The organism is Paraburkholderia aspalathi (assembly GCF_905220735.1).
In the GTDB taxonomy this organism is placed as follows: Bacteria; Pseudomonadota; Gammaproteobacteria; order Burkholderiales; family Burkholderiaceae; genus Paraburkholderia; species Paraburkholderia aspalathi.
The window spans coordinates 807,402-851,583 of sequence record NZ_CAJNBA010000004.1 but is presented as its reverse complement, the minus strand read 5'-3'; the positions used below and the strand labels follow the sequence as shown (position 1 = coordinate 851,583).

Sequence of the window (44,182 nt, the reverse complement as noted above, 5' to 3'; positions counted from 1 at the left end):
TTAATTTTTAAAGATCGAGTCCGCATTCACTACCGAACCGCTGCCCACTTCAACTACCCGGCACCGCTTCGTTCTGCGTCGCTGCATCAGCAGCAGAGAAACGAGATTATGAAGAACTTTCGCTACGCCGTCAACAGGTTTTTCTAACTTCCTGAACCTGCCCACATCGCGCAAAGCCTTGCCACTGCTGGCTCTCCCGCTCCCCGTGCTCCGGTGTCCGAAGCACGAAAGAGCGAGATTCTAGCGAGCCAAACGGCCCCTTGCAAGCGTTATTTTGATACGCATGGACTGCGCCAGAAATGGCGCGAGAACTGAAAACGACTGGCACAACAAGCTCACCCGAAGCCCAGTCGAAAACCACCTCGTTCAGGCAGCCACGTGCTTCTGCATCACACGTTCGACTACGCTCAAATAATGATCGAGCCCCGGCGTCGCACGGTTCTCTTCTTTTGCGCGGTCGTCCCATTTGCGCAGGCGCAATGCGTCTTCCGCGTGGGGCTTCTGCAGGAACGCTTCTGCCTCTTCCTTACTGAAGATGCCGCCTTGCAATTCCAGGCTCCGCACCGAATCAGCGGAAAGCTGGCCGAAGTACGCATCGTCGATTGCGCAGAGGCAGCGCTTGGCGTCGACGTGCAACCGGATCGGCTCCAGCACCGCGTCCGACAACACCGGCCGCAAGAACGGCAGCGCGAAATACTGATGCAGATCGTCGATGCCCCGCTCCGTCGGCGTTTCTCCTTGCAGATTCAGCAGATGGCCGAGGTCATGCAAAAACGCGGCGGCGACGAGTTCATCGTCGGCACCCGCCTCTTCCGCCAGTGCGCCGCTCTGCAGCGCATGTTCAAGCTGCGTCACCGGTTCGCCGCTATAGGCGAGCTTGCCATATTGCTCATATAACGAACGGATGTCGTTCAGACTCAATGCCACGTTCTTACTCCCACGGTAATGAAAAGGTCTTCAGATTGGTGAAGCTCTTCATCGCTTCCTGAACACCTTCCTTATAGCCAAGCCCGGAATCCTTGATGCCGCCGAACGGCGTCAGTTCGATCCGGTACCCCGGCACTTCCCACACGTTGACTGTTCCCACGCGCAATTCATTGATGAAGCGCGTGATCGCGTCCTGCCGGTTCGTGCACACACCGGAGGACAATCCGAACGCCGTCCCGTTACTAATACGAATGGCGTCGTCGAGCGTATCGAAGGTGATGATCGGCGACACCGGGCCGAACGTTTCCTCGCGTACCAATGTCATTGACGGGTCGACGCCATCCAGCACCGTCGGCGAATAAAGCGCGCCGTCGCGCTGATTGCCGATGCGCAAGCGCGCACCACTCGCGACGGCCTCGTTCACACGCGCCTCGAATAGTTGCGCGGCGGCGACGTCGATCACCGTGCCCATCTGATTGGACGCATCGAACGGATCGCCATAGGTCCATGCGCGCGTCTTCTCCACAACCAGATCGGTGAAGTCCGCCGCGATGCTCTTCTGCACCAGCATTCGTTTGACTGCAGTACACCGCTGCCCGGAGTTCTTGTACGAACCCTGCACGGCCAACGTTGCCGCACGATCGAGATCGGCGTCTTCGAGCACGATCAGCGGATCGTTGCCGCCCAGTTCCAGCACGACGCGCCGGTAAGCTGCCTTCGCCGCAATGTATTTGCCGATCGCCACGCCACCGGTGAAAGTGACGAGATCGGCCAAAGGATGCGTAATCAGTTCATCGGCGATTTCGCGAGGATCGCCGGTCAGCACCTGCAGCATCGGCGTCGGCAAACCCGCTTCATAAAGAATGTCCGCCAGATAAAACGCCGACAACGGCACCTTCTCCGAAGGCTTCAACACCACGCGATTATTGGTTGCAATAGCCGGCGCAATCTTGTGCGCGACCTGGTTCATCGGATGGTTGAACGGCGTAATCGCGACGATCACACCCGCCAGCGGCTCACGCTGCGAAAACACCCGGCGCTTCTTGCCATGCGGCGTGAGATCGCAGGAAAAACTCTGCCCGTCGTCGCGCAAGGCTTCGATCGAGGCAAACTTGAACACATCGGCGACGCGGCCGATCTCATAGCGCGAATCCTGCTTCGACAAACCCGACTCGAGCGAAATCAGGTCAGAAGCTTCCTCGGTCCGCTCCCGCAGCAGCGCCGCAGCGCGTTCGAGAATCTGCGAGCGCTCGTAGCGCGTGAGCTTCGCCTGATAGGCGGCGGCGTATTCGAACGCGGCGCGCACATCGTCGATGCTCGCCAACGGAACCGTACCCACCCGCGTCCCTGAATAAGGATCGAACACGTCGAGCGTGCGCGAGCGCATCGCGCGCTCGCCTTTGAGCCGCAGCGCTTCCGCCCGAAATGCCGGATGGTCCCGCAGCACGGCGTTCATGATGGCGACACGTGATTCAAAGCGACGTCGAAGATATCGAAGTTGCGCAACCGTTTCCCAGAAGGCAAACCCTCGACGCGGCGATTGAACAACAATGGCACTTCCTGCTCGGAGATGCCGCCGTGCGAACGCAACGGCACGGTCAGTCCGGACAGATCGTGTTCGTCGCGACGCGTGCCGAGCACCACATGCCGGGTACTGACCACGACGATATCGCCGACGCGGTCATTCGGCAGCTCGAAGCGCTCGCAAGCGGCGTGATTGTCGAGCACGACTTCAATGCCCTGCAATCCGCCGATCCGTTCGATCACCTGCGTAACGCTCACATCGTGCGGCAGGTAAATCGTCGCGAACGAACCAAGCGCGCCGTGATGCACGACATAGGGATCGGTAATCGGCAAGATGACACGGGCGCGGCCAACGCCAAGCCAATCATCCAGCACGTCCTGCAGATAGATCACATTCGGCTCGCCAGTCTTCGGATCGTGCTTGGCGTTCATGCCGTGGTCGGCGGTGAGGCCGATCACCCAGCCGAGCGCATCGAGTTTGGCGAGGTAGCCGTCCATCATCGCGTAAAACGCGTTCGCGCCTTCGGTGCCCGGCGCCCATTTATGTTGAATGTAATCGGTGGTCGACAGATACATCAGGTCGAGCTTGCGGGTTTCAGCAAGCCGCACACCGGCGGCGAACACGAACTCGGACAAACCCGCGCTATACACATCAGGCACCGGCAAGCCGACCAGATCGAGTACTTCATCGATGCCGTTTTCTTCGCGCGTCACCTTGTCGGCTTTTTCCGCCGAAAAGCAGATGCCCTCCAATTGCCAGCCGAGCAGCCGGCGCAGCTTGTCTTTCGCGGTGACCACGGCGACCGCCGCGCCTGCTTCCGCCGCGGCAGCCAGCAAGGTCCCCGCGCGCAGATAGGCCGGATCGTTCATCATCACTTCCGCGCCTTCGCCGCCGTTCGCGTCCGGGTCCCAGAAGTAGTTGCCGCAAATGCCGTGCACCGAGGGCGGCACACCGCACACGATCGAAAGATTATTCGGGTTGGTGAACGACGGAATCACGCAGTCACCCTTGAAGGCCGCGCCGCCCTTGAGCATCTTGCCGATGAAAGGCGCGACGCCGGCCGCGACTGCGGCTTCGAGGTAATCGTATTCACAGCCGTCGACGCACACCACGACCGTGGGTTGCGAGGGCAGCCGGTAACTGCGGCCGTTGACTTCGATCGTACGTTCGCTTGCGTTTGCCATTGTTACCTTCCGTCCGTTGAGAGCACGTGTGCTCCAGTCAATCCGTTGCAGCCAGTCTCAATCGTTCGATGCCGCCGACATCCGCACCGCACCCAACGACCCCGCCGGTTCGCACGCCTCACGCGCGCGCTGCAGGCCACCGTTCACATGAGCATGCATCAACGCCGCAGCATGTTCGGCATCGCGCGAGGCCAGCGCCGTCAGAATCGCGCGATGTTCGGCGAGCGAGCGTTCCATCGCATCGGCATGCACCACCAGCGCGGCGCGGCGAAACAGACTCAATTCGCTCACCAGCCTTCGATACGTCTCATACAGCTTCACATTGCCCGACGCCGCCACGATCGCGTCGTGAAACGCCACGTTGGCGCGCGCGTAGGCATCGTGATCCTGCGCATCGAGCGAGGCGCGCATCGCGTCGAGCCACTCGCGCAACACCGCAAGCTTCTGAGCATCGATATGCGAAGCCAGCATCCGGCAAGCCGCTTCTTCAAGCACCGCGCGCACCGCATAAATCTCGTCCGCTTCCGCCAGCGACACTGTCCGCACAAACACGCCGCGGTTTTTCTCAGTGCGCACGAGACCCGCTTGCTCCAGCGCGCGAAACGCCTCGCGCACCGGCCCGCGCGACACTTGCAGACGCGCGGCCCAATCGGCTTCGTTGAGTTTGTCGCCGGGTGCGAGTGCCCCTTCGATGATGTGCCGTTCGATTTCGTCGCGGACCAGCGTCGTCAGCGAATGCCTGCGCACAACCTCAATCGGATCGACAGAAGCAGTTTGCATATATTCGGTCATTTTGACAAATTTCGCCACATCGATATGTGCCTGCGTGCCCGCCGCCTGGCATGCGCACGCAAACACAACAATCAGAAGGTGCCCGTCAGCCCACCCGACGGCGCGGGACACGCGCCGCGATCAGCAGCAACGCAGCAAGCGAGACCATCAGCAGAATCAGCGACAACGCGGAGGCCGGCAGGTAATAACCACGCTCCACCTGCCCGACCACCACGATCGGCACCGTCGCAAAGCCCGGCGGGTACACGGTGAGCGTGGCGCCGAGTTCGCCGAGCGAGAGCGCGAAACCGAGTGCGAGACTTGCGCGGATCGCCGGCACCAGTTGCGGCAGCACGACGCGGCGCAGCACCATCGACGGCGGCGCACCCAGGCTCGCCGCAGCTTCCCGCAGAATGGTCAATTCCGGACGCAACGCGGCGGCCGCGCAGCGGTAGCAGAACGGCAGCACCAGCGCGAGCTGCACGAACACGACGATGGCCGCCGAGCTCGACAGATCGAGTGGACGCTTGTGGTACGCGATCAGCACGGCCAATCCGAGCACCACGCTCGGCACGCCGTTGGGCATCATCGCGATGGTGTCGACGAACGCGCCGAGACCACGCCGGTCACGGCCTTCGAGAGCCAGCGCCAGCCATAGCCCGAGAATCGTGCCGAGCACCGCGACGCCCATGCCGATTCCGAGGCTCGTCGTCAGCGCGTCGAAGTCGCTGGAACCGAGCCGCTCGAACCAGCGTGTGCTGAGGCTGTCCGGCAGGATCGTGCCCGACCAGTGCCCGGCGACGCTCGACAGCGCGACCACCAGCACCGGCAAGACGAACAGCCAGAAGCACAGCAACGCGGCAAAGCCGAGAAACAGACTGCCGAGTATGCGCACCGGCAGACTGCGGCGCACCGGCCGCGCCTTCTTGTGTATGACCGGCAAAACGGTTGGGTCGAGTTCAACGGCCATGGCCCGCTCCTTTCACCTTGCGACGGTTGACCTGGCGGTACAACGCGTACAGCGACAACGACATGATCAGCATCACGACCGCGCCGGCGGCGGCGGTCGGCAGATCCAGGTCGACGGTCGCCGAGCTGTAGATCGCGACCGGCAGCGTGATCAGATGCGCGCTGCCGAGCACGAGCAGAATGCCGAACTCGTTCAAGGTCAGCAGAAAACACAGGATCGTGCCCGCGGCGATGCCCGGCCACGCGAGCGGCAGGATCACCTTGAACGCGACCATCCAGCCACTCGCGCCGAGACTGCGGGCCGCTTCGATCAGACGCATGTCGAGCGTGGCAAACGACGCCAGCGTAGGACGCACGACGAACGGCGCGTAGAAGACCACTTCCGCGAGAATCACGCCGCCCACGCCGAACAGGAAATTGAGCGGCGGCGCCTCGAGATGAAACAGCTGCTGCAAGGCGATGCTGACCGAGCCTTGCGAGCCGTACAGAAAGATCAGCGTGAACGCGACCAGAAACGACGGGAACGCGACGAACAGTTCAAGAAAACGCGTGACCATACGCGCGCCGGGAAACGGCTTGAAGAACAATAGCGACGCGAGACCGATACCGAGCAAGGATGCGAGCCCGGCGCTCACACACAGAATCCACAGCGTGGTGCCGACCACGCCGCGCGTTTCCGGATTGCCGAAAAACGCCGAGTAGGCCTGCAGACTCAAACCGTGCGGACCGGTGAAACTCAGCAGCACCAGACGCACGAGCGGATAGATCACCAGCGGACCCAGCACGACCACCGCGAGGAACAGCAGGTGCCATTGCGCCGCGCGTTCGCGCCGCTTCACCGCCGCCGTGTGCGAGGCCGCACTCGCGCTGCGGCGGGCATCGGCAGCGGCTTCGCTGATCGAATTTGGGGTATCAGGGGTTGATAAGGACGACATCGTCAGCCTCATAACGCAGGGAAACACGCGCGCCCTTCTCCGGCATCATGCCGTGGCCACGCTGCATGGTGACCAGCACTGGCTCGTTAGGCATCGCGTCGAGAGCGACCGACACCGACAACACCGCGCCGTACCATTCGACCGACGTAATCGCGCCATGCAACTGACCTTCGCCAAGCGGCACGATACGCAGCGCTTCCGGACGCAGACACGCGACCCGCTCGCGCTCGTTGTAGCGCACGTCGTCCATGCCGAATGCGACCTGCGGGGGCAACAGATTGGCCGCGCCCAGATAGCGCGCGACGAAACCGTCGCTCGGCGTGTCGTACAGCTGTTGCGGCGTGCCGAGTTGGGCGATGCGGCCTTCGCGCATCAGCAGCGTGCGGTCGGACAGCACCAGCGCGTCGTCCTGATCGTGCGTCACGCAGACGATCGTCAGATTCGGCAGGCGCTCGTGCAGCGCCTTCAGTTCGGAACGCACCGAGGCGCGCAGATTGGCGTCGAGTGCGGAAAGCGGTTCGTCGAGCAACAACACATCAGGCTCGATCACAAGCGCACGCGCGAGCGCCACGCGCTGCTGCATGCCGCCCGACAATTGCGCTGGCATGTGATGACCGGCGTCGCCCAGTTGCACGAGCTTCAACGCGTCGGCGACACGTCGCGCGACATCCTTCGACTGCGTGCGGCGCGCACGCAAGCCGAAAGCCACGTTGTCGAATACCGATAGATGCGGGAACAGCGCATAGCTCTGGAACAGCAAGCCGAGATTGCGCTTATGCGGCGGCACGTGCGTCAGGTCGTGACCGGCGACGGTCAAAGTGCCCGACAGTCCGTCCGCTTCGATGAACCCGGCGATGAAACGCAACAGCGTGGTCTTGCCGCAACCGCTGCGGCCGAGCACGGTGAGCAATTCGCCGCGCTGAATGGTCAGCGACAGATCGTCGAGCACGGTGCGCGTTCCGAAGCGCACCGTCAGATGGTCGATCTGCACGCCGCCCGGCGTGTTCGAACGCGCGCCGTCGAGCGCGTCCGGTGACGCGCCGAGCGCGCCTGGGTGAGCAAGACTGGCCGTATTCACCGGGTTCATCCTCCAACTGGATTAATGCTGATACGGCGCCCCGCACGAATGCAGGAAGCGCCGCCTGACTCAATTGCGAACTGCGGCTTACTTCGGCTTGACGACTTCGAGCTGCTTGCCCGACGAGCCGATCACATCGCTCTTCCAACGTGCCGTCCAGTCAGCCTTCTTCGCCATCACTTGCGTCCAGTCCACCGGAATCAACGTCACGCCGGCGATCGCCTTCTTGACTGCTTCGCCGTTCTTGCCGGCGAGCGGCACGTCCGTGCGGCCCGGGATACCGAAGATGTCCGGCACCTTGGATTGCACATCGGTCGACATCAAGTAGTCGATCAGCTTCTTGCCTTCAGCCTGGTTCGGACCGTTCTTGATCAGGCCGATCGCGTACGGCAGCTGGAACGTGGTCGGCTTATCGCCGGCTTTGGCTGCGAGGAAGATCGGCTTGAGCGACAGGCCGCCGTTCGCTGCATCGTCCAGATCCATCTGCAGGTCGCCGTTCGCGAAGGCGATTTCGTTACGCGAGAGCAGTACGTCGAGGTAGCCCGTGCCCTTGGTGTGGAACTTGGCGCTCTCTTCGAGCTTCTTCAGATAGTCGAACGCCTTGTCTTCGCCCATCAACGACGTGGTCAGGATGATCACGGCCATACCGTCGCCAGCCGTAGCCGGGTTCGAGTAGGCGACCTTGCCGGTGTAGTCCGGGTGCAGCAGGTCGGCGAAGGTCTTCGGCTGGTTCTTCGTGACGTCCGGGTTGATCGCGAACGAGAAGTAGTTGTTCACGAAAGTCGCCCACGAACCGTTCGGCGCCTTGGCGATCGCCGGCACGTTCTTGTAGTTGGCGCTCTGATAAGCCTGCAGCAGGCCGGCCTGGTCGGCTTGCTGGATGAACGGCGGCAACGTGACGATCACGTCGGCCTTCGGCTGATCCTTCTCGATGGTGGCGCGGTTCACCACTTCGCCGCTGCCGGCCGTGACGATGTTGACCTTCACACCTTCCTTCTTTTCGAAGGCCGGCAGCACATCCTTATAGAGGTTTTCGAGGCCGTCGGCGGTGTACAGCACCACTGCGTCAGCCGCGTGGGCCTGCATCGCCGCGCCGCCGAATGCTGCCGCGGCGATCAGCGCCGGCAACAGTTTGCGTGCGAGGCCAGCCGTGGCGTGAAGGGAATTCGTCTTTGTCATGTCGCTCTCTCCGAAAGGCAAAAAACCAGACGGTCGGGATATCCCGATACCTGTTGTGATTGAACGGCGGTAGCGCCGCGCCGCTTGCGTGTTGCCCGCAGCCAGTTGCCGTGCAGTTTCGCCCGAATTGCAGATTGCCGACAACTTTGCTGCTTCTTCTCCAGCCTGACTTACAGCTCACCTACCACATTCGCGCTGCCGGCCATGCCTGAACGGGCACGGCAAGGATCACAGGTTTCCATGACAACGCCATGACGATTCTGGCGAATTCCAACAATTGACACAATTCGCCAATAATATCCAAATCAATCTTTTCGTCACCCTGCCCGGGCGACGGACATTCATCTGATGACGGAGGCGCTGTGATTCCTGGAAACGATCCAATCCTGCTGACCCCGGGCCCGTTGAGCACTTCGCCGCAAACCCGCGAGGCGATGCTGCGCGACTGGGGCTCGTGGGACGCCGCGTTCAACCGTATGACCCATAGCGTGTGCGCCGACCTCGTCAAAATCGTACATGGCGAAAATGACTATGTTTGCGTACCGCTGCAAGGCAGCGGTACGTTCGCGGTCGAAGCGGCGCTCGGCACGCTGGTGCCGCGTCAAGGCTGCGTGCTGGTTCCGAACAACGGCGCGTATTGTGCCCGTCTGATCCGAATATTGCAGCGTATGGGGATCGCTTATGTGGAACTGACGCTGCGCGAGGACGAACCGGTCAGCGCGGCCGCCATCGAAGACGCCCTGAATCGCGAATCGCGTATCACTCACGTCGCGCAAGTCCATCTGGAAACGAGCGCCGGCCTGCTCAATCCGCTCGACGATATCGCCGCGGTGTGTCAGCGGCACGGCAAAAGCCTGATCGTCGACGCAATGAGCTCATTCGGCGCGCTGCCGATCGACTTACGGCGCGGCGGCATCGACGCGCTGATCTCGGCGAGCGGCAAATGCCTGGAAGGCGTGCCGGGCATGGGATTCGTGATTGTGCGGCGCAGCGTGCTGGAACACTGCGAAGGACGTTCGCCGTCGCTCGCGCTGGATCTGTACGATCAATACGTCTATATGCAGAAGACGACGCAGTGGCGCTTCACGCCACCGACTCATGTGGTCGCGGCTTTGCGTCAGGCGCTCGATCAGTTCTTCGCGCAAGGGGGACAAGCGGCGCGCGGCGCACGCTATACGCAGAACTGCGCGGCGTTGGTAAGCGGCATGAAAGCGCTCGGCTTCGAACCGTTTCTGAAACCCGAAGTACAGGCGCCGGTGATCGTCACGTTCTACGCGCCGCGCGACCCCGCGTGGAATTTTGCAAACTTTTATGCCGCGGTGCGCGAGGCGGGTTACGTGCTGTATCCCGGCAAGCTGACGCAAGTGGACACGTTCCGCGTGGGTTGCATCGGCGCGATCGATGCGGACGAACTACGTAGCGCAGTGGCCGCGATCGACCGTACGCTGAAATGGCTTGGGATTCGCGTGAAGTGATGTGGATGCCGCAGAGCAGTCGTGGCGCGCAGGTATGCGGGGCGCTCGCTCATGCGCCCACGCCGCCAGCCACTCGGATGACTCCGCGGGCGCAGCCGCTCAGGCAATCAGGATTTCCGGCCCATGCGCCGTGATCGCCTTGCCGAGCGCCTTCTCCGGTGCCAGTTCGGTGACCAGATAGCGCGCCGATTCGATCCCGTTGATGCGCACCGGCGTCACGCGTCCGAACTTCGAGTGGTCGGCGACCACCACCACCATGTCGGCGGCGGCGATCATACGGCTGCGCACTTCGGCGGCCATGCGGCTGTAGTCGGTCAGGTAGCCATCCGGCGAAATGCCGCCCGCGCCGATGAAGGCGAAGTCCGCGTGGTACTGCGTCAGCTGATGGACCGTGTCGAGGCCGAAAGTGGCGTCTTCGATATCCGACAGTTCGCCGCCGAGCAGCGTCACGCGGTTATCGTTGCGGCGGCCGAGCAGCAGCGCGATACGCCAGTCGTTCGTATAGACCGACAGGCGGTGCCGGTCGAGCAGCGCCCGGGCCACCGCCTGCGTGGTGCTGCCCGAATCGATGATCAGCGAGGCGCCGTCCGGCACGAACTCTGCCGCGCGTTCGCCGATGGCGCGCTTGGCGCCGGCGTTGGCGGCTTCGCGCGTATCGAGGTCCGGCTCGCGCCGGTCGCTGGAGAGCGCGCCGCCGTGGGTCGTGACGAGCAGACCGCGCCCGGCCAGCGCATTCAGATCGCGGCGGATGGTCTCGCGCGACACATTCAGTTCGCGCACCAGTTCAGCGACCGAGAGCGCGCCGGTTTTAGCGACTTGCGCCAGGATGTATTGGTGACGTTGTTCTGCGAGCATCTGTTGGAGGCCGGGAACCGGCACGCTTGGGTTTCGCCACGATTGGAGAAGGCCGCGGTATTGTATTACGCGTGGCACGGGGACGCTCCTCTTATGGCGCTTACCTGCTAATCTGAACGCCCTGGCCGCGCGCCGACGCCTGTCGAAACCGCGTAGCCCGTCAACCGAACTGCCGATGCCGCCACTGTTTCGCCGCTTACTGCTGCTGTTCCACGCGTTGCGTTATGGCGCACGCCTGATCTGGCTTGCCGCCCCATCCGACCACAAACTGCACTGGATGATCGAGCTGATCGGCCGCGTGCACGCGGCCGGGCGCAGCGGCGCGAGCCTGCACGGCGTGCTGCCCGCGCTCGGGCCGCTCGCGAGCCGCTTCGCGCAGACCCTGGCCGAACGGCCCGAACTCGCGAGCGGCACCCTGCACGATGCCATCGACGCAATCGATCATCTGGAAGCCGCGCTGCCGCCGCAGGAATCCGAATTGGCTTTGGCACGCGCATTCGGCCGGCCGCTCGCCACGATCTTCAGCGCAGTCGATCCGGTGCCGGTGCGCGGCGGCTTTGCCGAACAGACGCACTTCGCGCGGCTCATCGTGCCGGTCAACGGCCATAGCGAAGTGGCCATCAAGCTGGTGCACGCCGATCAGTTGCAACAGATCGGCGACGAGCTCGCGCTTCTGCGCTGGGTCGCGCGCTGGCTGGAGAAATTTTCCGGCTCGGCCCGCCGCCTGCAACTGCGGACGTTGGCGCAGACCTTCACCGACGATATCCAGCGCCGTTTCGATCTGCGCGCCGAAGCCGCCAATCTGAGCCAGACCGGCCATCATTTCGACGGCGACCGGCGCATCGTCGTGCCGGCCGTGATCTGGGACCTGTGCACCAACCAGACGCTGACGATGCAACGCGTCAGCACCTTGGCCGCAAGCGACCTGCCCGGCCTGCATCTGCATCACGTCAAGCTTGCGCCGCTGGCCGCGCATATCGTCGAGGTGGTGACTGAACAGGCATTCGAGCACGGCTTCTTTCACGCGACGCTCGATGCGCGCAAGGTGCGCGTGAGCATCGAACAGGACACGCTGGGGCGCCTCGTGCTGGCGGAGTTTTCGATCATGTCGAGTCTACCGACCGGCGAGCGCGAATTCTTCGTGCACGGCGCGACTGCGCTCTTCGACCAGGACTACGGCCGGCTCGCCGAACTGCATCGCGACGCCGGTCATGTGTCCGAGGACACGCGCAAGGAAATGCTCGAAGCCGAATTGCGCACGCGCGCCGAGGCGCACTTCGCAGCCGCGCCGGAGGACCGCTCGGCGGGTTCGCTATTTCATCATCTGCTGCACGCGGTGCATCCGTTCGACGGCGCCGTGTCCGGGCGGCTCGCCACCGCCCAGCGCTCGTTCCAGCAGGCGGAAATGCTCGCGCGTGCGCTGCATCCAGGCGTCGATACGTGGAATGTCACACGCGGCGTGCTGGCGGGTATAGCGCGGCGCGACATGGATCACCGCGGCTGGATCAAGCGCATCTCGCGCGAGTTGCCCCATCTGGCGCATATGCTGCCGCGCGTGCCGCAACTGGCCGTGCGCTATCTGCAGCATGAGCACGATCGCGCCCGCACGCCGCAGCAGAATGCGCAGCTGATGGTGGACATCAGCCGTGAATATCGGCGCACGCGTGTGCTGCTGTGGGCGTGCGCGGTGTGCGGCGGAGTACTCGGCGCGGGGACGGTATTGCTGATGTGGTGATGATTGCAGCTTCGAACAAGACGCGCGTCTTGTATCCAGGCAAGATGGCGGCTTTTGAAGCGACCTTTTGCCGATGCTCGCCTCCTCTATCGCCGCTGTATTCGTCGTGTTGTGGTCGACCGGCTTCGTGGTCGCCCGGGCGATCACACCGTATGCCGATCCCAATCTGTTCCTGCTCGCGCGCTTCGGCGGCACCGCGCTGATATTCACGCTTGCCGCGCTCGCTGCACGCGTCGCCTGGCCAACCGGCCGCGATCTCGGCAAGCATCTGATAGCGGGCGCACTGCTGCAAGGCGTCTATCTCGGCGCGGGCTATTGGGCCGTCGCACAGGGGTTGAGCGCCGGTGTGATGGCCTTGCTCGGCGCATTGCAGCCGCTCGCGACTGCCGCCGTCGCGGCGCCGCTATTCGGCGAACGGCTTTCCCGGCGTGGCTGGACCGGGATGGCGCTCGGCCTTGCGGGCGTCGTGCTGGTTCTCGAACCGAAACTCGCCGCGGCCGCGCCGTCCGCCTCGCATGGCGACGCGCCGCCGTGGCTGGTCGTGCTAATTTCGATCCTCGCGATCGGCGCGATCACTGCAGGCACGCTGTTTCAGAAGACTTCGCTCGCAAAGGCCGATATCCGCAGCGCAAGTGCGGTGCAGAACTTCGGCGCGGCAGTCGTTGCGGCGATGCTTGCGCTGGCGCTCGGCGAGCATCGCTGGATTGCATCGGCCACTTTGTGGGGGTCGCTGGCGTGGGGCATCGTGATGCTGTCCGGAATCAGCGTCACCTTACTGGTGTGGATGGTCAGGCGCGGCGATGCAGCGCGCGCCACCGCGCTGATGTTTCTCGCGCCGCCGCTCGCCGCGCTCGAGGGGTATGTCGGCTTTGGCGAGACGTTGCTGCCGGTGCAGATCGCTGGATTTGCAGTGGCGCTCGTGGGCGTGGTGCTGGCGCGGTCTTGAGGTTTTTTCGATCGACGCAGAGCGGCCTGCGTCGATCAATGCGCGTTCGTCGCGCGTTCCGGGCGGCTTGGTCGCGGGCCGTGATCAGTTCGATTCAGCTCAGCAGCCTCGCCCGCTACTCAACCCACCGCTTAATCCGCTGTATCGGCGCCGGCCGGCACTTTCGCGCGCACCTTGCTGCCCGGGGCCGGCGCCCAGGCCGGGCGGCTCTTGCGCGCCGAATCCACCACGACGATGTAGCGCCCCGCCCACGGCGTCACCTGGCGATCGCTTTTCAATACCCACAGCGATTTGCCCGACTCGACGAGCGCGACATATTCAGCGTCGAGAATGCCGTAGTGGTCGATAAACGCGTTGAGCGACGCAGGAATCCGCACGCAACCCTTCGAATGGCGAATACCGAGCAGCGGCTCGAGCCGGTCCGGATCGGTGGCGTGCATCTGGAAACGCATCTGCGACATGCCGCCCTTGCCCCAACCCCGTTCGCCCTGCGCCCAGCCAAGGTCGAAGATCCGCATGTCGCGCTTGCCGTAGCCGCGGATGTGGTTCTCGTTCAGCGTGCCTTCGGAGCGAAAGTCCATATTGGACGGCGTATGTTCGAACACACCGAGCGGCGTGATGAAGTGGTCGTACTCGCCAGGCCGGCCCGTCGAGACCGGCGAAGCGCCGATCATCTGCCAACCGTCGGACGGCGCTGCCCGGAAATAGATGAACAGCGCCTGCACGTTGGCGTTGCGATCGACCAGCACGACATACTCGCCCGACAGGCTGCCGAGCAGGTGCTCGCCGAGCGCCGTTTGCAGACGGTCGGCATAGGCGCGCTGCTCCGCGGCCGGCACTTTCAGCCGGCGCGTGACGTCTTGCGCGAACACGTCTCGCAGCAGGAACGCGCGACGTGGGTCGACCACGCCGGCCGCATCGGGCACGGCAACGCCCGATGCGTCGACCGCGCGCGCCGGGTGGTTCGCCACTACGGATGCCGATGGCCGTGCGGACGTGGCGACTGAAGCCGGAGCCGATGCCGTACCCGTCGCCGCAATAGCGACGCCACATGACACCGCGCAAATGACAGCCGTGAACACGCGCGCCAGGTAGCGCACTGAACCAACGGCGCGCACGAAACGCGGCACGAAGCGTAAATCCGACATGCACACCACTTCGCTTCGACGATCTACCGATGCAGAAGTACTGCGGTCCGGTGCAGGCTGACCAGGCCAATTGGGGTAGTTCATCGCGTGTTTGAGCAAACCTGATTATTATTGACTGCTCGCCGGCTCATGCGGCGCTCGGAACGAGGATGTTACTAAGCGCGTTGGCATCTGTCGATGAAGACTCGGCCAATTCACCCACATTGCCGTATCAACAATCAATATCCAACGTTCTGCGCCGCGGTTTTAAAAGCAGCGCAAAGTGAATTGAAAGCCAATATCCGCGATAAAACCGTACAACCGATTCGTCGCGACATACTCGCAGAATCGACTCGTTTGTGGACCGGTCGCTCATGCAATCAGCGCGAGCATTCATGGTCGACACTCGCGTTACCGCACATGGAGGAAAGAGGAACATGACGCAACAAGACCCAGCCGCACGCCAGGCAAGCATTGCAGCGGAAATGCACATCGCCGCCGAGTTCGACGCCGCACAGGAAATCGAGCGCCGGGTCGCCTTTCTGGCGAACTATCTGCGCAGCAATGGCCTGAAAACCTACGTGCTCGGTATTAGCGGCGGTGTCGATTCAACTACCGCCGGCAGGCTTGCACAACTCGCGGTCGAGCGACTGCGCGCCGAACAGTACGACGCGCGCTTCGTCGCGATCCGTTTGCCTTACGGCGTGCAAAAGGATGAAGCCGATGCGCAGCAGGCCTTGAGCTTCATTCGCGCGGACGAAAATCTCACCATTGATATCAAAGCCGCCGCCGATGCAATGCTCGCCGCACTGGATAACAGCGGCATGCGATTTAACGACGACTCACAGCAGGACTTCGTCCACGGCAATATCAAGGCGCGCCAGCGAATGATCGCGCAATACGCGGTAGCCAGCGCACGAGCGGGCGTGGTGATCGGCACGGATCACGCAGCCGAATCGGTGATGGGATTTTTCACGAAGTTCGGTGACGGCGGCGCCGATGTGCTGCCGCTCACCGGTCTGAACAAACGTCGTGTGCGGGCACTGTCCAAAGCCTTGGGCGCACCCGAATCGCTGGCGCACAAGGTGCCGACTGCCGACCTGGAAATGTTGCGTCCACAACGACCTGACGAAGACGCGTACGGCATCCCTTACGACGATATCGACGACTTTCTGGAAGGCAAACCGGTGAGCGATGCGGCGCGCGAAACTGTCCTGCGCTTCTACGACGTCACGCGACACAAGCGGGCGCTGCCCTACACGCCGTTCGATTGGCCGATAAAGACAGGCGGGGAATGAAAAAAGGGAAGTAACGAGCAGAATGCGCGGGGAGGATGGGCGTCAGGAATTTGCGCCTGACGCAGGGCGTTCTCCCCACTCGGCGCTTTCGAAGCAATCGGCAAATGCGGTTGCGACTGACTCAGTGAGCAGGCGGTGTGTCGTCACTGAACAGATCGGCGCTAGCCTCGAGCGTCAAGCCACCCAACTGCTTGCCGTGAATCTGCCGCGCGATCACCTCGCCCACATATGGCACTTCCGCGTTTAACTCGACCGTGGCGTAGGCGCTGGGCTTCCCGGCATCGACCACCTCGACGTTTTTCGCGTAATGCCCAAGCTCACGCTTGAGGAACTCCCGCACTTCCTGCTCGCTGCACGATTCCGCGATATTGCGCACGATCAGGTTCATGCCGCCTACCCTCGGCGCGCGCTGCGATCCGCGGCCTGCACCCGCACCGGGCGCAGCGCTGCACGCTGTTTCGCCTGAGCCGCCGCGAGTTGGCGAATCAAGGCTGCGCCGGCCGCACCCACAGCAGCCAATGTCAGATAGAAGGCAATCATTTAAATCTCCCCTTCGAATTTCGTCCTGTTTTCAGGATAGCCACAATCGACAACAAAAGCGATGCGACACAATGTCGTAAAAACGGACCTACAAAAACTTCCGTTAATGCACTGTACCTGAATAAGCGGCCGTAAAAATAGCAAAACACATGTTCATTCAGTGGTGCAGGCCCGGCACACGCGCCAGACGCGGACTCTGCGCAAAAACCGGGCCGCACCGGACAGCGACATTTATCGCCACCGGCATCCTACGGGGGACGTGGGCAAAGGGCGGGCTGATCGTCGGGATCAGTCCGCCGCTTGCACGTTTGCCGCGCTCACCCACCATGCATTCTTGCCTTGCGGCACGTGAACCAGTACCGCGGATGGATCGTCGACGCCGTCGTCGGCAACTTCACATACCGTCAAACCGTCCGGCAGGCGTTTCACCTCGCCGGCCGCCTGAAACAGCGCGACGCGCTGCGCGTTCAGCGGCCGCAGTTGCCGGTACACGTCGAAACTGATTGCTGCGGGCACGTCGCCGCGAATTTGCAGCGAGTCGGCACTGCCGCAGTGTACGGGCTCGGCGGCAAGCGCCGCAGCGCTGCCGAACAGAGAGCCGAATGCGAGCGCCAAGGCGGTAAGGCGTGAATGGGTCATGGTGGTTCTCCGGGAATATGTTGGGGCAGCGCGCCGCGAGCGGCGCTGAGTGAACGCGAATGAACCGCGAGGACAACTCAGGCAAAGACAGGCAGCCTCATGGCGCGCTGTCGTGACCTTCGCCTCGTCCGTTGCTGTCGCCGGTTGCGACATCGAGACGGCTCACGTCGCAAGACGTCTGGCTGAAGCCCGAATAGACCACCGACCAGTTACCGACAATCGCGGCTTGCGCCTCCGCGAGACTCAGCTTCCCTTCGCAAACGCAGCGTTTGAGCATGACCGCGGCGCGCGCCTTGCGACGCTCGCCCTGGTGGCCTGCCCACGGCAGAAGATCGAGATTGGCGGGTGCGTTCGGCGAGCCGCCGAGCACGATGGGCACGCGCCTGTCCAGCGCGAAAGCGGAACCGTTCTCGGCACCGATGCCGCGCGCGGCAAGCATGCGGTCCTTGTGGGCCATCAACTCGTCGAACGGCGGTGCAACCGTGTCCGCATAGCCGGGTCGACAAATCGTTTCGCCGACGGACTCCTGCGTGACGCGCTCGTCGAGCATCGATGAATCCTGAGCCCGGACTTCACCGATTCGCAAAGCAAGCAGCGCGGTGAAGCCGAGCAGGAACGCAAGACGCATCTTGCGGCCGGGGCGCGCGGCACTGCACCGGCGCGCGAGCGTCGACGGAGCCTCCTGGTGTGTCCTGCTGGTTGCGTCGCTGTAATAGATGATGCGGCGCCTGTCTGCAATGCCTGCGTTCATTCGTCGGCGCGCCGGCAGCGGCGCGCAATAGTTCAATTCGCAGACTAATTAAAACACATTCAATATGCCTACGCTAAAAAGGCTTACATACGCAGGTTAGTGAAGGTGCGTCCCAATGCACTCGCAGGCGAACGCCGGCGCGGCCCTGGCCTGCACGGATACAGGTAGCAGGACCGTGCCGAAACACCGTACAAAGGCAACGCAGCTGTCTGAGCCTCGCTCAGGCGCGGCCCAGGCACCGCGCGACCGCAACCTACTTCGGCTTTTGCACCACCCGGGCCTGCAAGGCACGGATACGGAAGAGCGCCTGGGTGTTGGACACCGTCGTGTCGTACATCTTGGCGAGATCCGCCTTGAGCGCGGTACGCGAACCGCCGTCGAGATAGACCATATGCCCCGACGGATAAAAACGCGCCGACAGATTCTGCCGGACCTGCTGACTGACAAGCGGCATTTGCTGCAGATCGAGCACGGTCTGGTAGAACGGTGTGACGTAGTCGAAGAACCCGTTCGCCGACAGCACCTTCAGGTCAGGATTGAGCGCCATCACGGCGGCAAGATCGCCGGCGGTGTACAGAATGATGTTGCCCTTCGCGTCCAGCCCCTTCTGCGCGCCGGTCGGATCGATATGGCTGAAGTCCCAATACTGAAATGCCTGATCGTTGAGGTCCGTGAACGCCGAATTCGACGTGTATTTCAACTGCTCGTTCAGATACACGTTCCACATCGTCGTATAGACGCCGGTCACCGCCGTCATGGTCGGATCGTTGCCACCGGAATTCGGGTCGATCTTGCCGGCGATGCCGGTGTTGATCGCCGTCACCCGGCCATCGTATTCACCGAGCGCGAGACCCTGCGATTTCAGCAGCGTGGTCAGGAACAGCGAATTGCCGCGGCTGTCGTATGACGCGATATCGAGGCTCCAGGCGAGCAAGGTGGTTTTGTCGATACCGGTGTATTCGCTGAGTTTTTCAACCGTTGCGGAATCGGTCGTCGGAAACTTGCGCAGCGCCGCCAGATAGTCAGTGCGCGCGAATTGCGCCACTTCTTCGGCAAACGTGCCGAGGTCGGTCGGCCGCGGTGCAATGCCGAGCTTCTTGTGATACCACGCGTCCGCCGCGGTGGTGGGCAAGGCGCCGACCGGGTTGCCCGATTGCGTGTAGTCGAGAATGGACGATTGCAGCGTAATGCCGTTCAGATCGACGCCGTCTTCGTGCAGCCGGTACGCCAGCACGCAACTGCGCGCCGTGCCGTAAGACTCGCCGAACAGGTACTTCGGCGAATTCCAGCGATTGTTCTTGGTAAGAAAGCGCTTGATGAACTGCTTGATCGAGTCGGCGTCCTGGTCGACACCCCAGAAGGCGCGGTTCGTTTTCGGCGCAATGGCCGCCGAGTAGCCCGTGCCGACCGGATTGATGAAGACGAGGTCGCTCTTGTCGAGCAGGCTGTCCGGATTGTCTTCCATCGAATACGGCGCGGGCGGCGTAAAGCCCGGCATCGACGTCTTGATGCGGCGCGGCGCGAACGAGCCCAGCAGCACGAACACCGACGACGAACCCGGGCCGCCGTTGTAGAAGAACGTCACCGGGCGGGTTTCCTCCTTCTGGCTGTCCTGCGTGAACGCGACGTAGAACATCTTGGCTTCAGGCTGCGAACTGCTTGGGTCGACAATGACGAGGTGACCCGCCGTCGCCGTGTAGTTGATCTTCTGGCCGCCGATCGTGGTCGAATGGTGCGTGACCGCGGCTGTTTCAGTGGTATCGGTGACGGAATCGTCCGGTCCGTTGCCATAAGCAACCGGATCGAAGAACGGCTGATCTCCGCCTTTGTGCGACGCACCGGCGGCGGCCGTTGCGGACGAAGCATGCGTGTTGTGTGACGACTGCGGACTAACGGAAGCTGACTCGGTGTTCGTCATGATCGCTCCATGGATTCGTTAAAGTCTTGGTGTGTCTCTCTGGATGTGTCTCGATGTCTCTTGATGTCACTCGTGTGTCCTGCGTTGCCTGCGCCTCCTGAAGACAAGCACCGAACCGCCTGCGGCCTGAACGCAACGTACCGGGACCAAGCGCGGACAGCCGGTCGGTCAGCGCCGGAGCTGGCAATCAGCGAGGCGTCTTCCGAACTGAACCGCGACTCATCAGACTATAGTGCCGCCGCCACCTTCTGACCATTGGGACTGCCGAGTCCCGTGCACGCATCCCAGCCTGGCGACGCGGCGAAGCTGCCATTGTTGCCCTGGGTGATGTCGTTGAGCGCACTCGGCGCCTTATACAACTTCGGGTTGATGAAACCAGCCGGTTGCCCCTTCGCCGCGTTGATCCGCGCAATCAACGCCGCCCACAGCGGCGCAACCGCACTGGTGCCGCCGACCACCGTCTGCGTGCCGTCGATCAATACGCTATAGCCGGTGATGGGCGATGCATCGCCGGCCACGTCCGGCACGCCGCGCCCGCTGAGCGCCGTCTTCGCGCCGCTCGATGAAGTGGCCGACAGACCCTTTTGCCACACCGGCACCGGAAAGGTCCGGCTCACGCCACCGCCGCCTGCGCCGCCCTGTGCGCCGTCGTTCCACACCACCTCGTGAGAAATCGATGTGCCCGACGCGGTCAGGCTCGTGCCGCCGCATGCCAGCACGTAAGGGCTCGACGCCGGAAAGTCGACCTGATCGCCGCTGGAACCGTCGCTCGAGCCGCTGTCGCCCGACGCCGCGCAGACCGTCACACCGAGTGCTGCCGCCGTTTGCAGCACGCTGTTGAACGCCTGCTGCGACTGGCTGGTCCAGTTCGACTCCGGGCCGCCCCAACTGATCGAGACGACCGAAGGTTTGTTGGTCGTGTCATGCACCGCGCGGCTTACCGCGTCGATGAAACCCGCATCGCTGTTCTGTGTGAAATAGACCGCGATCGTCGCGCCAGGCACAATCGCACCGACGATTTCGATGTCGAGCGTAACTTCGCCGTCAGGCCCGTTCGGGTCGCCGCTCGGCTGATTGCTACCCTGATCGACACCGACAGATTTCACCTTGGGTGAAGCGACGCCGAGGCTCGCAAAGTAACTCTTGAGGTCGGACGTGTTGTACCCACCGCCGAGCTCGATGATGCCGACGCATTCGCCGCTGCCGTCGCCTTGCGGAAACTGATACAGCGACGCGAGCTGCAGCGGCGTAAAGGACGCCTGATGCGCTTTGGCCGGCTGGAACGGCGGCCGGATGCGAAAGTGCGGCCGCGCCTGAGGCCGGTTATCGAGGCCGAGCACGGCTTGCACGATGCCGTGCAAATCGTCCGGCACACTGATCGTGCCGGTGCGGCCGCGGAACTGGCCCGCAGTGTGGTGCTGGTAATGTTCCAGCTTGACGCCGAAGGCGGTCTGGAACTGCGCGATCGTGCCGCTCAGCACGACCTGGCGCGCTGCCGGATCTTCCCGCGCCACCGTCAGACCGTGTGCAGTGGCAAAAGCTTTGACCTTCGCGATGTCGTCCGGAGTGGCGCTGTAATCTTTTGCAAAGGCCTCCCGCGATAGAGGTTTGACGCTCGGGTCGCCCGCTTCGATCTTGCTCATCAGTGCATCGAACTGCGCCTGGTGTGGACGGCGCAGCAGCACGAAAACCTCGATCCGTTCTGCCGGATCGCATTGCCCAACGACTGTCGAACCTTGTTCCGCCGTGCGCTCGCTTCCTGGCAACGGTTGTCTATTGACCATGGTACCGATTCTCCTGTTAGCGTGACGGCGCGGGCCGCAAGGTGGACCCCAAGCACGGCACGCGCCTGCACGAATTCTCCGCCGCGTGGCCAGCGGCGGATTGCTGTTTCAAGGACTTCGCCAAACCGTCCGACCCATGCATTCGAACACAGTTCCGGCATGCGCGGCAGTTGTCCGAATGGCTAACGTCGCGTTCGATCAATGCGCATCGCGCAGCACCCGCGCTATGATGCTGAAGCGGCAATCCAGCCGTCGCAGCGCCTCGCGCGCCACCCGCGCGCACGATCGAAGAATCAGAGGAACCCCATGTCAATTTCGATGTATCAAGCATCATTGCCCGTGCTGGTGCGCGGCATGACTAACCTGCAAGTCATCCTCGGCAAGGCCGAGGCGCACGCTGCAGAGAAACAGATCGACCCGTCCGTGCTCACGAACGCCCGGCTCGCACCGGACATGCTGCCGCTATTGCGCCAGGTCTATATCGTGAGCGACACGGCAAAGGGCTGCGCGGCGCGTCTGGCCGGCGTCGAAGCGCCGAAGTACGACGACGTCGAACAGACCTTCGAAGAACTCGATGCCCGCCTTCAAAAGACGATTGATTATCTGAAGGAATTCAATCCGCAACAGATCGACGGATCTGAAGAACGGCCGATCACACTGAAAATGCGCGTTGGCCCAATCGAGTTCACAGGGCTGTCATATCTGCTCGGTTTCGTGTTGCCGAACTTTTATTTTCACGTGACGACGGCATACGACATCCTGCGTCACAACGGTGTCGAACTTGGCAAGCTCGACTATCTGGGCGGCGCCAAGTAAGAAGGCGCATTCGCTGTGGCGTGGGCGCCATGTGATTGCGACATCACACGCGCGGCTGGAACGCGATGATCGCCATGCCGGCCAGGGTGAATACCACGCCAGCCGCATCCCACAGCGTGGGGCGCACTTTGTCGACGCCCCATAGCCACACGATCGCCACCGCCACGTACACACCGCCGTAAGCCGCATACACGCGGCCTGCGGCGGTGCCGTGCAACGTCAGCAGCCAGGCGAACAAGGCAAGACTGAGCGCGCCGGGCACCAGTAGCCAGATCGAGCCGCCCTCCTTCAGCCAACGCCAGGGCAAATAGCACCCAACGATCTCAGCGATGGCGGTCACGGCATAAAGCAGAAAAGTTTTCATCGACAGATAGAAGCGAGCGGTTGTTTTGCCGCGGAACGGTGCGCGGCTGCCTATCGGCTTTTTTAACACACTCACTTCGCGCGTGGGCATGATGCATGCGCCGAGTGCCGCGCCTCGCTGCTCTATTCGCTACCTGTCATGGGCATCGCATCAGCTTGATGCCGACATCCGCAAGTGCGGAAGTTCGGAAGTCAGTCAGTCCAGCGAAAGCCGCAACGCAAAGTCGATCAGCGCCGCTGAGAAAGTCCAACGCTGCAGTGTCTGCGCGAGAGGATGAGCCCTCATCCACCCGGCAATGCGCGCCGCGCCAATCGCGTACACAATGTCGAAACATGCGCCGATGGCGAGCAGCACCAAACCCAGTTCGACCATCTGCAGCGCAACCGGTCCGGCCGCAGGACGCACGAACTGCGGCAATAGCACCGAGCAGAACAGCAGTGCTTTCGGGTTCAACAGATTGGTCAGCAAGCCCTTGACGAAAGCGGTCCGCAACGGCCGCGACTCGGCGCCCATCACACCGCCTTCGGGCAATGCGAATACAGGTGAGCGGAAAATCTGGATACCAACCCACGCGAGATAAACCGCGCCGCCATAACGCACCACGTCGTACAACCAGGGCGCACTGCGCAGCAGCGCCGCCACCCCGCATGCCGACAATGTGACGTGTGTGGCCCGCGCCACCCCAAGGCCGCCAGCCGCGGCGAAACCACTGCGCACGCCGCGTCCGATACTGGTCTGCAGAACCAGCGCCATGTCGGGTCCAGGCACGGCATAAACCACAAACAACGCAGCGATATAAACGACCAGAAGGTGTGCGGAAATCATAGAAGCCTCTTGTTTTAAGGGCTCTATCTTGCCGTCGTCGGCGGAGGGTTTGCTGGCGAAATACAGGGGCAGCGGCTTCGTCTTTGAAGGAATACGCTAATATTCCACTCCCGAGTCATGTTTTCCGCCAACGCACTGTCAACACCTCAAAACCATGACAACCGACCTCGATAAAACAGACCGCGCGATCCTCGCCGCGCTGCAGAACGATGGCCGCATGTCGAACGCACGGCTGGCCGACTTGGTCGGCCTGAGCGAGACGCCTTGCGCCCGCCGCCTCAAGCGCCTCGAAAACGACGGCTACATCGATCAGTACCGCGCGATGCTTTCGCGCTCCGCCCTCGGCCTCGGCGTCGTCGCGTTCGTCTATGTGCGTTTTGCCGTGCACGACCGCGCGGTGGCCACCCGTTTCGAGCGCGAGGTGCAGGCAATCCCGCGAATTCTCGCGTGCCACAACGTGTCGGGCAGCGCCGACTATATTCTGCAGGTGGTCGCGCGCGATCTCGACGACTACGGCACGTTCATGCGCGACGAGATGCGCAGCCTGCCGGGCGTGACGTCGGTGGAATCGGCGTTGTCGCTACGGGAAATCAAGGCTAACGGCGGCCTGCCGCTGTCCTGAACGCGGACGTGGCATAGTCACGCATTTGATACGGCGCGAGCCGACCAGACGAGCACGGAGTTTTCATGGATCACGAACAGGCAAGAGCCGAAGAATCAGCCGCGATGGAGCGCGTCTTGACTGCAACCACGCGGGTAAAAGCAGCCTTCGCGTCGCTGCAATCGCAATTCCCGCCGGCCGGCAGCGGCCAGCCTTCGCAGTTCGCGCTGCAAACATTCGACGCTGCATTGCAGGAGCTCGAAGATGCCCAAGCCGCCTTCGACGAATTGCTTGGCGATCTGCTTGACGGCAATCGTTGAGTGGCATAGCCGGTCTCTTCACTGCATAGCTGCTGCGTAGGACGCGAGCGGCGGCCGTCTTCAGTTTCCACCGAGGCGGGCGTCGCGTTATTCGGAGCGGTCGGCTGGACTTGACCGTTAGTTGCGTATTAACGTCCTGGAACTGGAACTCCCGCACCGCTGAATCCTCGTTTCAACGCACTAATGCGTTCAGAACCGCATCGAAACAGCCACTCTATCCACTCGGAAAACGATAGGGGTCCGCAACCCGAAGATGGCTTCGTTACCGACGCGTTGGACGGATTGCCCGGATCCGGAATTCCGCCTGCCGGCCGGGACACATTCATAAAATCGCAAGTGAAAATCACATAAAAGAGATCGCACTCCGAATTTCCAGGCGAGCCGGTTGCCTGCCCTTGGCGTTGCCCTGCCGCTACCCGTCGTTACGTTATTTAAGGCCGCGCGCGTCCTTTAATCCCCTGTCCTTCCTGTCACTTCTGAAAGGCTCAGCCCCGCCAGAGATAGCGAAGTGCGTTGTCGCACGCATAAGAAAAGAATATTTGCTTCGCTTAACGAAGCATGTTGACTTCTGCTTGCGGGAGTGCCTAAAATTCGCCCGTCATCACAAACGGGGCCATTGCCTTGGACACCAGCAGTAGTCGATCTTCGAACAGTTTCACTGCCTGACCGGCCCGACGCCCGCGCTCTCTTTTCTCAGCCGCCGTCTTGCCAGCAGGCAGACGGTGCGCGCCGTAGTAAGTAACTCTCCCCGTGCACCTTAACTAGCGCCATTCGGCCGCGCCGTGCTTACGCACGTCCCGCAACCGTATGGCATCGCGTCGCGAGCATCCATTCGCGGCAGCGTTCGCTCACGCCGGTTCGATCCGTTCGAATCCGGCGCGGCCGAGCGCGTGGACAAGCACGTGCCTAACGAATGCAGATCAGCAACGTCGATAAACAAAACCGATAAGGAGCCGCCATGCCCGACAGTGACAGTTATCCCTTATGCCGCTCTATTGCCGTGCAATTTTTCTTTTTCCTGAGGAAAGCAGGTAGACGTTCGCCGCCGCGCGCATAGTGCCGGCCGCGCTCCGTGTCTGCTGGCTTTCCGCAACTCGCGTCAAGCCATACGCACCGGAGAAATACCATGTACATCGCCGTCCTCGTACCGACCCTGCAGCAAACGCATATCCACAGCGACGCTGCACTCGCGCTTCACAGCATCAAACCGCACTGGCTCGCCATGTCCTGGCACCGTGTCAAGGCGCTCTTCTCAACTCGGCTCCCTAATAGCCACTGACAGTACCCGCACGTCTTCGCGATCCGCATGCGCAGCCGTCGCTCGAGCCCATTCGACGACACGCGTACTGCGGATTCCGAAGGCGCGCCACTGCATTCAAACCACACAGCCAAGGCGGTTAAAAATGTCCACTCCAATTAACGTCTCACCACCACGCAGCGCTGTTCTCGACGAAGCCCATCTCGGCGACATCAAAGGCGCGCTCGGCACCATCGCGCACCACGACACCGCCCCGCGCAACAACTGGTGGGCCCGCATCCGGACGCTGCTCGCTATCCTCGGCCCTGGTCTCATCGTAATGGTCGGTGACAACGACGCCGGCGCCTTCGGCACCTACACGCAAGCAGGACAGAATTACGGCACCACCTTGCTGTGGACCATGCTGCTGCTCGTGCCCGTTCTCTTCGTCAATCAGGAGATGGTGCTGCGTCTCGGCGCCGTGACCGGCGTCGGCCATGCCCGACTGATCTTCGAGCGCTTCGGCAAGTTCTGGGGCGCATTCAGCGTCGTCGACCTGTTCATCCTGAACGCGCTCACCATCGTGACCGAGTTCATCGGCATCACGTTCGTGCTGGATTTCTTCGGCATTTCGAAAGTGACCGGGGTCTGCATCGCCGCGGCAGTGACGATGGCCGCGGTCAGCACGGGCAACTTCAGGCGCTTTGAGCGCTTCGCGGTCGCACTCTGTCTGCTGAGCCTGCTGCTGGTGCCGGTACTGGTGTCGATTCATCCGCCGGTTGCGCAGATGGCGCACGATTTCTTCATTCCGAGCTGGCCTGCCAATTCGAAACTGAGCGATGTGATGTTGCTCGTGATCGGCATCGTCGGCACCACGGTCGCGCCCTGGCAGCTGTTTTTCCAGCAGAGCTATATCGTGGATAAACGCATCACGCCGCGCTTCATGAAGTATGAGAAAGCCGACCTGTGGATCGGTATCGTCTTCGTGATGATCGGTGCGGTGGCCATGATCTCGTTCTGCGCTGCACTGTATGCAGGCAAACCTGAGTTCGGCAATTTCACGGATGCGGGCGGCGTGATCGCCGGCCTCGAAAAATATGCCGGCCGCACACCCGCGGTTCTCTTCGCGATCGCGCTGCTAGACGCCTGCATTATCGGCGCGGCAGCTGTATCGCTGTCCACCGCATACGCAATCGGCGACGTGTTCAAGATCCGCCACTCGCTGCATCGTGGTGTGACCGACGCGAAGGGCTTCTACCTCGTCTACTTCGGCATTATCTCGGCCGCGGCTGCGCTGGTATTGATTCCCGGCAGCCCGCTCGGTCTTCTGACTGAAGCCGTGCAAACGCTCGCTGGCGTGCTGCTTCCGAGTGCAACGGTGTTCCTGCTGCTGTTGTGCAACGACCGCGCCGTTCTTGGTCCGTGGGTGAACTCGAAGAAACTCAACTTCTTTACAGGCGCCGTTGTCTGGGTGCTCGTCATGCTCTCCATCATCCTCACTGCATCGGTGTTGTATCCGGACATTACCGGCGAAGCGATTATTGAAGTACTGGCCGGAGGCACGCTACTGGCCGTAGTCGGCTACGCTGCAACCGTGACGGTTCGCAGGCTGCGGCTCGCATCGACGGATGCAGCGGCTTCCGCGATTGCCCAGGCGTCTGATAGCGAGCAGCAGTTTTCAAAAGAAGCCCGCAATACGTGGCGGATGCCGCCTCTCGAAGAACTGCCGGCGCCGCAACTGAATCTATCCAAACGCATCTGGATGGGCGTGCTGCGCGGCTACCTGATCGTGGCGGTCGCACTCGTTGTCGTAAAGGTCGTGCAGATGGCGTTGCTGCATTGAGCCAATGCTGCCCGCCTGCTCACGGTTACTCCGGTGAGCGGCGGGCAAACGGCAGACCTTCTGCGTTACACGCCCCAGCGTAATCCCGGCGTATGCACTGCGCTGTCCCAATGGCGCTTCATCTCATCGTCGAGCACGCACAGTGTGATCGATGCACCGGCCATTTCCAGCGAAGTTGTCAGTGCGCCTACCTGCACCCGGCCGATATTCAGCCCGCGCTGTTCGAGCCACGTACGCGTGGAATTGAAGAGCAGATACAGTTCTCCAAGCGGCGTACCACCGAGCCCATTGACGAGCACAAGTAATTCAGCATCTGCCGCCGGCTTCAGATCTTCAGCAATCGCCGTCAGCAACTCGCCCGCAATCGCGTCAGCGGGTACGAACTTCGCGCGCCGACGCCCAGGCTCACCATGAATGCCGACGCCTACTTCGATCTCGTCGTCGCCGATTTTGAACGTTAGCGTACGGGCCGCCGGGACCGTGCAACTGGTGAACGCCACGCCCATCGACGCGGTGCGCTTGTTGATGCGGTCGCCAAAGGCCTTGCATTGCTCGAGATCCGCACCGCTCTCCGCCATACTGCCAACCAGTTTCTCGACGATCACGGCGCCGGCCACGCCGCGCCGCCCTGTCGTGTAACTCGAATTCTCCACGGCCACGTCGTCGTTGATCAGCACCATTGCATTCGGCAGCTCGGACATCTCCGACGCCATTTCAAAGTTCATCAGGTCACCGGAGTAGTTCTTCACGATGAACAGCACGCCTGCGCCGGTATCGACAGCCTTTGCCGCAGCCATCATTTGGTCGGGGGTCGGCGACGTGAAAATCTGCCCCGGACAGGCTGCATCGAGCATCCCATAACCGACGAAGCCAGAGTGCAGAGGCTCATGGCCCGAGCCGCCACCCGAAATCAGCGCAACCTTTCCGGGCTTCAACACCTTACGGCGCACGAACACCGGCTCAGTGTTCAGCACGACCAGGTCGCTGTGCGCAGCGGCGAACCCCGCCAGACTCTCGGTGAGAAAATCGTCCACATGATTCATGAATTTTTTCACGGTCTCTCGCTCCTTCACTCGTTATGAAGCGCCAGGCGCGCGCATACCGACGCAATCATGATCTGACTCGAACGCGCTCCCGGATCGATGTGCCCACGCGACCGTTCGCCGAGAAACGACGCCCGCCCTTTGGTCGCCAGCATATCGCGGGTAGCGAGCATGTTTTCCTCCGCGACCCGCGGCAACGCATCGCGCACCTCTTCTGCGGTCGCACCCTGTGCGGCCAGTTCGTCGAAACGCTTCGCGACCGGGATCAGGACGTCCATCATCGTTTTGCTGCCCACACCGGTCTTGCCGCGTTGACCGACCGCTTCGACCCCCGCGGCAAAAACGTGCGCAAAGCCCGCTGTATCCAGTGCATGTCGTTCGGAAGCTTTAGACATGCCGCTCAGCAGCGAATAGAACAATGGCCCCGACGATCCGCCTACTGTCGAGAGCACCTTGGATGCCGCGATTTCCAGCGCGGGGCCGAATGCTGCGCCGTCGATGTCCGACCTCACAGCGAGCAGAGCCTCCATGCCTCGCAGCAGATTGAAGATGTGATCGCCATCGCCGATCTGCTGGTCGAGCAAAGCGATCTCGTCAGTATGTTCCTTCAGCGACGCATATGCGGCGTCGATGCACGCCATGACCGTTTTGCCGTTCATGTCGCTATCCTCCTGCCGTCGGCACGAAAATATAAAAGGCTGCGCGCCGGCAGCGAAACGCCGACCGATTGCCCGGGCGTGAAATTGCGCTCCGCCACTGTCGTTGCCACGACGGCGGTCCCTGCGCGATCGAGGATCAGCAGATGCCGCAGCGGCGAGTATTCGAGCACCTTCAGATTCAACGCGTCCTGTGCGCCTGAAACATCACGTTGATCCCGCGTGTCACCGTCATGCAGCACCACGTCCTCGGGACGGATTGCCACTGTGGCCGTACCCGCCGGCATGTACGCCGAATCGAACAACGCCGGCGGCAGCAGGTTGATCGGCGGAGAACCCAGCCGCTGCGCTGCACTGAGCGAAACCGGATTGCCGTATACCTCGCGGGGCGTGCCGAGCTGTACCAGACGCCCATGTTCGAGAATGCCGATACGATCCGCGAGCGTCGTCGCTTCAACCTGATCGTGCGTAACGTAAACAATCGTTGCGCCGATCGTGCGATGCAGGCGTTTGAGTTCGATACGCAACTCTTCGCGCAGCTTTGCATCGAGCGACGACAGCGGTTCGTCCATCAAAAATGCCTTGGGTTGCCGCACGAGCGCGCGCCCTATCGCCACGCGCTGCATTTCGCCGCCTGACAGGTGTGTCGCCATATTGTCGAGCTTCGATTCCATATGCAGCATCTCGGCCACCGCGTGGACTCGCGCGCGCACCTCGGCCTCGCTGCTGCGCCTTCTTGGCGAGCGCAGCGGAAAAGCCAGATTGCCGAACACAGTCAGATGCGGATAGAGCGAGTATTGCTGGAAGATAAACGCGACGTCGCGATCCGATGGATGCACGCCAGTAGCAATGGCGCCATCGATCAGTACCTCGCCGGCATCCGGTCGTTCCAGCCCGGCAATCAGACGCAGCGTCGTGGTCTTGCCCGCACCGCTCGGCCCAAGCAACACGACGAACTCGCCATCATCGACGTCGATCGAAAGATCGTCGACAGCGCGGATGTCGCCAAACCGTTTCGATACATTGCGCAACTGGATTTCAGCCATGAGCCTCTCCGTACGCGGGAATCGTTTGAGTGGCGCGTGGCAGCAGGCGGCCCGTTTGCGCGTCGTACAGCAGTGTGCGCTCCTTGCGAAACGACAAACCGACCGGCGATCCGGCAGGCAAACCATCGTCCTTGCCCGCCCGCACGCGCACGACGCCCAGCGCGGTCTCAATCACCAGCACCTGATGCGAGCCGAGATATTCATCCGCGATGACCTTGCCGCGCAGTGGACCGCGCTCGTCGAGCATCACATGCTCCGGGCGAATGCCAAGCAGAACTCGCTCGGACGCCGCCTCACAACGTGGCACCGACACCGGAGCGCCGTGAAGTTGTACCGCTTCGCTACCCGCGTCGACACCGCGATCGACCGGCAGGAAATTCATCGGCGGACTGCCGATAAAGTTGCCGACGAACACGGTGGCCGGAAAATGATAAATCTCATGTGGCGGCCCGGCTTGCAGCACTTCGCCCTTGTTCATCACGACAATGTCGTCGGCCATCGCCATGGCTTCGCTCTGGTCGTGCGTCACATAAACCGTCGTTGCCGCGAGCGCGTTATGCAGCTTGCGCAGTTCAAGACACATCAGCTCGCGGAAGTCCGCATCGAGCGTCCCAAGAGGCTCGTCCATCAGAAAAGCCTTCGGCTGCCGCACGATCGCGCGGCCGAGCGCGACGCGCTGCCGGTCACCACCCGACAGCCCGCCCGTTTTGCGATCGAGAATGTCCTCGATGCGCAGCATGTGTGCGACCGCATCGACCCGCGTCGCGATTTCCTTGCGCGACACATGCTCGTTCTTCAGCGGAAACGCAATGTTATTGCGCACCGTCATATGCGGATACAGCGCGAACATCTGAAACACGAACGCGATATCGCGCTGACGTGCACGCAGCGCCGTCACGTCTTCGCCGTCGATCAGAATCTGCCCTGAGGTCGGCAACTCGAGCCCGGCGATCATTCGCAGCGTGGTGGTCTTGCCGCAGCCCGACGGACCGAGCAGTACGACAAAGCGTCCCGCATCGATCGTCAGACTGGTGCCGCGCACCGCGACGAAATCGTCGAAGCGTTTATGGAGGTTGGCAAGCACGATGGTCGACATGGCGCTATTCCGGGAAATGGCTCGTCACGAGGAACGCAAGTGCGCCCACCAGAATGACCGGAAACGACCACGTGAACAGCGCCAGCGAAAACGGCTGAACCAGCATCGCCATGCCGGCGCCGATCAGCACGGTGGAGGCCGTTTCGCTATAGCCGCGGCGCAGCCAGCGCCTCTGCGTGAGAACGAAATCACGTTTCATTTGCGCACCGCTCCAAATGTGATACCGCGCAATAGATGTTTGCGCAGCACGACAGTAAAGAAGAGAATCGGCAGTACGAATAGCGTGGTCGCCGCCGCAACAGCGGGCCAATCCTGCCCGCCTTCGCCGATGATGAACGGAATGAACGGCGGCATGGTCTGCGCATCGCCGCTTGTCAGCAAAGACGCGAACGCATACTCGTTCCACGCGAAGATCAGACAGAAAATCGCGGTTGCCGCAATGCCGGTGATTGCCTGCGGCAGCACGACTTTGACGAAGGCCTGCAGACGTGTGTAGCCATCCACCAGCGCCGCCTCTTCGTATTCGCGCGGAATCTCGTCCATGAAGCCCTTCAGCAGCCACACCGCCAACGAGACATTCACTGCCGTATAAAGCACGATCATGCCGGCATAGCTGTCGCTCAGGCCCAACGCGCGATACATCAGGTAGATCGGAATCGCGACCGCTATCGGCGGCATCATGCGAGTCGACAGGATGAAAAACAGCAGGTCGTCGGCGAGGGGGACTTTGAAACGCGAAAAGGCATACGCCGCGAGCGTGCCGAGAAACACCGCGAGGAAAGTCGAACCGAATCCGATCACGAGCGAATTGACGAAGCGCGGCAAAACCTTCGACGGTCCGGCGATCACCATGCCGCGCTTGCGCACGTCGCGCTCATACCAGGTTTGCGCAGGCGGCAGACTGGCGATGAATTCCGGTGTCTGCCGCGAACGGATCGTAAACAGGTTCACGTAGCCTTCCATGGACGGCTGGAACAGCACGACCGGCGGATAGGCGATCGCGTCTTCCTGGGTCTTGAAGCTCGTCAGGAAGATCCACACCATCGGCAAGGTGGCGAGCAATGCATACGTAATGACGGCCGCGGCGGCGAAGCGCTTGCCGCGCGGCGACGACGCCACCACCGAATATTGACTGGCAGTCGGTCTCATCGTTGTTTCACCCGGTTGAGTGCCTTCACATAGATGTTCGCCGCACCGAACACCGTCACGAAGAGAATGATGGCCAGTGCCGACGAATAACCGGTTTGCCACTTCTCGAATGCGGCGCGCTTTAGCGTGATCGACACGGTTTCGGTTACCGAGCCCGGTCCGCCGGAAGTCAGCAGGTTCACCATGTCGAACATCTTGAAGTTCTCGATGCCGCGAAACAGCACCGCCAGCATCAGGAACGGCAAGGTCATCGGCAGCGTGATCGACCAGAATTGCCGCCACGGCGTGGCGCGATCCACTTCCGCCGCTTCGTAGATGTAGTCGGGAATCGAACGCAGACCCGCGAGGCAGATGAGCATCACATAAGGTGTCCACATCCACGTATCGACCATCACGATGGTCCACGGTGCCAGCGAGACGTCGCCGATCATCTGGAACGACCCGGGCGCAATGCCGGTGAAGAAGCTGACGATATCGTTGAAAAGACCCGTTTGCGGTTGCAGCAGAAAGGTCCAGAAATTGCCCACCACGGCGGGCGAAAGCATCATTGGCAGCAGGATCAACGTGGTCCAGAAACTATGCCCGCGGAACTGCCGGTTGATCAGCAATGCGAGGCCGAAGCCGAGCAGCACCTCCAGTCCGACCGACCAGAACACGAAACGCGCCGTGACCTGCATGGCGTACCAGATGTCTTCGTCGGTGAGAATATCGACGTAGTTGTCGATGCCGACAAAGTGCGCCGGCACGCTCGGCATATTCGACTTGAAATTCGTGAACGAGAGACGCAATGCCCAGATCAACGGGAAGATGTTGATGGCGAGTAGCAGCAGGATCGTCGGAAGAATGAACAGCCACGCGATGGTTCTGTCCGATAGCCCGGCAAGGCGCGTGCTCACGCGCGCCCGTGCGCCTGACTCGAGCCCAGCCGGCGGAAAAGGCTTGTTTGCCAACATGCCTGACTCCTTTAAGCTGACCGGCGGCAATCCGTGCAGGCGGCGCCGGTCCAGTCGGGAAACGCGCTAGTTCTTACCTTCGGCCTTGAAGACCTTGTTCCAGTCTTTCACCAGGAGATCGAGCGCTTCCTTGGCCGTGCCCTTATCGGCCACCACGTAATCATGCACGCGCTTTTGCATGTCGAGCAGGAGTTCGGCGTAAGCGGGCTCCGCCCAGAAGTCCTTCACGATCGCCATCGACTTCAGGAAGGCCGGTGCAAACGGGGCGCTCTTTGGGAAGTCCGGGGCATCGACCACCGATTTCGCCGCCGAATAACCGCCCAGCTGCCACCATTTCTTCTGGACATCCGGCTGCGCGAACCATTTGATGTACTCGAGCGCGTCGTCTTTATGATCCGAGTACGAAACGACCGAGATGCCCTGCCCGCCAAGCTGTGTGAACTGCTTCAACTCACGCGGATTGACGAAGAACCCGATCTTGTCGCCGCCGACGTTCGGGTCTTTATAGAGTCCCGGAAAAAACGCAAACCAGTTCATCTGCATCGCCACCTGGCCTGACTTGAACGCGTCGAGTCCTTCCTGCATGTACGCGTTGGTCATTCCAGGCGCCGTGCAACACTTGTAAAGCGCCTTGTAGAACTCCAGCCCCTTGACCGCGCCCGGTGAATTGACAAAGCCGTCCAGGTGATAAGGCTTCTTCGGGTCTTCGTATTCGAAGCCGAAGTTATAGAGCGCGTTGGTCACGCCCATCGTAATGCCTTCGGAACCGCGCTCGGTGAAGATATACGCACCGTACACGGTCTTGCCGTCGATCTTGCGGCCCTGGAAGAACTCGGCGGTTTGCTTGAGCTCATCCAGCGTGGTGGGCGGTTCAAGTTCGCGTTTATATTTTTGCTTGAACTCCGCGCGCAACTCCGGACGCGCGAACCAGTCCTTGCGATATGTCCAGCCGACCGCGTCAGCCATTGCCGGCAATGCCCAGTAGTTCGGCGTATTCTTCGGCCACTCCGAATAACCGACCACCGTCGCCGGCACGAAGTCGTCCATCGATATCTTGTTCTTCACGAAGAAATCGTTGAGCTTGACGTAGTGCCCATTAACCGCCGCACCACCAATCCACTGGCTATCGCCGATGATCAGATCACATAGTTTGCCATGCGAATTAAGTTCGTTAATGAAGCGATCGGCGTAACTGGTCCACGGCACGAACTCGAACTTCATCTTGATGCCGGTCTTGCTCGTGAAATCTTTCGACAGTTCGACGAGTGCGTTGGCTGGATCCCATGCCGCCCAACATAATGTCAACTGCTTGTCCTGTGCTTGCGCGCCTGTCGCCATGCCGAATCCCAGCGATACGATGGCCGCCGCCACTACCCTTGCTGACGTAAGACGTAACATGTGTCTTCTCCTTGTCTTTCTCGGGTCTCCAACCTGATATGGAACAGCGCCCATGCGCCGGGCACCGTGTTTCGGCTCCAGCGGATTCAGACGGCAATCCGCGTGTCGCGAGCTTCAGGCATGCGCATTCTCACGAAGATAAATTCGGGTCTCCGGCGTTGGGATGGCGAGCGCGCCACGCACGTCGTTAAGAAAATTAATCGCGGCAAGGCCGGCCCAGTGCACGATGCCTCGCACGTCCTGATCGAGAATCACATCGATCGCGCGTTCGGTGAGCTGGCTGCGGGTCTCCGCGGTGCATTCATGGCCGATCACAACCAGACGGGTCTTGTCGCCGGATTCCTGCAATGCCGCGGCGATCCCGGAGATGCCGCCGCCCGTTGCATAGACGCCGACCAGATCCGGATGGCGTGCCAGCAAACCCTGAGCGGCGAGACCCGCGCCGTCGTCGTCTTCGGCGAAATCGGGCTCGGCGATCCAGCGCAGATTGCGAAAGTCCTCTTCCAGAACCTGCGAAAAGCCAGTGCGCCGCTCCAGTTGATCATGTAGGCGTGACGAGGCGGAAAGCACCGCCACCGTGCCAATGCGGGAACCGAGAAATCTGCCCATCAACAGACCGGCCGTACGACCGGCGATCCGGTTATCGACGCCGACATACGCGGCGCGGCGGCTCGAGGGCAGATCGGAGAACACCGTGACGACAGGCACGTTCGCCGCGCTCATGTCTTCGATCAGACGTTCTACCCATGGATAGTCGAGCGGCACGAGCACGAGCGCGTCGTAGCCGGCCACCTGTTCGGCGAATGTGGCCGTGTCGCGCTGACTGGAAAAATCGCAGCGATAGAACGAAGGGATGATGCGGTGTTCGCGAAAGAAGCTGGCGGAGAGCGCAATACCGCGCTCGACATGATCGAGAAAGCGCGAGTTGATCTGGGGAAGCACAAAGGCGACGCGAAACGAACCGGCTTTCGCCGGGCGGCCGCGACTCGCGCGTTCGTCGCGCAGCGTGGCCAGCGCAAGGTGAACGCGCTCGGCAGTTTCCGGACGCACGGCCTGATCGTCGCGCAACACACGATCGACCGTGGCCACGCTAACGCCCGCACGACGCGCAATCATCATACGTGTAGCCGGCATGTGTCTCCTCCGGTGCCGAGCCAGAAGTCGTTTTGTTTTATGAAGGTAGCTTTTTCTGTACGAAATGCAAGTTTTTTTACTTCAATAAATCCATCATTTTTGATGGCATGGTGCGACGCACATGAAGGTGTGAAGCAATTGGCAATGCGACGCCGAACGCTCGCTATGCTGAATCACTTGCACCGCACAAGCGTCAGTTCCCATCCGTTTCGATAGCCGGCTCGCACAGAATCGGAAAGTTAACCGAGTTCGCGATATAGCACTTCTCATGCGCCGCATGATGCAAACACCCGGCCAGTTCGAGATCACCGCCTGCCCGAATGACGACATGCGGCCGTAGAACGATCTGTGAAAAACGGCCCTGCTCCGGACTATCGAGCATCGTGCCTTCCGCATTGTCGCGATAGCTCAAAACAACGATGCCCGCATCCGAACAAAGATGCAGATACCAGAGCTTGTGACAGGCGGACGCTGAGGCAACCAGCAGATCTTCCGGGTTCCACCGGTTCGCGTCGCCGAGAAACGCTGCGTCCGATGAGCCGGGAATGTCGGGCTTATTTCCCGCAGTGATGATGTGGTCACGACCATATTCGCGGTATCCCGAGGTGCCGCTGCCGCGGTTGCCTGTCCATTGCACCGATACCGCGTATTTGTGCTCGCCGTACGCCATGCCGATCTCCCTCGCTGTTGACCCGGATTTGATTTCGCAACAGGTGCATTCTAGCTGCGCAAACCTATTTTGGTATACCATTATTCCAAACGACAGGGACCCGACACATGGATCACAAACTGGATTCGACGGCCGATGCCATCGCCGTCTCACTGCGTGAACTGATCGCGACCGGCGAACTGGAGGATGGCGCACGGCTGGTCGAGCGTGAACTCGCCGATCGCTTCGGCGTAAGCCGGGTGCCGATGAGAGAGGCCATACAAAAGCTCGAGGGTGAAGGACTGGTCGAGCTCATGCGCAATCGCGGGGCCGTGGTGCGCACCTTGACCGAGTCGGACCTGGACGAGATTTACGGCCTGCGCATCTTGCTTGAAGGCGACGCCATTTTCCACGCGGTCAAACGCATGGACAGTGAGACGTTATCGCGCGCCGAACTCGTTCATCGGCTTCTGGGAGATGCCGATACCGCGCAAAGACAGGGTGAACTGAATCGCGAGTTTCATGAACTGCTATACCGGCCGTGTGCAAACGGCCGGCAATTGAAAGCGATCCGCGAGCTGCGCGCTCAGGTCGAGCGCTACGAGCGATTGCAAAGCACGCTGCTCGCCGACACACCGGCGTTCCAGGACGAGCATCTCGAGATTCTCGAGGCATGCGAGGCAGGCAACGCTCGCCTTGCGCGATCGATGACAGTGAAACATCTCGCCTCGGCGAAGCGCATTGTTCTGCAGCTGATTCAGGCCGAGTGATTGCTATTGTCCGAACGCTTTTCCCGTTACGTTCGGCGCGCGAGGATCAGGGCTCATATTCAGGCTCGTGCCGTTCGCCCGCATGTTGTTGAGCGCCGGGCCCGATCCAGTGCCGCCAGTTCCTCCGATCACTGGGGCGTGACCCACGGTGCCCCCGCCTGGCATTGGACTCAGCCCGGCCGCGCCGGCCCCCAAACCTGCTCCTTGCCCTGCGCCATTCATCCCACCTGCTTGCAAACCGACCATACCGTTGGTGCTGAGGTTTGCCGATTGAGCGCAAGCCGCGCCCGTCAGACCCATCATCAGCGCCGCGGCCAACATGGTCTTTGTTACGATTCTCATAGCCCACTCCATCATGCCGTCGAATTTCCCGGCCCATGCTTCCGCACATCGTAGCGATGTCGAGCCAACGATGCTCGCAAAGGAACCCGGTCAAACAGTAAGACTGCCCGTCAACCACTTTTGTTCATCGCTGAAATTCAGGGATTGATCGGCGATCGGCGATAATCGGCGGCTCTTTTTCTCGCCCGACACCATGACGAAACCTGCCTTCGCTCCATTTCAGGACCTCGCCGCAATCCTGTTGCCTCACGCGTACGACGACAACGGCGACGGCTCCCACGACACCTCACACTTGCAGCGAGTCTGGAAAAACGCGGCGGCCATCCAGGCGGAAGAAGGCGGCGATGCACAGGTGCTGTTCGCCTCGACGCTGCTGCATGACTGCGTCGCAGTAGAGAAGAATTCACCGCTGCGCGCGCAGGCCTCGCGCCTGTCAGCGGAAAAAGCGGCACGCGTGCTGGCGTCGCTCGGCTGGCCGGACGCAAAAATTCAGGCCGCGGCGCACGCGGTGGAGGCGCATAGCTTTTCGGCCGGCGTCGCGCCGACCACGCTCGAAGCAAAAACGCTGCAGGATGCCGACCGGCTCGACGCAATTGGAATGCTGGGTGTCGCGCGTTGCTTCTACGTGGCCGGCCGGATGGGCCGCGCCTTGTACGACCCGGCCGACCCGCACGCGGCGGAGCGTCCGTTAGACGACACCGCGTACACGCTCGACCATTTCCATACCAAGCTGCTGAAACTCGCGTCAGGCTTCCAGACAGCAACCGGCGCGCGTCTGGCGAAGATTCGCCACGACCGTCTGCAGCGCTTCCTCGACGAATTTACCGACGAAATCTGAGCGAGCCGATCTTCATCGGCAAGTTGTACAAATGCTTACAAAGCAGCATGCGTCCGGCGTCCACCGGCCGCGCTGCTGAGGCGTTATTGCAGGCATCTACCCGCGGAGCCCGCAATGAACACGAACCTCACTTCCAGTAATCCGCAGCGCAACCGCATTCATCCCCTGGTCGCAGGCGCGGCGGTCGCCGTCATCCTTGCGAGCGCCACCGGCATCGCGGCGATGACTGGCCTTCTGCCTACCTCGCGCGCCGTGACCGAGCCCGCGCAGCCGGCCACCACGGTCGCGGCGCAAGTTGCCAGCGCACCGGTCGCCGCGCCCCAGGCGGCCCCGGTTCAGCAAACGGTCCAGCAAGCCGCACCGGCACGGCCACCTGTGCATCACACGCACAGCACGCCCGTCGCGCCGACACCGAGGTACGCAAACAATCAGGGCTACCAGGCACCCTACGAACCCGCGCCGGCAAGGCCGGTTGCCGATCCTTATGCGGGCGAAGTCGTCGCCATCAACACGGTGCAGGCGCCTGAGCCGACTACCGGGCTCGGCGCGCTGGGTGGCGCGGTCGCCGGCGGCCTCGTCGGCAATCAGATCGGCGGTGGACGGGGCAAGATTCTCACCACCATCGCGGGCGCTGTCGGCGGAGGTCTTGCCGGCAACGGGATCGAGCACGCCGTGCGCAAGCAGACCACCTATCAGGTTCAAGTGCGCATGCAGGACGGCAGCTACCGCAACTTCAGCTACCCGACGCAGCCGGACGTCCAGATCGGCGAGCGGGTCCACGTATCCGGTGATTCGTTGACGGCTTCTTAACGGATGAACGCATCTGGCGATTTGCTGACGGCTTCGTGAGATTGTGCGCCGGCATCTCGCCCGATGCCTGCCGGCAAAAATGTGCGGCAGCGCCGTGCGCGTTATGATCAACCGTTACGCCAGAACGGCTGATCGCGCACGATGGAGCATGCCTACATCCACCTTTTGCACCTGCTTGCCGGTCATCCGGCGTGGATGCTCACGGTCGTCTTTCTTGCGGCCTTTCTGGAGGCCATCGCCGTCATCGGCACCTTCATCCCGGGCAGCACCGCGATGTTCCTCGCCGGCGCACTGGCCGGCACGGGTTCACTGAGCCTCGGCTGGGTGTTCCTGTGGGCGATCTCCGGCGCCATCGCCGGGGACGGCATGAGCTTCTGGATCGGTGGCCGCTACAAGAACAGGATCGTCCAGTTCTGGCCGTTCCGCACCCACCCGCAGATACTCGACGCCGGCCACCGCTTCTTTCAGAAACACGGCGCCAAAGGTGTCGTGTTTGCCCGCTTCGTCGGACCATTACGAGCGATCGTGCCGGTGGTGGCCGGCATGCTGGGTATGACGCCGTTGCGCTTCTACTGCATGAACGTGCTGTCGGCACTGCTATGGGCCCCCGCGCATATCCTGCCGGGCGTGGTCTTCGGCGCCTCGGTGCTGCTGGCCGGCGCAGTGTCGTTTCGCCTCGTTGTCATCATCGCGTTGCTGGTCGGCATTGTCTGGCTGAGCTTTCGCGCGATGGAGTTTCTGGTCTCGCATGCGAGTGCGTGGTCTAGCGCGGCGGGCCGCTATCTGGGAAGCTGGGCGTGCCGCCACCCTGGCCCGTTCGGCCGATTCGCGCGGCGGCTGCTCGACCCCGAACAGCCGGATGCCAGCAGCATCTTGTTGACGTCGCTGGTTGTGCTCGCGGCGGGCGCGCTGTTCTTCGGCGTGCTCGAAGACGTCGTCAGCGGCGATCCGCTGGTGAGCGTCGATCTGTCCGTCTATCACTTCCTGCAATCGGTGCGCACGCCTTGGAGCGACACGGTTCTTGCAGGCGTGGCGACACTCGGCAGCGTCTTCACGCTGACGGCGGTGGTCGTGACGGTGGTGGTGTGGATGCTGCTTGAGCGGCGCTGGCGCGCCATCGGCTACTGGCTCGCCGCGGTCGTTTTTTCCCAGTTGCTGATCTTTGCCCTGCAGTTCGCCATGCACCGCGCGCCGCCCAATGAACTCCTGTCCGACGCGTACGTGTTTCCGAGCAATCACGTCGCCGCGACGGTGATCGTCTACGGCTTCCTTGCGTTCCTGCTCGTGCGAAGGGTCGGCATGCTGGAAGGTTTGCTCGTGGCGACCGCGAGTATGGTTGTCGTGATCGTGGTCGCGCTCGCAGGACTTTACTTCGGCAGGTACTGGGTCTCGGACGCCATCGGCGGCGCCGCGCTCGCGTACATGTGGGTAGCCATCGTCTCGCTGACTGCGATATTGCGGTATCCGACCGTGCCGCCCTCACGCGGCTTCATGCCGGTTGTGGTTCTGGTGGTCATGCTCGTGAGCGTGGGCGTGCAACTGAGCATCAATCCCCCGACAGCGCCGCCGGACAACATGCCGCGCCCGCGGCCCGTGCTGGTCACGCAAGCGCAGTGGACCGTGTCGCTGTGGAAGAGACTGCCATGCTATCGCTCGGATATGGGCGGCGACCACAAGGAACCACTCACGCTGCAATGGGTGTCGAACCTCGATTCGATCAAGGGACAACTGCGCGCCCAGGGATGGATCGAAGGCACGGACCTGTCCGCGCGCAGCCTGCTCTCGCTTGCTTCACCGAACGTCGCGGCGACCTCGCTGCCGGTATTGCCGAAGCTGAACAACGGCGTGCCTTCGTCGCTGGTCTTCATGCGTCCCGGCGACACGCGCGACGAACGCGACGTTCTGCGTTTCTGGCCGAGCGGCTATGCCGTGGAGAACGGCGTGTCCTCCACGCCGCTGTGGGTCGGGTCCTTTGCGCATGAACGGCTCTCCCGAGCGTCGTGGCCAATTAACATTCTGCGGGTCGACAAGGAAGAGTCGTCGTTCGACGCGCACACAAAAGCAAGCGCCGACCTCGGCGCGGCGCTTGTGGCCAGGGTGAGTTGTCACGGTGTGCCGGTGTCGCTGCTGGCCTCGCCGGTGGAATGAGCGGCGCGTTGCCGGTGGTCTGCCTGGATGTGCAGGTTCGCCGTACCAATCAGGAAATCGCTCTGCGCTCAATCACTTGGCAGGTTTGGCCAGGACTTGTCCACAAGGATATGAACATTTTCTGTGGATAACCTTACCAAGGCGATCGGGGCGTTGCAGGGCGATGCTACCTCATTGCCTGATACCTTCAGCCTGGATGTGCAGCACCGTTTGCATCCTGAAGCCGTACGTCTTGCCCATGTCAACGCCAAAATCCGACCGGTCGAAACTCGCGGTCGATTCCGTGCCGCACACTTCGCGTTTGAGCAGCGGGTTCTGGAAGCACTTGAACGATTCGATCTTCAGATTCAACGGCTTTGTCACGCCGTGCAGAGTCAACTCGCCGATCACTTCGACCGGCACATCGCCCTTAAACGTCATCGACGTGCCCTTGTAAACAGCAGTTGGGAATTGAGTGGCATCGAAGAATTTCGAGCTCTTCAACGCCGTATCCAGCGCATCGTTGCCGATATCCACCGACGTCATGTCGATTGTCGCTTCCAGCGTGCCGGTTCTGGCTTCGCGATCGATCGTCACCCTGCCGCTGCTCTTGTTGAACTTGCCGCGCCAGATCGAGACGCCGCCGAAGTGATCGGCTTCAAAGCTTGGGTACGTGTGCGTGGGATCCAGTTGATACGTGGTCTCCGCTGCCTTTGCGCCGAATGATGTGCCGGCTGCCAAAGCAGCGATCGCTACGGTCAAAAATTGCTTCTTCATTGTGATTCTCTCCTGGGTGTTCTGAGCGGTTTGCTGCTTATTTTTTGGCTTCGACAATGTGAAACCTGATCAACACTTCGTCGGCGACGACCGACGTGTCTTTCCATTCGCCTGTGCCGATGTCGAACTGGCTACGCTTGATCGGCAAGGTACCGTCGAAGGTTTGCACCGCACCCTGCTGCGTGACGCTGACCGGCACCGTCACGTTCTCCGACTTGCCCTTGATGGTCAGCTTGCCGCTGACCTTGAACTGGTTGCCGCCGGCCGGTGCAATAGAACTCGAGACGAATGTGGCATTGGGAAACTGCGCCGAGTCGAACCAATATTTGCCGCGCACCTGCTGGTTGTAGCTCTGGTCGCCGAGATCGTAGCTGGCGGTGTCGATGCTCAGTTGCGCGCTGCCTGCCGTCGGCCTGGCCGGATCGAAGACAAGCTGCGCAGTGAACTTCCTGAAGGTCCCGTCGACAGGCACGTTCATCTGCTTCGAGGTGGCGGTCACCGTGCTTTTCGACGTATCGACCTGCGCATGCGCAACACCCAGAAAGGGCAACATGGCAGCTGTGGCGACCAATATCAGTTGATGGAATCGGGATTTCATATAGAACATATTGTTATCCTAACAATGCAATCGAGCAAAAAAATCACATTTAGAACAGGTGTCGAATACCCAGCATCGCACCGGTTTGACCCACGCCCGGCAATGGCGTCGAAGCAGGCGGAACCACACCGCCGTCAATCGAGAACGCTGCGTTACGCTGGTTAAACACATGCCCCGCCGTGACGTACACCGCAGTGCCCTTGGACAGGAAATACATGGCGCGCGCGGCGATCACGGAGCCCCCGGCGTCATTGTTCACGGTGATATGGCCGAACTGTGCGTCGAGCGAAATATATGGAACGGGCAAATAGGAACCACCGACCCACCAATAGTTGCTGGTCGCGTCGAAAATTTTCGGCGTCTGCACGCCGTGATTGATCCGGTGCTGGAATCCCGCGCCAAGAGTCGAATTGCCAAACTTCACGTAGCCGTCGATGACGGCGCGTGTATCGTTTTGAGAGCTAAGTGGCAAGGGCGAGCCGGTGCCACCCCCACCGTAGTTGCGATCGATGGCCGCTGCCGCACCCCATTTCCCGGCGTCATATTTCACCATCGCGGACATTGATTTGCAGGCCCGCCAGTCAGTCGGCGATTGGCCGGCGCACCCTCCGGCCGGCGCACTATCGGCCACGTCACGTCCCAGTGAATACATCGCGCTCACAGTCAGTCCCGACGACGTGAAGGTATAGGCGATCGAATTGTCGACGCGCGGCTGGGTCAAGTAGGGGTCAAGATCGGCGGCGGCAAAGATATTCGGCGCCAGCGTGTCGCCCGTTAATACCGCCCAAAAGATTTGCGAATATTGCCGCCCGAGGGTCAACGTCCCCCACCGCCCCGCGAGCCCGACGTAGGCCTGCCTGCCGAACAGACGTCCGCCTTGATTCAACGTGCCCTGTGCTGGAGCAAACCCCGACTCCAATACAAAAACCGCACTCAGACCACCACCCAGATCCTCTTTGCCACGGAGGCCCCACAGCGATGGCAGCGATGCCGTGAGAGACGGCATGTGCACCGAGCTGGATTTTTGAGCACCGACGTTCGTCACATATTCAACGCCGGTATCGATGATCCCATACAGGGTGACGGAGCTCTGCGCATACGACACGCCCGACACACATGCCGCAAGCGACGGAAGCGTCCACCAAAACAGCCGG

Annotated in this window: 45 protein-coding genes (1 of these 45 running past the window's edge); 13 read left to right on the top strand and 32 right to left on the bottom strand. The window is 61.7% G+C overall.

Annotated elements, in window-relative coordinates; translation table 11 throughout:
* Positions 1-366: 366 nt before the first annotated feature.
* The 8 genes from KHO30_RS26600 to phnS all read right to left on the bottom strand — a co-directional run bounded on the left by KHO30_RS26600 (position 367) and on the right by phnS (position 8,568).
* Positions 367-927 (bottom strand): phosphonate degradation HD-domain oxygenase, encoded by a 561-nt coding sequence (locus KHO30_RS26600; protein ID WP_054039260.1) that lies wholly within the window; start codon positions 925-927, stop codon positions 367-369.
* Between the two features lie 4 nt (positions 928-931).
* On the bottom strand, positions 932-2,383 hold the full coding sequence (gene phnY / locus KHO30_RS26595; RefSeq protein WP_200619612.1) for a phosphonoacetaldehyde dehydrogenase: 1,452 nt from the start codon (positions 2,381-2,383) through the stop codon (positions 932-934).
* Positions 2,380-3,636 carry a phosphonoacetate hydrolase gene (gene phnA / locus KHO30_RS26590; RefSeq protein WP_211702812.1) on the bottom strand — a complete coding sequence of 419 codons (1,257 nt, stop codon included), beginning with the start codon at positions 3,634-3,636 and terminating at the stop codon, positions 2,380-2,382. The genes phnY and phnA overlap by 4 nt, the downstream gene beginning before the upstream one ends.
* Positions 3,637-3,693: 57 nt before the next feature.
* Positions 3,694-4,428: a phosphonate utilization associated transcriptional regulator gene (locus KHO30_RS26585; protein WP_211702811.1), complete on the bottom strand. Its 735-nt coding sequence runs from the start codon at positions 4,426-4,428 to the stop codon at positions 3,694-3,696.
* A gap of 85 nt (positions 4,429-4,513) precedes the next feature.
* Positions 4,514-5,377 (bottom strand): 2-aminoethylphosphonate ABC transport system, membrane component PhnV, encoded by an 864-nt coding sequence (phnV, locus tag KHO30_RS26580; RefSeq protein WP_211702810.1) that lies wholly within the window; start codon positions 5,375-5,377, stop codon positions 4,514-4,516.
* On the bottom strand, positions 5,367-6,311 hold the full coding sequence (locus KHO30_RS26575) for a 2-aminoethylphosphonate ABC transporter permease subunit (RefSeq protein WP_154564295.1): 945 nt from the start codon (positions 6,309-6,311) through the stop codon (positions 5,367-5,369). The genes phnV and KHO30_RS26575 overlap by 11 nt, the downstream gene beginning before the upstream one ends.
* Positions 6,289-7,389, bottom strand: coding sequence for a 2-aminoethylphosphonate ABC transport system ATP-binding subunit PhnT (gene phnT / locus KHO30_RS26570; RefSeq protein WP_211702809.1), 1,101 nt, complete (start codon positions 7,387-7,389; stop codon positions 6,289-6,291). Before phnT ends, KHO30_RS26575 begins: the two co-directional genes overlap by 23 nt.
* An 87-nt stretch (positions 7,390-7,476) precedes the next feature.
* Positions 7,477-8,568: a 2-aminoethylphosphonate ABC transporter substrate-binding protein gene (gene phnS / locus KHO30_RS26565; RefSeq protein WP_093632797.1), complete on the bottom strand. Its 1,092-nt coding sequence runs from the start codon at positions 8,566-8,568 to the stop codon at positions 7,477-7,479.
* A 365-nt stretch (positions 8,569-8,933) separates the two neighbouring features.
* Between phnS and KHO30_RS26560 the strand changes: the two genes are divergently transcribed.
* Positions 8,934-10,043, top strand: a complete 1,110-nt coding sequence (locus KHO30_RS26560) for a 2-aminoethylphosphonate--pyruvate transaminase (protein WP_093633225.1) — start codon at positions 8,934-8,936, stop codon at positions 10,041-10,043.
* A 99-nt stretch (positions 10,044-10,142) separates the two neighbouring features.
* Here KHO30_RS26560 and KHO30_RS26555 read toward each other — a convergent pair whose 3' ends face one another.
* On the bottom strand, positions 10,143-10,898 hold the full coding sequence (locus KHO30_RS26555; protein ID WP_093632798.1) for a DeoR/GlpR family DNA-binding transcription regulator: 756 nt from the start codon (positions 10,896-10,898) through the stop codon (positions 10,143-10,145).
* Positions 10,899-11,073: 175 nt separating this feature from the next.
* Here KHO30_RS26555 and KHO30_RS26550 point away from each other — a divergent pair, with 175 nt between their 5' ends.
* Together KHO30_RS26550 and KHO30_RS26545 are read left to right on the top strand one after the other, a co-directional pair.
* Entirely contained in the window at positions 11,074-12,633 is a 1,560-nt protein-coding gene (locus KHO30_RS26550; RefSeq protein ID WP_211702808.1) for an ABC1 kinase family protein, read from the top strand.
* Positions 12,634-12,706: 73 nt separating this feature from the next.
* On the top strand, positions 12,707-13,579 hold the full coding sequence (locus KHO30_RS26545) for a DMT family transporter (RefSeq protein ID WP_211702807.1): 873 nt from the start codon (positions 12,707-12,709) through the stop codon (positions 13,577-13,579).
* A 131-nt stretch (positions 13,580-13,710) separates the two neighbouring features.
* Here KHO30_RS26545 and KHO30_RS26540 read toward each other — a convergent pair whose 3' ends face one another.
* Positions 13,711-14,727 (bottom strand): L,D-transpeptidase, encoded by a 1,017-nt coding sequence (locus tag KHO30_RS26540; protein WP_244864137.1) that lies wholly within the window; start codon positions 14,725-14,727, stop codon positions 13,711-13,713.
* Positions 14,728-15,143: 416 nt separating this feature from the next.
* On the opposite strand from KHO30_RS26540, the gene nadE reads away from it, so the two are divergent.
* Positions 15,144-16,004 carry an ammonia-dependent NAD(+) synthetase gene (nadE, locus tag KHO30_RS26535; protein WP_211702805.1) on the top strand — a complete coding sequence of 287 codons (861 nt, stop codon included), beginning with the start codon at positions 15,144-15,146 and terminating at the stop codon, positions 16,002-16,004.
* A gap of 121 nt (positions 16,005-16,125) precedes the next feature.
* On the opposite strand, the gene KHO30_RS26530 is transcribed toward nadE, so the two are convergent.
* The 6 genes from KHO30_RS26530 to KHO30_RS26505 all read right to left on the bottom strand — a co-directional run bounded on the left by KHO30_RS26530 (position 16,126) and on the right by KHO30_RS26505 (position 21,636).
* Positions 16,126-16,392: an RNA-binding protein gene (locus KHO30_RS26530; protein WP_054039246.1), complete on the bottom strand. Its 267-nt coding sequence runs from the start codon at positions 16,390-16,392 to the stop codon at positions 16,126-16,128.
* Positions 16,393-16,397: 5 nt separating this feature from the next.
* Positions 16,398-16,544: a hypothetical protein gene (locus tag KHO30_RS26525; RefSeq protein WP_166618253.1), complete on the bottom strand. Its 147-nt coding sequence runs from the start codon at positions 16,542-16,544 to the stop codon at positions 16,398-16,400.
* A gap of 288 nt (positions 16,545-16,832) precedes the next feature.
* On the bottom strand, positions 16,833-17,183 hold the full coding sequence (locus tag KHO30_RS26520; protein WP_211702804.1) for a hypothetical protein: 351 nt from the start codon (positions 17,181-17,183) through the stop codon (positions 16,833-16,835).
* A gap of 97 nt (positions 17,184-17,280) precedes the next feature.
* Positions 17,281-17,934 (bottom strand): hypothetical protein, encoded by a 654-nt coding sequence (locus KHO30_RS26515; RefSeq protein WP_211702803.1) that lies wholly within the window; start codon positions 17,932-17,934, stop codon positions 17,281-17,283.
* 253 nt (positions 17,935-18,187) lie between these two features.
* On the bottom strand, positions 18,188-19,852 hold the full coding sequence (locus KHO30_RS26510) for a S10 family peptidase (protein WP_211702802.1): 1,665 nt from the start codon (positions 19,850-19,852) through the stop codon (positions 18,188-18,190).
* Between the two features lie 227 nt (positions 19,853-20,079).
* Positions 20,080-21,636, bottom strand: a complete 1,557-nt coding sequence (locus KHO30_RS26505) for a S53 family peptidase (protein ID WP_211702801.1) — start codon at positions 21,634-21,636, stop codon at positions 20,080-20,082.
* Positions 21,637-21,942: 306 nt separating this feature from the next.
* Here KHO30_RS26505 and KHO30_RS26500 point away from each other — a divergent pair, with 306 nt between their 5' ends.
* Complete coding sequence (locus KHO30_RS26500) at positions 21,943-22,452, top strand: DUF1993 domain-containing protein (RefSeq protein ID WP_093633227.1); 510 nt, start codon at positions 21,943-21,945, stop codon at positions 22,450-22,452.
* 43 nt (positions 22,453-22,495) lie between these two features.
* Here KHO30_RS26500 and KHO30_RS26495 read toward each other — a convergent pair whose 3' ends face one another.
* Positions 22,496-22,816, bottom strand: coding sequence for a YnfA family protein (locus KHO30_RS26495; protein WP_093633228.1), 321 nt, complete (start codon positions 22,814-22,816; stop codon positions 22,496-22,498).
* A gap of 195 nt (positions 22,817-23,011) precedes the next feature.
* The gene (locus tag KHO30_RS26490; protein ID WP_211702800.1) at positions 23,012-23,641 is read right to left on the bottom strand and encodes a LysE family translocator; all 630 of its coding nucleotides are present in this window, start codon (positions 23,639-23,641) and stop codon (positions 23,012-23,014) included.
* A 154-nt stretch (positions 23,642-23,795) separates the two neighbouring features.
* Between KHO30_RS26490 and KHO30_RS26485 the strand changes: the two genes are divergently transcribed.
* From KHO30_RS26485 to KHO30_RS26470, 4 genes are all read left to right on the top strand, one after another.
* Positions 23,796-24,263 carry an Lrp/AsnC family transcriptional regulator gene (locus KHO30_RS26485; RefSeq protein WP_211702799.1) on the top strand — a complete coding sequence of 156 codons (468 nt, stop codon included), beginning with the start codon at positions 23,796-23,798 and terminating at the stop codon, positions 24,261-24,263.
* A 65-nt stretch (positions 24,264-24,328) separates the two neighbouring features.
* Positions 24,329-24,562, top strand: coding sequence for a hypothetical protein (locus KHO30_RS26480; protein WP_054039234.1), 234 nt, complete (start codon positions 24,329-24,331; stop codon positions 24,560-24,562).
* A gap of 1,126 nt (positions 24,563-25,688) precedes the next feature.
* On the top strand, positions 25,689-25,841 hold the full coding sequence (locus KHO30_RS26475) for a hypothetical protein (RefSeq protein ID WP_211702798.1): 153 nt from the start codon (positions 25,689-25,691) through the stop codon (positions 25,839-25,841).
* Positions 25,842-25,965: 124 nt separating this feature from the next.
* Positions 25,966-27,642 (top strand): NRAMP family divalent metal transporter, encoded by a 1,677-nt coding sequence (locus tag KHO30_RS26470; RefSeq protein ID WP_211702797.1) that lies wholly within the window; start codon positions 25,966-25,968, stop codon positions 27,640-27,642.
* Between the two features lie 65 nt (positions 27,643-27,707).
* On the opposite strand, the gene dhaK is transcribed toward KHO30_RS26470, so the two are convergent.
* The 10 genes from dhaK to KHO30_RS26420 all read right to left on the bottom strand — a co-directional run bounded on the left by dhaK (position 27,708) and on the right by KHO30_RS26420 (position 36,787).
* Positions 27,708-28,697: a dihydroxyacetone kinase subunit DhaK gene (gene dhaK, locus KHO30_RS26465; protein ID WP_211702796.1), complete on the bottom strand. Its 990-nt coding sequence runs from the start codon at positions 28,695-28,697 to the stop codon at positions 27,708-27,710.
* A 14-nt stretch (positions 28,698-28,711) separates the two neighbouring features.
* Entirely contained in the window at positions 28,712-29,344 is a 633-nt protein-coding gene (gene dhaL / locus KHO30_RS26460) for a dihydroxyacetone kinase subunit DhaL (RefSeq protein WP_211702795.1), read from the bottom strand.
* Positions 29,341-30,387, bottom strand: coding sequence for an ABC transporter ATP-binding protein (locus KHO30_RS26455; protein WP_200651324.1), 1,047 nt, complete (start codon positions 30,385-30,387; stop codon positions 29,341-29,343). The genes dhaL and KHO30_RS26455 overlap by 4 nt, the downstream gene beginning before the upstream one ends.
* Positions 30,380-31,483, bottom strand: a complete 1,104-nt coding sequence (locus KHO30_RS26450) for an ABC transporter ATP-binding protein (protein WP_211702794.1) — start codon at positions 31,481-31,483, stop codon at positions 30,380-30,382. Before KHO30_RS26450 ends, KHO30_RS26455 begins: the two co-directional genes overlap by 8 nt.
* 4 nt (positions 31,484-31,487) lie before the next feature.
* Entirely contained in the window at positions 31,488-31,682 is a 195-nt protein-coding gene (locus tag KHO30_RS26445; protein ID WP_054039222.1) for a hypothetical protein, read from the bottom strand.
* A complete protein-coding gene (locus KHO30_RS26440) occupies positions 31,679-32,632 on the bottom strand; it encodes a carbohydrate ABC transporter permease (RefSeq protein ID WP_211702793.1) in 954 nt (317 codons plus the stop codon). Before KHO30_RS26440 ends, KHO30_RS26445 begins: the two co-directional genes overlap by 4 nt.
* Positions 32,629-33,585 carry a carbohydrate ABC transporter permease gene (locus tag KHO30_RS26435; protein ID WP_211702792.1) on the bottom strand — a complete coding sequence of 319 codons (957 nt, stop codon included), beginning with the start codon at positions 33,583-33,585 and terminating at the stop codon, positions 32,629-32,631. Before KHO30_RS26435 ends, KHO30_RS26440 begins: the two co-directional genes overlap by 4 nt.
* A 66-nt stretch (positions 33,586-33,651) precedes the next feature.
* Positions 33,652-34,983: an ABC transporter substrate-binding protein gene (locus KHO30_RS26430; protein ID WP_054039216.1), complete on the bottom strand. Its 1,332-nt coding sequence runs from the start codon at positions 34,981-34,983 to the stop codon at positions 33,652-33,654.
* 114 nt (positions 34,984-35,097) lie between these two features.
* Positions 35,098-36,117, bottom strand: a complete 1,020-nt coding sequence (locus tag KHO30_RS26425) for a LacI family DNA-binding transcriptional regulator (protein WP_200651320.1) — start codon at positions 36,115-36,117, stop codon at positions 35,098-35,100.
* Between the two features lie 193 nt (positions 36,118-36,310).
* On the bottom strand, positions 36,311-36,787 hold the full coding sequence (locus KHO30_RS26420) for an OsmC family protein (protein ID WP_093632815.1): 477 nt from the start codon (positions 36,785-36,787) through the stop codon (positions 36,311-36,313).
* A 107-nt stretch (positions 36,788-36,894) separates the two neighbouring features.
* Here KHO30_RS26420 and KHO30_RS26415 point away from each other — a divergent pair, with 107 nt between their 5' ends.
* The gene (locus KHO30_RS26415) at positions 36,895-37,536 is read left to right on the top strand and encodes a GntR family transcriptional regulator (RefSeq protein ID WP_211702791.1); all 642 of its coding nucleotides are present in this window, start codon (positions 36,895-36,897) and stop codon (positions 37,534-37,536) included.
* 3 nt (positions 37,537-37,539) lie between these two features.
* Here KHO30_RS26415 and KHO30_RS26410 read toward each other — a convergent pair whose 3' ends face one another.
* Positions 37,540-37,878 carry a hypothetical protein gene (locus KHO30_RS26410; protein WP_211702790.1) on the bottom strand — a complete coding sequence of 113 codons (339 nt, stop codon included), beginning with the start codon at positions 37,876-37,878 and terminating at the stop codon, positions 37,540-37,542.
* 193 nt (positions 37,879-38,071) lie between these two features.
* Between KHO30_RS26410 and KHO30_RS26405 the strand changes: the two genes are divergently transcribed.
* The 3 genes from KHO30_RS26405 (at position 38,072) to KHO30_RS26395 (ending at position 41,674) form a co-directional block, all read left to right on the top strand.
* The gene (locus KHO30_RS26405; RefSeq protein WP_093632818.1) at positions 38,072-38,716 is read left to right on the top strand and encodes an HD domain-containing protein; all 645 of its coding nucleotides are present in this window, start codon (positions 38,072-38,074) and stop codon (positions 38,714-38,716) included.
* Positions 38,717-38,830: 114 nt separating this feature from the next.
* A complete protein-coding gene (locus KHO30_RS26400; RefSeq protein ID WP_093632819.1) occupies positions 38,831-39,526 on the top strand; it encodes a glycine zipper 2TM domain-containing protein in 696 nt (231 codons plus the stop codon).
* A 141-nt stretch (positions 39,527-39,667) separates the two neighbouring features.
* Positions 39,668-41,674, top strand: coding sequence for a bifunctional DedA family/phosphatase PAP2 family protein (locus tag KHO30_RS26395; protein ID WP_211702789.1), 2,007 nt, complete (start codon positions 39,668-39,670; stop codon positions 41,672-41,674).
* 171 nt (positions 41,675-41,845) lie between these two features.
* Here the strand turns inward: KHO30_RS26395 and KHO30_RS26390 are convergent, their stop codons facing one another.
* The 3 genes in view from KHO30_RS26390 to KHO30_RS26380 are tightly spaced (at most 49 nt apart) and all read right to left on the bottom strand, a layout consistent with a single transcriptional unit that may run on beyond the window.
* Positions 41,846-42,430 (bottom strand): YceI family protein, encoded by a 585-nt coding sequence (locus KHO30_RS26390; RefSeq protein WP_093632821.1) that lies wholly within the window; start codon positions 42,428-42,430, stop codon positions 41,846-41,848.
* 37 nt (positions 42,431-42,467) lie between these two features.
* Positions 42,468-43,028: a YceI family protein gene (locus KHO30_RS26385; protein WP_211702848.1), complete on the bottom strand. Its 561-nt coding sequence runs from the start codon at positions 43,026-43,028 to the stop codon at positions 42,468-42,470.
* Positions 43,029-43,077: 49 nt separating this feature from the next.
* A protein-coding gene (locus KHO30_RS26380) for a porin (protein WP_211702788.1) crosses the window boundary here: on the bottom strand, positions 43,078-44,182 show its 3' portion. It continues 44 nt past the right edge of the window; 1,105 of the gene's 1,149 nt are visible here — the last part of the coding sequence; its start codon lies off the right edge, out of view — the gene reads right to left on this strand; the stop codon is at positions 43,078-43,080.

Coding starts and splice junctions, on each gene's coding strand:
- phnY (WP_200619612.1), bottom strand. CDS start 2,383: ATGAACGCCGTGCTGCGGGACCATCCGGCATTTCGGGCGGAAGCGCTG.
- phnA (WP_211702812.1), bottom strand. CDS start 3,636: ATGGCAAACGCAAGCGAACGTACGATCGAAGTCAACGGCCGCAGTTAC.
- KHO30_RS26585 (WP_211702811.1), bottom strand. CDS start 4,428: ATGACCGAATATATGCAAACTGCTTCTGTCGATCCGATTGAGGTTGTG.
- phnV (WP_211702810.1), bottom strand. CDS start 5,377: ATGGCCGTTGAACTCGACCCAACCGTTTTGCCGGTCATACACAAGAAG.
- KHO30_RS26575 (WP_154564295.1), bottom strand. CDS start 6,311: ATGTCGTCCTTATCAACCCCTGATACCCCAAATTCGATCAGCGAAGCC.
- phnS (WP_093632797.1), bottom strand. CDS start 8,568: ATGACAAAGACGAATTCCCTTCACGCCACGGCTGGCCTCGCACGCAAA.
- KHO30_RS26555 (WP_093632798.1), bottom strand. CDS start 10,898: ATGCTCGCAGAACAACGTCACCAATACATCCTGGCGCAAGTCGCTAAA.
- KHO30_RS26550 (WP_211702808.1), top strand. CDS start 11,074: ATGCCGCCACTGTTTCGCCGCTTACTGCTGCTGTTCCACGCGTTGCGT.
- KHO30_RS26545 (WP_211702807.1), top strand. CDS start 12,707: ATGCTCGCCTCCTCTATCGCCGCTGTATTCGTCGTGTTGTGGTCGACC.
- KHO30_RS26540 (WP_244864137.1), bottom strand. CDS start 14,727: ATGTCGGATTTACGCTTCGTGCCGCGTTTCGTGCGCGCCGTTGGTTCA.
- nadE (WP_211702805.1), top strand. CDS start 15,144: ATGACGCAACAAGACCCAGCCGCACGCCAGGCAAGCATTGCAGCGGAA.
- KHO30_RS26530 (WP_054039246.1), bottom strand. CDS start 16,392: ATGAACCTGATCGTGCGCAATATCGCGGAATCGTGCAGCGAGCAGGAA.
- KHO30_RS26525 (WP_166618253.1), bottom strand. CDS start 16,544: ATGATTGCCTTCTATCTGACATTGGCTGCTGTGGGTGCGGCCGGCGCA.
- KHO30_RS26520 (WP_211702804.1), bottom strand. CDS start 17,183: ATGACCCATTCACGCCTTACCGCCTTGGCGCTCGCATTCGGCTCTCTG.
- KHO30_RS26515 (WP_211702803.1), bottom strand. CDS start 17,934: ATGAACGCAGGCATTGCAGACAGGCGCCGCATCATCTATTACAGCGAC.
- KHO30_RS26510 (WP_211702802.1), bottom strand. CDS start 19,852: ATGACGAACACCGAGTCAGCTTCCGTTAGTCCGCAGTCGTCACACAAC.
- KHO30_RS26505 (WP_211702801.1), bottom strand. CDS start 21,636: ATGGTCAATAGACAACCGTTGCCAGGAAGCGAGCGCACGGCGGAACAA.
- KHO30_RS26500 (WP_093633227.1), top strand. CDS start 21,943: ATGTCAATTTCGATGTATCAAGCATCATTGCCCGTGCTGGTGCGCGGC.
- KHO30_RS26495 (WP_093633228.1), bottom strand. CDS start 22,816: ATGAAAACTTTTCTGCTTTATGCCGTGACCGCCATCGCTGAGATCGTT.
- KHO30_RS26490 (WP_211702800.1), bottom strand. CDS start 23,641: ATGATTTCCGCACACCTTCTGGTCGTTTATATCGCTGCGTTGTTTGTG.
- KHO30_RS26485 (WP_211702799.1), top strand. CDS start 23,796: ATGACAACCGACCTCGATAAAACAGACCGCGCGATCCTCGCCGCGCTG.
- KHO30_RS26480 (WP_054039234.1), top strand. CDS start 24,329: ATGGATCACGAACAGGCAAGAGCCGAAGAATCAGCCGCGATGGAGCGC.
- KHO30_RS26475 (WP_211702798.1), top strand. CDS start 25,689: ATGTACATCGCCGTCCTCGTACCGACCCTGCAGCAAACGCATATCCAC.
- KHO30_RS26470 (WP_211702797.1), top strand. CDS start 25,966: ATGTCCACTCCAATTAACGTCTCACCACCACGCAGCGCTGTTCTCGAC.
- dhaL (WP_211702795.1), bottom strand. CDS start 29,344: ATGAACGGCAAAACGGTCATGGCGTGCATCGACGCCGCATATGCGTCG.
- KHO30_RS26455 (WP_200651324.1), bottom strand. CDS start 30,387: ATGGCTGAAATCCAGTTGCGCAATGTATCGAAACGGTTTGGCGACATC.
- KHO30_RS26450 (WP_211702794.1), bottom strand. CDS start 31,483: ATGTCGACCATCGTGCTTGCCAACCTCCATAAACGCTTCGACGATTTC.
- KHO30_RS26445 (WP_054039222.1), bottom strand. CDS start 31,682: ATGAAACGTGATTTCGTTCTCACGCAGAGGCGCTGGCTGCGCCGCGGC.
- KHO30_RS26440 (WP_211702793.1), bottom strand. CDS start 32,632: ATGAGACCGACTGCCAGTCAATATTCGGTGGTGGCGTCGTCGCCGCGC.
- KHO30_RS26435 (WP_211702792.1), bottom strand. CDS start 33,585: ATGTTGGCAAACAAGCCTTTTCCGCCGGCTGGGCTCGAGTCAGGCGCA.
- KHO30_RS26430 (WP_054039216.1), bottom strand. CDS start 34,983: ATGTTACGTCTTACGTCAGCAAGGGTAGTGGCGGCGGCCATCGTATCG.
- KHO30_RS26425 (WP_200651320.1), bottom strand. CDS start 36,117: ATGCCGGCTACACGTATGATGATTGCGCGTCGTGCGGGCGTTAGCGTG.
- KHO30_RS26420 (WP_093632815.1), bottom strand. CDS start 36,787: ATGGCGTACGGCGAGCACAAATACGCGGTATCGGTGCAATGGACAGGC.
- KHO30_RS26415 (WP_211702791.1), top strand. CDS start 36,895: ATGGATCACAAACTGGATTCGACGGCCGATGCCATCGCCGTCTCACTG.
- KHO30_RS26410 (WP_211702790.1), bottom strand. CDS start 37,878: ATGAGAATCGTAACAAAGACCATGTTGGCCGCGGCGCTGATGATGGGT.
- KHO30_RS26405 (WP_093632818.1), top strand. CDS start 38,072: ATGACGAAACCTGCCTTCGCTCCATTTCAGGACCTCGCCGCAATCCTG.
- KHO30_RS26400 (WP_093632819.1), top strand. CDS start 38,831: ATGAACACGAACCTCACTTCCAGTAATCCGCAGCGCAACCGCATTCAT.
- KHO30_RS26395 (WP_211702789.1), top strand. CDS start 39,668: ATGGAGCATGCCTACATCCACCTTTTGCACCTGCTTGCCGGTCATCCG.
- KHO30_RS26390 (WP_093632821.1), bottom strand. CDS start 42,430: ATGAAGAAGCAATTTTTGACCGTAGCGATCGCTGCTTTGGCAGCCGGC.
- KHO30_RS26385 (WP_211702848.1), bottom strand. CDS start 43,028: ATGAAATCCCGATTCCATCAACTGATATTGGTCGCCACAGCTGCCATG.